At 69.8% G+C, this 54415-nt stretch carries 60 protein-coding genes, 2 tRNA genes and 1 other RNA gene (2 of these 63 only partly in view); 32 read left to right on the top strand and 31 right to left on the bottom strand.

The annotated features are described in order from the left end of the window. Positions 1-917, bottom strand: the 5' portion of a protein-coding gene (locus tag ACIBQ1_RS47555) for an MATE family efflux transporter (protein WP_397288067.1). 385 nt of this gene lie to the left of the window's left edge; only the first 917 of its 1302 coding nucleotides appear in the window; the start codon lies at positions 915-917; its stop codon lies off the left edge, out of view. Positions 918-1200: 283 nt separating this feature from the next. Here ACIBQ1_RS47555 and dnaB point away from each other — a divergent pair, with 283 nt between their 5' ends. Next, the gene (dnaB, locus tag ACIBQ1_RS47550; protein WP_397288065.1) at positions 1201-2556 is read left to right on the top strand and encodes a replicative DNA helicase; all 1356 of its coding nucleotides are present in this window, start codon (positions 1201-1203) and stop codon (positions 2554-2556) included. A 110-nt stretch (positions 2557-2666) separates the two neighbouring features. Here the strand turns inward: dnaB and ACIBQ1_RS47545 are convergent, their stop codons facing one another. After that, positions 2667-3179, bottom strand: coding sequence for a GtrA family protein (locus ACIBQ1_RS47545; protein WP_397288063.1), 513 nt, complete (start codon positions 3177-3179; stop codon positions 2667-2669). A 163-nt stretch (positions 3180-3342) separates the two neighbouring features. Further along, positions 3343-3708 (bottom strand): hypothetical protein, encoded by a 366-nt coding sequence (locus ACIBQ1_RS47540; protein ID WP_397288061.1) that lies wholly within the window; start codon positions 3706-3708, stop codon positions 3343-3345. A 45-nt stretch (positions 3709-3753) separates the two neighbouring features. On the opposite strand from ACIBQ1_RS47540, the gene ACIBQ1_RS47535 reads away from it, so the two are divergent. Continuing rightward, on the top strand, positions 3754-4218 hold the full coding sequence (locus ACIBQ1_RS47535) for a MarR family winged helix-turn-helix transcriptional regulator (protein ID WP_397288059.1): 465 nt from the start codon (positions 3754-3756) through the stop codon (positions 4216-4218). Here ACIBQ1_RS47535 and dnaN read toward each other — a convergent pair. From dnaN to ACIBQ1_RS47520, 3 genes are all read right to left on the bottom strand, one after another. Then, entirely contained in the window at positions 4201-5298 is a 1098-nt protein-coding gene (gene dnaN, locus ACIBQ1_RS47530) for a DNA polymerase III subunit beta (protein ID WP_397288057.1), read from the bottom strand. The genes ACIBQ1_RS47535 and dnaN overlap by 18 nt on opposite strands. A gap of 100 nt (positions 5299-5398) precedes the next feature. Continuing rightward, positions 5399-6052, bottom strand: coding sequence for a response regulator (locus ACIBQ1_RS47525; RefSeq protein ID WP_397288055.1), 654 nt, complete (start codon positions 6050-6052; stop codon positions 5399-5401). Then, a complete protein-coding gene (locus ACIBQ1_RS47520) occupies positions 6052-7482 on the bottom strand; it encodes a sensor histidine kinase (protein WP_397288053.1) in 1431 nt (476 codons plus the stop codon). The genes ACIBQ1_RS47525 and ACIBQ1_RS47520 overlap by 1 nt, the downstream gene beginning before the upstream one ends. A 109-nt stretch (positions 7483-7591) precedes the next feature. On the opposite strand from ACIBQ1_RS47520, the gene ACIBQ1_RS47515 reads away from it, so the two are divergent. Together ACIBQ1_RS47515 and ACIBQ1_RS47510 are read left to right on the top strand one after the other, a co-directional pair. Next, positions 7592-8497: an ABC transporter ATP-binding protein gene (locus tag ACIBQ1_RS47515; protein WP_397288051.1), complete on the top strand. Its 906-nt coding sequence runs from the start codon at positions 7592-7594 to the stop codon at positions 8495-8497. Continuing rightward, positions 8494-9222: an ABC transporter permease gene (locus tag ACIBQ1_RS47510; RefSeq protein WP_397288049.1), complete on the top strand. Its 729-nt coding sequence runs from the start codon at positions 8494-8496 to the stop codon at positions 9220-9222. Before ACIBQ1_RS47515 ends, ACIBQ1_RS47510 begins: the two co-directional genes overlap by 4 nt. A 2-nt stretch (positions 9223-9224) precedes the next feature. On the opposite strand, the gene ACIBQ1_RS47505 is transcribed toward ACIBQ1_RS47510, so the two are convergent. Then, positions 9225-10139 carry an SMP-30/gluconolactonase/LRE family protein gene (locus ACIBQ1_RS47505; protein WP_397288047.1) on the bottom strand — a complete coding sequence of 305 codons (915 nt, stop codon included), beginning with the start codon at positions 10137-10139 and terminating at the stop codon, positions 9225-9227. Positions 10140-10195: 56 nt separating this feature from the next. On the opposite strand from ACIBQ1_RS47505, the gene ACIBQ1_RS47500 reads away from it, so the two are divergent. Then, the gene (locus tag ACIBQ1_RS47500) at positions 10196-10627 is read left to right on the top strand and encodes an Lrp/AsnC family transcriptional regulator (protein ID WP_397288045.1); all 432 of its coding nucleotides are present in this window, start codon (positions 10196-10198) and stop codon (positions 10625-10627) included. A gap of 9 nt (positions 10628-10636) precedes the next feature. Beyond that, a complete protein-coding gene (gene soxR, locus ACIBQ1_RS47495) occupies positions 10637-11170 on the top strand; it encodes a redox-sensitive transcriptional activator SoxR (RefSeq protein ID WP_397288043.1) in 534 nt (177 codons plus the stop codon). A gap of 75 nt (positions 11171-11245) precedes the next feature. On the opposite strand, the gene ACIBQ1_RS47490 is transcribed toward soxR, so the two are convergent. From ACIBQ1_RS47490 to upp, 6 genes are all read right to left on the bottom strand, one after another. After that, positions 11246-11698, bottom strand: a complete 453-nt coding sequence (locus tag ACIBQ1_RS47490; RefSeq protein WP_397288041.1) for a universal stress protein — start codon at positions 11696-11698, stop codon at positions 11246-11248. A gap of 88 nt (positions 11699-11786) precedes the next feature. Beyond that, positions 11787-12461, bottom strand: a complete 675-nt coding sequence (locus ACIBQ1_RS47485) for a FadR/GntR family transcriptional regulator (RefSeq protein WP_397288039.1) — start codon at positions 12459-12461, stop codon at positions 11787-11789. Between the two features lie 100 nt (positions 12462-12561). Continuing rightward, entirely contained in the window at positions 12562-13905 is a 1344-nt protein-coding gene (locus ACIBQ1_RS47480) for a helix-turn-helix domain-containing protein (protein WP_397288037.1), read from the bottom strand. 96 nt (positions 13906-14001) lie between these two features. Beyond that, positions 14002-14535 carry a PH domain-containing protein gene (locus tag ACIBQ1_RS47475; RefSeq protein ID WP_397288035.1) on the bottom strand — a complete coding sequence of 178 codons (534 nt, stop codon included), beginning with the start codon at positions 14533-14535 and terminating at the stop codon, positions 14002-14004. A 249-nt stretch (positions 14536-14784) separates the two neighbouring features. Beyond that, positions 14785-15009 (bottom strand): hypothetical protein, encoded by a 225-nt coding sequence (locus ACIBQ1_RS47470; protein ID WP_355386998.1) that lies wholly within the window; start codon positions 15007-15009, stop codon positions 14785-14787. Between the two features lie 121 nt (positions 15010-15130). Continuing rightward, positions 15131-15769 carry a uracil phosphoribosyltransferase gene (gene upp / locus ACIBQ1_RS47465; protein WP_397288033.1) on the bottom strand — a complete coding sequence of 213 codons (639 nt, stop codon included), beginning with the start codon at positions 15767-15769 and terminating at the stop codon, positions 15131-15133. A gap of 201 nt (positions 15770-15970) precedes the next feature. Between upp and ACIBQ1_RS47460 the strand changes: the two genes are divergently transcribed. The 4 genes from ACIBQ1_RS47460 (at position 15971) to ACIBQ1_RS47445 (ending at position 17547) form a co-directional block, all read left to right on the top strand. Further along, the gene (locus tag ACIBQ1_RS47460; RefSeq protein WP_397288031.1) at positions 15971-16483 is read left to right on the top strand and encodes a tRNA adenosine deaminase-associated protein; all 513 of its coding nucleotides are present in this window, start codon (positions 15971-15973) and stop codon (positions 16481-16483) included. An 18-nt stretch (positions 16484-16501) separates the two neighbouring features. Continuing rightward, complete coding sequence (locus ACIBQ1_RS47455) at positions 16502-16978, top strand: tRNA adenosine deaminase-associated protein (RefSeq protein ID WP_397288029.1); 477 nt, start codon at positions 16502-16504, stop codon at positions 16976-16978. Positions 16979-17009: 31 nt separating this feature from the next. After that, positions 17010-17447, top strand: a complete 438-nt coding sequence (gene tadA / locus ACIBQ1_RS47450; RefSeq protein WP_397288127.1) for a tRNA adenosine(34) deaminase TadA — start codon at positions 17010-17012, stop codon at positions 17445-17447. A gap of 10 nt (positions 17448-17457) precedes the next feature. Next, a tRNA-Ser gene (locus ACIBQ1_RS47445) sits at positions 17458-17547 on the top strand. Positions 17548-17765: 218 nt separating this feature from the next. On the opposite strand, the gene ACIBQ1_RS47440 is transcribed toward ACIBQ1_RS47445, so the two are convergent. Then, the gene (locus ACIBQ1_RS47440; RefSeq protein ID WP_397288027.1) at positions 17766-17951 is read right to left on the bottom strand and encodes a hypothetical protein; all 186 of its coding nucleotides are present in this window, start codon (positions 17949-17951) and stop codon (positions 17766-17768) included. Between the two features lie 275 nt (positions 17952-18226). On the opposite strand from ACIBQ1_RS47440, the gene ACIBQ1_RS47435 reads away from it, so the two are divergent. After that, the gene (locus tag ACIBQ1_RS47435; RefSeq protein WP_397288025.1) at positions 18227-19144 is read left to right on the top strand and encodes an NADP-dependent oxidoreductase; all 918 of its coding nucleotides are present in this window, start codon (positions 18227-18229) and stop codon (positions 19142-19144) included. Positions 19145-19660: 516 nt separating this feature from the next. Further along, positions 19661-20143: a cupin domain-containing protein gene (locus ACIBQ1_RS47430; protein ID WP_397288023.1), complete on the top strand. Its 483-nt coding sequence runs from the start codon at positions 19661-19663 to the stop codon at positions 20141-20143. Between the two features lie 142 nt (positions 20144-20285). Here the strand turns inward: ACIBQ1_RS47430 and ACIBQ1_RS47425 are convergent, their stop codons facing one another. Continuing rightward, positions 20286-20864 carry a TetR/AcrR family transcriptional regulator gene (locus ACIBQ1_RS47425; RefSeq protein ID WP_397288021.1) on the bottom strand — a complete coding sequence of 193 codons (579 nt, stop codon included), beginning with the start codon at positions 20862-20864 and terminating at the stop codon, positions 20286-20288. A 177-nt stretch (positions 20865-21041) separates the two neighbouring features. On the opposite strand from ACIBQ1_RS47425, the gene ACIBQ1_RS47420 reads away from it, so the two are divergent. The 4 genes from ACIBQ1_RS47420 to ACIBQ1_RS47405 all read left to right on the top strand — a co-directional run bounded on the left by ACIBQ1_RS47420 (position 21042) and on the right by ACIBQ1_RS47405 (position 25131). Next, positions 21042-21953, top strand: a complete 912-nt coding sequence (locus tag ACIBQ1_RS47420; protein WP_397288019.1) for an alpha/beta hydrolase — start codon at positions 21042-21044, stop codon at positions 21951-21953. A gap of 12 nt (positions 21954-21965) precedes the next feature. Further along, complete coding sequence (locus tag ACIBQ1_RS47415; protein ID WP_397288017.1) at positions 21966-22202, top strand: alpha/beta fold hydrolase; 237 nt, start codon at positions 21966-21968, stop codon at positions 22200-22202. Positions 22203-22257: 55 nt separating this feature from the next. After that, positions 22258-23259, top strand: coding sequence for an NADP-dependent oxidoreductase (locus ACIBQ1_RS47410; protein ID WP_397288015.1), 1002 nt, complete (start codon positions 22258-22260; stop codon positions 23257-23259). A gap of 318 nt (positions 23260-23577) precedes the next feature. Further along, the gene (locus ACIBQ1_RS47405) at positions 23578-25131 is read left to right on the top strand and encodes a PucR family transcriptional regulator (RefSeq protein ID WP_397288013.1); all 1554 of its coding nucleotides are present in this window, start codon (positions 23578-23580) and stop codon (positions 25129-25131) included. Positions 25132-25145: 14 nt separating this feature from the next. Here the strand turns inward: ACIBQ1_RS47405 and ACIBQ1_RS47400 are convergent, their stop codons facing one another. The 6 genes from ACIBQ1_RS47400 to ACIBQ1_RS47375 form a co-directional block, all read right to left on the bottom strand. Then, on the bottom strand, positions 25146-26012 hold the full coding sequence (locus ACIBQ1_RS47400) for a polysaccharide deacetylase (protein WP_397288011.1): 867 nt from the start codon (positions 26010-26012) through the stop codon (positions 25146-25148). Between the two features lie 21 nt (positions 26013-26033). Further along, positions 26034-27167: a tRNA-dihydrouridine synthase gene (locus ACIBQ1_RS47395; RefSeq protein WP_397288009.1), complete on the bottom strand. Its 1134-nt coding sequence runs from the start codon at positions 27165-27167 to the stop codon at positions 26034-26036. A gap of 31 nt (positions 27168-27198) precedes the next feature. Continuing rightward, the gene (locus tag ACIBQ1_RS47390; protein ID WP_397288007.1) at positions 27199-27834 is read right to left on the bottom strand and encodes a DUF1989 domain-containing protein; all 636 of its coding nucleotides are present in this window, start codon (positions 27832-27834) and stop codon (positions 27199-27201) included. Positions 27835-28064: 230 nt separating this feature from the next. Continuing rightward, positions 28065-28361, bottom strand: a complete 297-nt coding sequence (locus ACIBQ1_RS47385) for a type II toxin-antitoxin system VapB family antitoxin (protein ID WP_185069514.1) — start codon at positions 28359-28361, stop codon at positions 28065-28067. A gap of 48 nt (positions 28362-28409) precedes the next feature. Continuing rightward, positions 28410-28556 carry a neutral zinc metallopeptidase gene (locus ACIBQ1_RS47380; protein ID WP_397288005.1) on the bottom strand — a complete coding sequence of 49 codons (147 nt, stop codon included), beginning with the start codon at positions 28554-28556 and terminating at the stop codon, positions 28410-28412. 42 nt (positions 28557-28598) lie between these two features. Continuing rightward, complete coding sequence (locus ACIBQ1_RS47375) at positions 28599-29555, bottom strand: neutral zinc metallopeptidase (protein ID WP_397288003.1); 957 nt, start codon at positions 29553-29555, stop codon at positions 28599-28601. A gap of 86 nt (positions 29556-29641) precedes the next feature. On the opposite strand from ACIBQ1_RS47375, the gene ACIBQ1_RS47370 reads away from it, so the two are divergent. Continuing rightward, a complete protein-coding gene (locus ACIBQ1_RS47370; RefSeq protein ID WP_397288001.1) occupies positions 29642-30283 on the top strand; it encodes a LysE family translocator in 642 nt (213 codons plus the stop codon). Positions 30284-30327: 44 nt separating this feature from the next. Here the strand turns inward: ACIBQ1_RS47370 and ACIBQ1_RS47365 are convergent, their stop codons facing one another. Together ACIBQ1_RS47365 and ACIBQ1_RS47360 are read right to left on the bottom strand one after the other, a co-directional pair. Then, positions 30328-31110 (bottom strand): class I SAM-dependent methyltransferase, encoded by a 783-nt coding sequence (locus ACIBQ1_RS47365; protein WP_397287999.1) that lies wholly within the window; start codon positions 31108-31110, stop codon positions 30328-30330. A 390-nt stretch (positions 31111-31500) separates the two neighbouring features. Next, positions 31501-31585 (bottom strand) — tRNA-Ser (locus ACIBQ1_RS47360). Positions 31586-31671: 86 nt separating this feature from the next. On the opposite strand from ACIBQ1_RS47360, the gene ffs reads away from it, so the two are divergent. Together ffs and ACIBQ1_RS47350 are read left to right on the top strand one after the other, a co-directional pair. Further along, an RNA gene (ffs, locus tag ACIBQ1_RS47355) (signal recognition particle sRNA small type) lies at positions 31672-31767 on the top strand. Between the two features lie 31 nt (positions 31768-31798). After that, positions 31799-34252 (top strand): DNA polymerase III subunit gamma and tau, encoded by a 2454-nt coding sequence (locus tag ACIBQ1_RS47350; RefSeq protein ID WP_397287997.1) that lies wholly within the window; start codon positions 31799-31801, stop codon positions 34250-34252. Positions 34253-34292: 40 nt separating this feature from the next. Here the strand turns inward: ACIBQ1_RS47350 and ACIBQ1_RS47345 are convergent, their stop codons facing one another. Further along, on the bottom strand, positions 34293-35702 hold the full coding sequence (locus ACIBQ1_RS47345; RefSeq protein WP_397287995.1) for a GAF domain-containing protein: 1410 nt from the start codon (positions 35700-35702) through the stop codon (positions 34293-34295). A gap of 309 nt (positions 35703-36011) precedes the next feature. Between ACIBQ1_RS47345 and ACIBQ1_RS47340 the strand changes: the two genes are divergently transcribed. The 5 genes from ACIBQ1_RS47340 (at position 36012) to ACIBQ1_RS47320 (ending at position 39898) form a co-directional block, all read left to right on the top strand. Further along, positions 36012-36362 (top strand): YbaB/EbfC family nucleoid-associated protein, encoded by a 351-nt coding sequence (locus ACIBQ1_RS47340; protein ID WP_185069492.1) that lies wholly within the window; start codon positions 36012-36014, stop codon positions 36360-36362. A 2-nt stretch (positions 36363-36364) separates the two neighbouring features. Further along, positions 36365-36964, top strand: coding sequence for a recombination mediator RecR (gene recR, locus ACIBQ1_RS47335; RefSeq protein ID WP_185069491.1), 600 nt, complete (start codon positions 36365-36367; stop codon positions 36962-36964). Beyond that, complete coding sequence (locus ACIBQ1_RS47330; RefSeq protein ID WP_355386941.1) at positions 36957-37484, top strand: DUF5063 domain-containing protein; 528 nt, start codon at positions 36957-36959, stop codon at positions 37482-37484. The genes recR and ACIBQ1_RS47330 overlap by 8 nt, the downstream gene beginning before the upstream one ends. Positions 37485-37568: 84 nt before the next feature. Beyond that, entirely contained in the window at positions 37569-38843 is a 1275-nt protein-coding gene (locus ACIBQ1_RS47325) for an aspartate kinase (protein WP_397287992.1), read from the top strand. Next, on the top strand, positions 38840-39898 hold the full coding sequence (locus tag ACIBQ1_RS47320) for an aspartate-semialdehyde dehydrogenase (protein WP_397287990.1): 1059 nt from the start codon (positions 38840-38842) through the stop codon (positions 39896-39898). The genes ACIBQ1_RS47325 and ACIBQ1_RS47320 overlap by 4 nt, the downstream gene beginning before the upstream one ends. Before the next feature lie 123 nt (positions 39899-40021). On the opposite strand, the gene ACIBQ1_RS47315 is transcribed toward ACIBQ1_RS47320, so the two are convergent. After that, complete coding sequence (locus ACIBQ1_RS47315) at positions 40022-40780, bottom strand: hypothetical protein (RefSeq protein ID WP_397287988.1); 759 nt, start codon at positions 40778-40780, stop codon at positions 40022-40024. Between the two features lie 379 nt (positions 40781-41159). On the opposite strand from ACIBQ1_RS47315, the gene ACIBQ1_RS47310 reads away from it, so the two are divergent. The 4 genes from ACIBQ1_RS47310 (at position 41160) to ACIBQ1_RS47295 (ending at position 44739) form a co-directional block, all read left to right on the top strand. Continuing rightward, the gene (locus ACIBQ1_RS47310) at positions 41160-41828 is read left to right on the top strand and encodes a TetR family transcriptional regulator (protein WP_397287986.1); all 669 of its coding nucleotides are present in this window, start codon (positions 41160-41162) and stop codon (positions 41826-41828) included. A 69-nt stretch (positions 41829-41897) separates the two neighbouring features. After that, positions 41898-42854: an LLM class F420-dependent oxidoreductase gene (locus ACIBQ1_RS47305; protein WP_397287984.1), complete on the top strand. Its 957-nt coding sequence runs from the start codon at positions 41898-41900 to the stop codon at positions 42852-42854. 37 nt (positions 42855-42891) lie between these two features. Then, positions 42892-44310 carry an amidase gene (locus ACIBQ1_RS47300; RefSeq protein ID WP_397287982.1) on the top strand — a complete coding sequence of 473 codons (1419 nt, stop codon included), beginning with the start codon at positions 42892-42894 and terminating at the stop codon, positions 44308-44310. A 75-nt stretch (positions 44311-44385) separates the two neighbouring features. Further along, a complete protein-coding gene (locus ACIBQ1_RS47295) occupies positions 44386-44739 on the top strand; it encodes a YkvA family protein (protein ID WP_397287980.1) in 354 nt (117 codons plus the stop codon). Between the two features lie 18 nt (positions 44740-44757). On the opposite strand, the gene ACIBQ1_RS47290 is transcribed toward ACIBQ1_RS47295, so the two are convergent. From ACIBQ1_RS47290 to ACIBQ1_RS47275, 4 genes are all read right to left on the bottom strand, one after another. Continuing rightward, positions 44758-45954 carry an amidohydrolase family protein gene (locus ACIBQ1_RS47290; RefSeq protein WP_397287978.1) on the bottom strand — a complete coding sequence of 399 codons (1197 nt, stop codon included), beginning with the start codon at positions 45952-45954 and terminating at the stop codon, positions 44758-44760. Between the two features lie 162 nt (positions 45955-46116). Beyond that, positions 46117-46860 (bottom strand): tyrosine-protein phosphatase, encoded by a 744-nt coding sequence (locus ACIBQ1_RS47285; RefSeq protein ID WP_397287976.1) that lies wholly within the window; start codon positions 46858-46860, stop codon positions 46117-46119. A 10-nt stretch (positions 46861-46870) separates the two neighbouring features. Then, positions 46871-47656 carry an SURF1 family protein gene (locus ACIBQ1_RS47280; RefSeq protein WP_397287974.1) on the bottom strand — a complete coding sequence of 262 codons (786 nt, stop codon included), beginning with the start codon at positions 47654-47656 and terminating at the stop codon, positions 46871-46873. A 41-nt stretch (positions 47657-47697) separates the two neighbouring features. Then, positions 47698-48165, bottom strand: a complete 468-nt coding sequence (locus tag ACIBQ1_RS47275) for a winged helix-turn-helix transcriptional regulator (protein WP_397287972.1) — start codon at positions 48163-48165, stop codon at positions 47698-47700. A 58-nt stretch (positions 48166-48223) separates the two neighbouring features. Here ACIBQ1_RS47275 and ACIBQ1_RS47270 point away from each other — a divergent pair, with 58 nt between their 5' ends. The 3 genes from ACIBQ1_RS47270 (at position 48224) to ACIBQ1_RS47260 (ending at position 50381) form a co-directional block, all read left to right on the top strand. Further along, positions 48224-48739 carry a GNAT family N-acetyltransferase gene (locus ACIBQ1_RS47270; protein ID WP_397287970.1) on the top strand — a complete coding sequence of 172 codons (516 nt, stop codon included), beginning with the start codon at positions 48224-48226 and terminating at the stop codon, positions 48737-48739. Beyond that, entirely contained in the window at positions 48736-49326 is a 591-nt protein-coding gene (locus ACIBQ1_RS47265; RefSeq protein WP_397287968.1) for a TetR/AcrR family transcriptional regulator, read from the top strand. Before ACIBQ1_RS47270 ends, ACIBQ1_RS47265 begins: the two co-directional genes overlap by 4 nt. A 95-nt stretch (positions 49327-49421) precedes the next feature. After that, on the top strand, positions 49422-50381 hold the full coding sequence (locus tag ACIBQ1_RS47260; RefSeq protein WP_397287965.1) for a 2-hydroxyacid dehydrogenase: 960 nt from the start codon (positions 49422-49424) through the stop codon (positions 50379-50381). 22 nt (positions 50382-50403) lie between these two features. Here the strand turns inward: ACIBQ1_RS47260 and ACIBQ1_RS47255 are convergent, their stop codons facing one another. Next, positions 50404-50706, bottom strand: coding sequence for a hypothetical protein (locus tag ACIBQ1_RS47255; RefSeq protein ID WP_397287963.1), 303 nt, complete (start codon positions 50704-50706; stop codon positions 50404-50406). 187 nt (positions 50707-50893) lie between these two features. Between ACIBQ1_RS47255 and ACIBQ1_RS47250 the strand changes: the two genes are divergently transcribed. Next, complete coding sequence (locus tag ACIBQ1_RS47250) at positions 50894-52285, top strand: methyltransferase (protein WP_397287962.1); 1392 nt, start codon at positions 50894-50896, stop codon at positions 52283-52285. A gap of 357 nt (positions 52286-52642) precedes the next feature. Here the strand turns inward: ACIBQ1_RS47250 and ACIBQ1_RS47245 are convergent, their stop codons facing one another. Further along, positions 52643-54415, bottom strand: the 3' portion of a protein-coding gene (locus ACIBQ1_RS47245; RefSeq protein ID WP_397287960.1) for a BTAD domain-containing putative transcriptional regulator. 1227 nt of this gene lie beyond the right edge of the window; 1773 of the gene's 3000 nt are visible here — the last part of the coding sequence; the start codon falls outside the window, past its right edge — the gene reads right to left on this strand; its stop codon occupies positions 52643-52645.

Here is a 54415-nt window from a genome sequence, read left to right as displayed (position 1 = left end):
GTCGCGGCCCTGGTGGACGCGACGTCCCCGGCGCCGAGCGAGCGTCCCGTGATGGCCTGCCCGGCGATGGCGATGGCGTCCAGCGCGAACGCGAGCAGCGTCCACACCTGGGTGGCGAGGGCGTACGCGGCCAGCTCGGCCTCGCCCATCCTGGTGGCGATCACGGTGGCCACGAGCAGTACCACCCGCAGGCAGAGGGTACGGACGACCAGCGCGAACCCTGCCGTGCCCGCCTCCTTGACCCCCGCCAGGCCGGGCGTGAGCGGCGTCCCCAGCCGCAGCGCGCCCCGCGCCACGACGGCGAGGTAGACGGCCGCGCCCAGTGTCTGGGCGATCACCGTGCCCCAGGCCGACCCGGCGATGCCCCAGCCCATCCCCAGCACGAACCAGGCGTTCAGGACCGCGTTCAGCACGAACGATCCGATGGCGACCGCCAGCGGTGTCACGGTGTCCTGCAGGCCGCGCAGCACTCCCGTCCCGGCCAGCACGACCAGCATGCCGGGCGCGCCGATCAGGCTGATCCGCAGGTACGTCACGGCCTGCGCGGCCTGCCCCTCGGCCGCCCCGAACAGCTCAACGATGGCGGGGGCCAGCGGCCAGCACACGACGATCAGGAGCGCGCCGATGGCCAGCGCCAGCCAGATCCCGTCCACACCGCTGCGCATGGCCCGAGCGTGGTTCCCGGCGCCCGTCTGCCGCGCCACGGAGGCCGTGGTGCCGTACGCGAGGAAGACGCACAGGTTCACCATGGTCGCCAGGACCGTGCCCGCCACGCCCAGCGCCCCCACCGCCGTGGTCCCCAGCCCGTGCCCCACGATGGCGTAGTCGGCGAGGAGGAAGAGCGGCTCGGCCACCAGCGCGCCGAACGCCGGAACGGCCAGCCGGAGTATCTCCCGATCCCTGGGGGTAATGAGCATTTGTCCATTATGGCCATTACGCGGCGTGTCGGCGAAACTTTCTTTTCTCCACAGCCAGTGGATACCGTTCGCCCAGTTCAGAGGCCCATCGGTGGATATCCACAAGAGTTATCCACAGCCACTGTCCACAGGCATTTCACACCCTGGGCACAGTAGTGCACAGCTTGGCCACAGGGTTGTCCACAGGCCGCGTTGCCGTTGGCCCGAGACTCCGAGAAACTGTCAGACCGGTCGGCTACAAGTGGGGGTGGTGCGACCGCCTGCAAGTGTTCGAGGGGGCGCGGTGAGCATTGACGAGGAAACGGGCGCCGGCCCTGGGTTCGAGCGCACCCCCCCGCACAACATCGAGGCGGAGCAGTCCGTGCTGGGCGGCATGCTGCTGTCCAAGGACGCTATCGCCGACGTCGTCGAGATCCTGCGCTCCGACGACTTCTACCGGCCCGCCCACCAGATGGTCTACGAGGTCATCACCGACCTCTACGGCAGGGGCGAGCCCGCCGACGCGGTCACCGTCTTCGACGAGCTGCAGAAGCGCGGCGAGATGGCCAGGGTGGGCGGGGCCGCCTACCTCCACACCCTCACGGCCGTCGTCCCCACCGCGGCCAACGCGGGCTACTACGCCAAGATCGTCAGGGAGCAGGCCATCCTCCGCCGCCTCATCGAGGCCGGCACCCGCATCGTCTCCTTCGGCTACGGCGGGCAGAACGAGGAGGTCGACGACCTCGTCGACCGCGCCCAGGCGGAGATCTACAAGGTCACCGAGCGCCGCACCTCGGAGGACTACGCGCCCCTGGCCGACATCATGCCCGGCGCCCTCGACGAGCTGGAGGCCATCGGCAGCCGCGGCGGCCAGATGGTGGGCGTGCCGACCGGCTTCCAGGACCTCGACCAGCTCACCAACGGCCTCCACCCGGGCCAGATGATCGTCGTGGCCGCCCGCCCGGCCATCGGCAAAAGCACACTAGGTCTGGATTTCGCCCGTTCTGCAGCAATCAAGCATGGGATGACCACGGTCATCTTCTCGCTGGAAATGTCGCGCAACGAGATCACCATGCGACTGCTGTCCGCCGAGGCCCGGGTCGCCCTCCACGCCATGCGCTCGGGCATGATGGGCGACGACGACTGGACGCGCCTGGCCCGGCGGATGAGCGAGGTGGCGGAGGCGCCGCTGTTCATCGACGACTCGCCCAACATGTCGATGATGGAGATCCGGGCCAAGTGCCGGCGGCTCAAGCAGCGTAACGACCTGAGGTTCGTGGTCATCGACTACCTCCAGCTGATGAGTTCGCCGAAGAAGACCGAGAGCCGGCAGAACGAGGTCTCGGAGATCTCCCGTGCGATCAAGCTGCTGGCCAAGGAGCTGGAGGTGCCGGTCATCGCGATCTCCCAGCTCAACCGTGGTCCGGAGCAGCGCACGGACAAGCGGCCCGCAGTCAGCGACCTGCGCGAATCCGGAAGTATTGAGCAAGATGCGGATATGGTCATTTTGCTCCATCGTGAGGATGCTTACGAGCGTGAGTCGCCCAGGGCGGGTGAGGCGGACCTTATAGTCGCCAAGCACCGTAACGGCCCCACGGCAACGGTCACGGTGGCGTTCCAGGGACACTACAGCCGCTTCGTGGACATGGCGCAGCACTGACCTCACCTGTTCGCTATCTATTCGGCGGTCATCCGCGGAGCCGGGCTCGTGGGGCGCAGCAGCGGCATGAAGCAGTCCAACCACCGAAACGGCTTCTGGATTCGCTGCTATCAAGCCGCCTCGTCCGTGGAGTCGGGAGCGGCAACCAGTCGCACGCTGCCGGGCTGGGCCTTCTCGTCGGGGAAGACCCATTTCCGGAGCGCCCAGAAGCGGAAGACCATGGCGATCAGCGTGCCGATGACCTGCGCGCTGATGAAGTCGGAGATCTCCTGGGTCACCAGGCTCACCTCCGGGGTCTCCAGACGAAATACGTACCGGGAGATCCACAGCGGCGCGGAGCTGAGCACCAGACCGACGCCACTGACCAGGAAGAACAGCGCCGCCTCGTGACGGCGCTCGCGGCCGCCCCTGGTCCGGAACGACCATTCGCGGTTCAACACGTAGGACACGATCGTCGCCACGAGCACCGCGATGACCTTCGCGGTCACCGGCTTCGGTTCCAAAATGGTCAGCTTCAGCCCATAGAACACAGTGTTGTCCACTAAGAACGCTGTCCCACCCACCACCGCGAACTTCAGCGGTTCACGGTGCTTCAGCGCGAGTGCGTGCAGCTGTCCGGGCAATCTTTCGAGTACTGCGTTCGCTATTCGGAGCACCCCCGATCTTCCCACCAGTCGGACACCCTGGTACCAGGATTTGCGGACCCGGCCTGTCTGGCTGGACTTTTGTGATCCGCTCCCCGTCCTTCCGAGGGTGGATCACGCGGCTGAGTCTGCTCGGGGCGGGTCACGGGCGGATCTGGGGAGCGTGGGCGCGGGCGAAGTCGGCGAACGATCGGGCCGGGCGGCCCATCACCTTCTCGAAGTCCGGGGTCGTGTAGTCACCCCACCCCTCCGAGTACGCCGTCAGGTACTCCTTGTTGACCGCCGCCATCCACGCGGACAGACCGGCGTCCACCATCGACCGTTGAGCGTCGTCCGGCGTCACCGGCTGGTAGGCGATCGGAGTGCCGTACACCTCGCCGAGTTCGGCGGCCGCGTCCCGCAGTGAGAGGCTGGCCGAGCCCGTGAGAGTGTAGGTGCAGCCCTTGTGCTGTGCCGGAGCGCGCAGGACCGTGGCGGCGAAGTCGCCGCTGTCGCGTACGTCGATCATGCCGAGCCGACAATCAAGATTGATTACTAAATGGAGGGTGTGACGGTGCGCAGGAGCCGGCGCAAGCAGGAGGAGCCCGATCTCGGCATCCTGTCCAGCAGGACCCTTTTCGGCCTGCAGAGGGAGCTGTTCGAGACGCTGGCCCGGCAGGGGCATCCCGCGCTCAGGCCACGGCACGGGGCGGTGCTGGCGTACCTGGACGAGGAGGGCAGCAGGGCCACGGACCTGGCCGCGCAGTCGGGCCAGCACAAGCAGGTGATCGGCACGCTGGTGGACGAGCTGGTGGAGCTGGGCTACGTGGAGCGGCAGCCGGACCCGGCCGACCGGCGGGCCAAGCTGATCGTGCCCACCGAGAAGGGGCGCGACCACATGGTCAAGTCGGACGCCATCCTCGCCGCCATGGAGGCGGAGCACGCGAAGGCCGTGGGCGAGGAGGCGTACGCGGAGTTCAAGAGGGTGTTCAAGCTGGTCGCCGAGCGGCAGACCGGCGGCTCAGCCCTGGCGGAGTGACATGACGAGATAGCGGAAGGCGGGCTCGGCGTCGCCGGGCACGTCCTGGATCAGGGCGGGCCTGGTGGGCGACTCCAGGTTGAGGCGGGCCAGCTCGCTCTCGATCCCGGTCAGGCCGTCGAGCAGGAACTGCGACTGGAAGGCGATCTGGATGTCGTCGCCGCGCAGCTCGCAGTCGACCACCTCGGCGCCGCGCCCGATGTCGCCGCCGCCCGCCTGGATGAGCACCTGGCCCTGGCTGAACGACAGCCGGATCGCGGTGTTGCGCTCGGCCACCAGGGCGACCCGCTTGATGGCGTTGACGAACGGTGCCACCGCCACGTCGGCCCTGATCGACCAGTCGGAGGTCAGCCGGGCGCGATAGTCGATGAACTGATCGTCGAGCAGCCGCACGGTCGTGCTGCGCCCGACGCTCTCGAACCCGGCCACCCCATCGCCCATCGCGATCGACACCTCGCCGCCGCGCAGCGACTTGGCCACCTCGACCAGCACCTTCGCCGGAACCATGGCGGAGACGGCGAGGCCGGGGCCGGCCGGGCGCCAGGTGAAGTCGCGGGCGGCGATGCGGTAGCGGTCGGTGGCCGCCATGGCCACGGACTCGCCCTCGATGTCGACCCTGATGCCGGTGAGCATGGGCAGCGTGTCGTCGCGGCTGGCGGCGGGCGCGACCTGGCCGACCGCCGAGGCGAACACGCCGCCGCCGACGGCGCCGATGCTCGGCGGCATCGTGGGCATGGTCGGGAAGTCTTCGACCGGCATCGTGATCAGCCCGAACTCCGCGCTCCCGCAGGTCAGCACCGCCTCGGCGCCCTCGGTGACGATCTCCACGTCGTCGGCGGGCAGGCTCCTGCTGATCTCGGCCAGCAGCCGCCCGGGGATCAGCACGCTGCCGGCCTCGGCCACGTCGGCGTCGACGGCGGCCCTGGCCGAGACGTCGTAGTCGAACGCGGACAGGGTCAGCTCGTCGCTCGCCTCCAGCAACAGCCCGGACAGGACGGGCATCACAGGCCGGGTGGGCAGGACTCGGGCGGCCCACGCCACCGCATCTGCCAGAACATCGCGGTTAACCCGGATTTTCACCTGTCACCACTCCTTCGTCGCGCCGTGCCTCTATGAAAATAGCCGGTGCGACCGACAAGTCCGGCAGTCTCGCGGATGACCAACCCCAGGTGGAGGGTTCCTAGCGGCTGTTGAGATAGGTGAGGACGGCGAGCACGCGGCGGTTGTCGTCGTCCGACGGCGCGAGCCCCAGCTTGGCGAAGATGGAGGCCGTGTGCTTGGCCACGGCGCTCTCGCTCAGGTAGAGCCGCTGGCAGATGGCCGTGTTGGAGCGCCCCTCCGCCATGGCCTCCAGCACCTCCCGCTCGCGCGGCGTGAGCGCGGCCAGCGGCTCGTTCCTGGCGTTGCTGGCCAGCAGCTTGGCGATCACCTCGGGGTCCATGGCCGTGCCGCCCTCGGCGACCCGGCGTACGGCGTCGATGAACTGCTCGGCGTTGAAGACCCGGTCCTTGAGCAGGTAGCCGATCGCGCCCGAGCCGTCGGCCAGCAGTTCGCGCGCGTAGAGTTGCTCGACGTGCTGCGACAGCACCAGGATCGGCAGCCCGGGCGCCTGCTTCCTGGCCGCGAGCGCCGCCTGCAGCCCCTCGTCCGTGAACGTGGGCGGCAGCCGTACGTCCACGATCGAGACGTCGGGCCGCAGCTCCAGCAGGCCCCGCAGCAGCTCGGGCCCGCTCTCCACGGCAGCCACGACCGAGAAGCCGTGCGCCTGGAGCAGGTGGACCAGCCCGTCTCTGAGCAGGTAGAGGTCCTCGGCGATGAGTACGCGGTTCTTCATCAGCACCAGGGTTTGGTCGGCGTGGCACGTGCGAACCACAGGTCGCGGTTGTGAGTGGAGGGTATCCAGATGGCCAGGATGTGCATGCACAGGCCCAGACTGATCATGCCGAGGATGACCGGCCACTGCCAGGGATCGGGCAGGTACAGGGCGAGGAACCAGGTCTTCTCCTCGATGCCGAACAGCTTGAAGATGCCGGCCACGATTCCCTGGGGGAACGTCGGGCACCAGGCCGTGGCCCAGAGGAGGACGACGATGGCCGCCTTCCAGCGCGGCAGCCTTGGCAGGCTGCCCGCCCAGTGGTCGGGCAGCACCCGGGGCAGCTCCATCGTCACGGTGGTGGGGCCGCCCGGCGGGCTGTTCAGGGCGAGCACCCCGTCGAAGGCGGCCAGCCGCCGCTCGATCCCCGACAGGCCGCTGCCCTTGGCCGGGTCGGCGCCGCCCATGCCGTCGTCGGTGACGGTGACGCGCAGGTGCGGGCCGTTGGTGCTGAGGTCCACCGTCGCCGCGTGCGCGTCGCCGTGGCGGGCGGCGTTGGAGAGCAGCTCGCTGACCGCGAAGTACACCGCCGCCTCCACCGGGGCCTCCGGCCGGTGCGGCAGATCGACGTCCACCGTGACCTGCAACGGGCTGTCCATGGCCAGCGCGCGTACGGCGTCGGCCAGCCCGCGCTCGGCCAGCACCGGCGGGTGGATGCCGCGGATGACCCTGCGCAGCTCGGTCAGCGTCTCGGAGGAGGCGTCCCTGGCCTTGGACAGCAGCGCCTTGGCCGCCGCGGGGTCGTCGTCGACCAGCTGCTCGACCGCGCCCAGCGTCATGCCGATCGCCACCAGCCTGGCCTGCGTGCCGTCGTGCAGGTCCCGCTCGATCCTGCGCATCTCGGCCGCCTGCGAGTCGGCGGCCAGGTTACGCGTCCGCTTGAGGTGGCTCACCTGGCTGGCCAGGCGGCTGGCGGCGGTCGGGCTGAGCAGCAGATCGCTCCAGAGGGCGTAGACCCGCAGGCCGCGCCCGGGGAGCACGACGAACACCGGCAGCAGCGCCAGCTTCGCCAGCGGCTCGAGCACCAGCCAGATCATGTCGCGCCAGGTCGCCGGGTCGGAGACCAGCCACTTCCACCGGTTGTTCCACGCGGGGATCCGCGGCGTCTTGTAGAGGGTCCGGTCGGAGCGGTACATGCCGTCCGCCTGCGGCACCGGAGGCGGGGGCTTGGGCAGGTACGGAGACTCGATGTGGACGCCGGTCCACCGCCCCACGAGCCGCCGGTTGAGCTCGGCCACCCTCCTGACCAGCTGGACCTGCGGCGAGTACAGGAACACCATGCCCAGCCCGAACGACAGCAGCAGCATGATGAGGCCGAGCGCGATCACCTGCACCTCGACGAGGAGGAGCGCGAGCAGCGCCGCGACCTGACCGAACCTTCGGAGCAGCATGCTCCCAGTCTGAGCCAACGGCCCCGGCCGGACCATTGCACCTAGATACACCCTTGCCCGACATCCAGCCGGATTCCCCGGCGAACGCCGTGTTCTTAGCGTCGTCGGCATGAAAGTCATCGAAGTCAGGAACCTGCGCAAGCAGTACCCGAACCACCTGGCGGTCGACGACGTGTCGTTCGAGGTCGCGGAGGGTGAGATCTTCGGCATCCTCGGCCCGAACGGCGCGGGCAAGACCACCACGGTGGAGTGCGTGGCCGGCCTGCGCGTGCCCGACGGCGGCACCGTACGGGTGACCGGGCTGGACCCGCAGCTCAACAGGGGCGAGTTGCGGCACGTGCTGGGGATGCAGCTCCAGAGCGCCGCGCTGCCAGAGAAGATCAAGGTGTGGGAGGCCATGGACCTCTACGCCTCCTTCTACCTCGACCCCGCCGACTGGTCCGAGCTGCTCGAACGCGTCGGCCTCGGCGCGAAGCGCGACACGACGTTCAAGAAGCTCTCCGGCGGGCAGCGCCAGCGGCTCTCCGTCGCGCTGGCCCTGGTCGGCAGGCCGCAGGTGGCGGTGCTGGACGAGCTGACCACCGGGCTCGACCCGCAGGCCCGCAGGGACACCTGGGAGCTGGTCGAGCAGGTACGCGACTCGGGCGTGACGATCGTCCTGGTCACCCACTTCATGGAGGAGGCCGAGCGGCTCTGCGACCGGCTCGCCCTCATCGACGCGGGCAAGGTGGTCGCCATGGACACGCCCGCCGGGCTCATCGCGCAGGTGGGCGGGGAGCAGCGGCTGAGGTTCCGGCCGTCGGGGCCCGTCGACGAGGCCGTGCTGCGGGCTCTGCCGGAGGTCCGGGAGGTCACGAGGAGCGGCGACCAGCTCGTGGTGAGCGGCACGGGCAACCTCGCGCCGGCCGTCACGCTCGCCCTGGCCCAGCACCAGATCGTTCCAGGGGACCTGCGGATCGAGCAGGCCACGCTCGACGACGCGTTCCTCGCGCTCACCGGAAGGAAGCTGTCATGAAGCTGCTCCTCGTGGAGACCAAGCTGCACCTGCGCGAATGGCCGTTCCTGGTCTTCACGGTCGGGCTGCCGGTCGCGCTCCTGCTCGTGCTGGGCCTCAGCATCCCGGACATGACCCGGCCCGCGGCGTCGGGGGAGAGGGCCGTGGACACGCAGATGCCGAGCCTGATGACGCTGCTCGCGCTGCTGGTCCTGGCCTGCAACGTGGTGCCCGCGGTGATGACCGCGTACCGCGAGCAAGGGGTGCTCAGGCGGATGTCCACCACGCCAGTGCACCCGGCACGGCTGCTGGGGGTGCAGCTCCTGATCAACCTGATGGTCGGAGCGGTCACCACGGCCCTGCTGATCGCGACGGGCTCGCTGGTGTTCGGGTCGGCGGCGCCGCGGCAGTGGGTGGGATTCGTCCTGGTCTTCCTGCTCGGCAGCGCCTCGCTGCAGGCCATCGGGCTGGTGATCGCCGCGCTGGCGCCCAACGCGAAGGTCGCGCCTGGGATCGGGTCCGCGGTGATGTTCCCGCTGATGTTCCTGGGGGGAATGTGGGTGCCGCGCGACATCATGCCGGACGCGCTGCGGGTGGTCAGCGACTATTCCGTCGCGGGGCCGTTCGCCCAGGCGCTCAGGGACACCTGGGCGGGCCACGCGCCGCAGCTCGCGCACCTGGCGGTGGTGGCCGCCGGGCTGGTGATCTTCGGTGGGCTGGCCGTGCGGCTGTTCAGGTGGGAGTGAGGCTAGCGCCCGGCCCAGACCGGGCGCGCGCCGGTGACGTTGGTCATCAGGGAGTAGAGCGAGGACGAGGCCGCGATGAACAGCCGGTTGCGCTTGAGCCCGCCGAACACCAGGTTGGCCGTGGGCTCCGGCATGTTCAGCCGGCCGATCAGCGTCCCGTCCGGGTCGTAGCAGAGCACCGCCCTGCCGGCCGCGGCCCAGACGCGGCCCGTGTCGTCGAGTCGCAGGCCGTCGAAGCTGTCCTGCTCCGTCCCCTCGGCGAAGACCTTGCCGCCCGCGAGCGTGCCGTCCTCGCGCACGTCGAACACGCGCAGGTGCCTCATGCGGGTGTCGGCGACGTAGAGCCGGCTCTCGTCGAGCGAGAACGCCAGGCCGTTGGGGCGGACGAAGTCGTCGGCCACGACGCGGACCTCGCCCGTCACCGGGTCGGCGCGGTAGACGTGGCAGCCGTCGATCTCCTGCTCGGCGGCGTAGCCCTCGTAGTTGCTGAGGATCCCGTACGGCGGGTCCGTGAACCAGACGGACCCGTCGGAGCGGACCACGACGTCGTTGGGACTGTTGAGGCGCTTGCCCTCCCAGCGGTCGGCGATGACCGTGATCGAGCCGTCGTGCTCGGTGCGGGTGACGCGGCGGTTGCCGTGTTCGCAGGAGATCAGGCGGCCCTCGCGGTCGAGGGTGTTGCCGTTGGTGTAACCGGACGGCTGGCGGAACAGCCCGACCGCGCCCGTCATCTCGTCCCAGCGCAGCATCCGCTCGTTGGGGATGTCGCTCCAGACCAGGAACCGGCCGGCCGGGAAGTAAACAGGGCCCTCCGCCCAGCGGGTGCCGGTGTGCAGGCGTTCGACGTAGTCGTCTCCGCCCACCCCGGCGAACCGCTCGTCGAGCACCTCGAACTCAGTGGGGATCGTGTCCGTCATGCCGTCCACAATATCCTGTTCGACATCTCCGGTATATGACTGGATATCATTCGGCTGTGGATGATATCGACAGAATGTTGATCGACCTGCTGCAGGAGGACGCCACGCGGTCGTACGCGGTGCTGGGCAAGGCGGTGGGGCTGTCCAGCGGGGCCGCGCACGAGCGGGTACGCAAGCTGCGCGAGCGCGGGGTCATCAGGCGCACGACGATCGAGGTGGACCAGGAGGCGCTCGGGCGCACGGTGACGGCGTACGTGCTCGTGGACGGGAGCACCTGGATGGGCGACAGCGCCGACCGGCTGGCGGGGATCTCGGAGATCGAGGAGGCGCACGTCATCGCGGGTCCCGCGTCGGTGCTGCTCAAGGTCCGTACGGCAGGGACGGCGGAGCTGCAGGACGTGCTGCGCCGGGTGTTCGGGGTGGACGGCGTCACGGGCACGCAGACGATCGTGGTCCTGGAGACGCTCTTCGAACGAACCCTCAAGTAATCTCCAGGTATGACGAAGGTCGCCTGGAACACCAAGGAGCTCACCGTCGGCCAGCTCGCCGAGCGCAGCGGGGTCGCCGTGTCCGCCCTGCACTTCTACGAGAGCAAGGGCCTGATCAAGAGTCGTCGTACAGCGGGAAACCAGCGCCGCTACACCCGTGACAGCCTGCGCAGGGTCGCGTTCATCAGGCTGGCCCAGCGCATCGGCATCCCCCTGAAGACCATCAAGGACGCCCTGGCCGAGCTGCCGGACGAGCGTACGCCCAACCGTGACGACTGGGCTCGGCTGTCGGCGGCCTGGCGCGGCGAGCTGGACGACCGGATCGAGCAGCTCCAGCGGCTGCGCGACGACCTCACCGACTGCATCGGGTGCGGCTGCCTGTCCCTCGACCGGTGCCCGGTGGCGAACCCGCACGACCGGCTCGGAGACGAGGGACCGGGCGCGCGCCGCATTGACACCCGGCTCTGCTCGCCACAGGAGTTCTGCGCCACTTCGACGGGCTGCGCCTCCGGGACGGACCCGTCCCTGCCCGCGGCGTCCTGACGGCCGACGTCGCCCGTCACCCCCGAAAAGGCCCCAGCCGAAGTGCGGCGGCGCACTTCGGCCGGGAGCGGCGATTCAGCGGGTGGGCTTGGCCGGCGGGACGATGAGCGTCGGCCGGTGCGCGTGATGCAGCACGTGGTTGGACACGCTGCCGAGCAGCACCGACCGCACCCCGGCCAGCCCACGCGACCCCGTGACGATCAACGAGGCGTCCAGCTCGTCCGCCACGTCCACGATCTTCTTCCAGATCGACTCGTTGTCGGCCACCGCCCGATAGGTGACGTCCGAGAGCCCGGCGGCGATGGCCAGCTCCGCCCCCTCCCGGGCATGCTGCTCGGCCTGGGCGTGCGCCTCGTCCTCGGTGTCCTGGTCGATGGCGCCCGCGGCCAGCGGATACTTCTTGAGCTGGACGAGCAGCGGCTCCCACACCGTGATGACGACAGTGGGCTCGGCGGCGAGGTGCTTGGCCGCGAACTCGATCGCGGCGCGCGAGTCGGCGGAGCCGTCGTAGGCGACAAGGATGGTCATGGCATTCTTCCCTTCGCTTCACTCTTTCGCTGAAGCACTGAAGCGATCAGGTGCCATTCCGGGGCCCGCTGTCTCCTTTGTCACACCCTCAGGACTCGGTGAGGGCGATGAGGATGTGCTCCATGCAGGCGTGGCCCGCCCGCTCGGCCGCCGTCGCGTCCCCCGCCGCGATGGCGCGGGCGATGGCGTCGTGCGGGATGTAGCTCTTGTCGAGCGAGGTCCCCGCGGCCGTGATGCTGGCGCGCAGGGCCGCCGAGAAGTCCTCGTAGAGGTCGATCAGCACCAGGTTGTGCGTCGCGTGCGCCACGGCCATGTGGAAGGCCAGGTCGGCCTCGACGAAGTAGTCGGGGTCGTCCAGCTCCCAGGCCCGGTCCCGCTCGGCCAGGGCCGCCTCGATGCGCTTGATGTCGTCGTCCGTACGCCGGGTGGCGGCCAGGCGAGCGGACTCGACCTCGAGCGCGCGGCGTACCTCGAGGATCTCGAGCTGTTCGGCCTGCTTGAGCCGGCGCAACATCGCGCCGGACAGCTCGCTGGTCGCGCGGACGTAAGTGCCGTCCCCCTGACGGCACTCGAGCAGCCCGGCGTGCGTGAGCGCGCGTACGGCCTCCCGAACGGTGTTGCGGCCCACCCCGAGTTGCTCGGCGAGCACCGTCTCGGTCGGGATCTTGCCGTTCATTGGCCACGACCCTGAGGTGATCTGCTCCTTGAGCTGATCGATCACCTGGTCGACGAGCGAGGCCCGCTGCGCCGTACGCAGACTCACAGTCCGCCTCCTCCGGGGAAACCAATCATCCTATGAGTCAATGACTGGTCGACCCTAATTATTCCAGACTCAAAACGCCAAATCTGGAGCTCCTGGAGGGTCAGCGCGAAACTGTGGCGTCGACGGTCACCCCCGCCATGACGGAACGGACTCCGGCGGCTTCGAGGGCTTTACGATATGCGGCGGTCTGCTGTGTCCTGGCGCCGGCCCTGCCGTAGAGGTCGCCCAGCTCGCGCCAGCAACGGGCGGCCTGCCGGTCGGATCCGAACACCGGCCGGTCGAGCGTGTCGAGCGCCCGGTGGGCGTCGCTCAGGTGCGCGGCGGCGTCGCTCCCCTCCTCGAACGCGACGGTGGCCAGCACGAGGTGGGCCTCGGCCGGCGTGGTGCCGGCGTGGTCGTGCGACAGGCCCAGCGCCGTGTTCGCCAGCTCGCTCGCCCGCGCCGAGGCGCCGGTCCGCAGCGCGACCCGCGCGTGCACGATGAGGCTCTCGCCGTGCTCGCGCGCCGTGCCGGGGAAGGTGGCGAACGCCCTGGCGGCGGCCGAGATGAGCTGCTCGGCCTCGTCGGCCGGAACGGTGGTCAGCCTGGACCAGTGCATGGCGGTCCTGGCCAGTTGCAGCGACAGCCGGGTCTGGCGACCGGCCATGATCGCGTCGTCGGCGAGGCGCACGGCCAGGGCCGAGTCCTCGCCGGCAGCGGCGGCGGCGCTCGCGTGCCACAGCGACTGAATCTCTCCGGAACGGTCCACAACTTCAGGAACGCCGGTCAGATCCAGCACCCGCTTGACGTATCCCAGCTCGCGGGACTCGCTCTCGCGCTCGCTGCGTGCCTCGACCAGAGCGGCTGCCAGGTCGACGGCGATCTCGCCCTGCGTGATGGACAGCCGCTCGGCCTGCTCAAGGGCGGCGGTGGCCAGGTCGCGGGCCCGCAGGCGGTCGCCCGCCCGCTGGTAGCAGCGGCTCAGTGCGATCGTGAGCGGGAGGTCGGCCAGCCGCTCGGGGTGAGCCGCGGCCTCCCTGCGCAGACGCTCGAACGCCTCCACCGCCTGACCGAGGCGACCCTGGGCCTCGAGCGCACGCGCCCTGCCGAACCGGGCGTGCGCGGTCAGCATGGCGTTTTCCTCGTCGGCCGCCTTCACGATCTCCGTGAAGCGGTCGGCGGCGACGGACGGATCGCCGTGTTGCAGCTCGAGCTCGGCGTGGCGCAGGCCGAGCTCGGTGTCGATGCGCTGCCGAGGCTCGATCCCGTGAAGGAGGAACTCGGTCGTGCACCCCAGCCGCTCGGCCAGCAGCCGGGCCACGACAGGAGTCGGCGTGCGCTTGCCCGACTCAATGAGCGAGACATAACTGTCAGACAGGTCGGGTCCGGCCAGTTGGGCCTGGGACATCCGCCTGTTCAGCCGCAGTCCTCGGACGCGGTCACCGATGGTTCCCTGACTCGGCATCTCATCTCTCAAGGCGGGGAAGGGTCAACAACACGCAATGATTGCATGAAGTAGCCGAATCGGGTATCCCCGAGTGAAGAATTCCCCGCGAGGAGATTAATCGTCGCTCTCGTCCTTGCTGGGAAAAAGCATCCCGCAGACCTCGAGGTACAGCGTCTCGGGGTACGGAATGTACTCGACCGTCGAGAGTGCCTGGTCCTGACCTGCTGACTCGAGGATGAACTCACCGTAACCGAGCATGCGCCCAAGCAGACTTCTTTGGAAGCTCATGTCGGTGACCTTGCCCAAAGGCATCATCGCGACCTTACGGGTGATCAAGCCCGTTGTCAGCAGCATCCGCTTGGAAGTCACCACAAAGTAATCGACCGACCACTCCGCGACTTTCCACACGAATCTCACCAGTAGCAGCAGCCACAACCACCACACCACGACGAGCGCCGTGCCGCCTTGATCGCTGCCGCCGAAGAACTTGCTGAGCAAGGCCGCGGCGATCAAACCGGCGAGCACCTCAGCGACCGGGCGCAGCAAGATCGCAGGGTGCCGCCGCACCATGATGAACTGTTGTTCTTGGGGGAGGAGGTAACGGTTGACCGACGACGGCGCGGAGTCCCCGTGGGTCACAAGTCTCATGAGAGGCTGTTCACAAATTGAGCCAGCGAGTCGGCTGCGTTGAACACCGTGTCGAACGCTCCTCTCACCGCGTCCGCGGCGTCAGATGGTCGTGCGAACAGGTAGTACGCCACAAATGCGATACCACCGTATGTGAGGACTTTTTTGACCTGCACCGTCGCCTCCGTGCCCTTACACTCCACCCGCCCTATACATTACCCACCCCGATGCCGGGGTAAAGATGCCTTGGCGGGATAGTTTTGATCTTGTTCAGCCCCGTTCGCTGGCCACCAGAGCCAGGACGTGAAGGTGCTTGCGCGCGATGCGCTCCACAAGGCTTGGGTGGGCGTAGCCGGTGACCTCCAGCGCGCCGTAGTGCGCTGCTTCAACGCAGCGCGTTACGGTGGTCGCGGAGTGGATGCCGGCGAACTCGTCGCACAGCACTGTTTCCACCTCCGCGTACGGAGCCGGGTCCGCCTCGGTGTGATCGCTCATTGTGCTCCCCCACGCGCATGCGGAAGTTGCCTTCCTGCCTCTTCGTACCCACGAAACAACAGTATGTAACGAAGCGATGACTGCGTGTGATGAGAAAGGTGCTTTTCGGGACGTCGTGGCGTCAGACCACGCCGTAGAGGCGGTCGCCCGCGTCGCCGAGGCCGGGCACGATGTAGCCGTTCTCGTTGAGCCGCTCGTCGAGCGCGGCGGTCACCACGCGGATGGGCTTGCCCGAGTTCGCGAACACCTTGTCCATGTGCGCCAGGCCCTCGGGGGCGGCCAGCAGGCAGATGGCCGTGACGTCGACCGCGCCCCTGTCGAACAGGAACTGCACGGCCGCCGCCAGCGTGCCGCCGGTGGCCAGCATCGGGTCGACGACGTAGCACTGGCGCCCGGACAGGTCGTCGGGCAGCCGCGTGGCGTACGTCTCGGCCTGGAGCGTGGACTCGTTCCTGATCATGCCGAGGAACCCGACCTCGGCCGTGGGCAGCAGCCTGGTCATGCCGTCGAGCATGCCGAGCCCGGCGCGCAGGATGGGCACCACCAGCGGGTACGGCTTGGCCAGCCGCACGCCGTGGGCGGGGGACACGGGCGTCTCGACCGTGACGTCGGTGATCCGCACGTCGCGGGTGGCCTCGTACGCGAGCAGCGTCACCAGCTCATCCGCGAGCCTGCGGAAGGTCGGCGAGTCCGTGCGGACATCGCGCAGAGTGGTCAGCTTGTGGGCCACGAGCGGATGGTCGACGACCAGGGTTTCCATAGACGGCAAGGCTATCCGCTGGGGAACGTGCTGGGGACCCCGCCACCTGCGGCGGTTCCCGGGGCGCGGTACGCTGCCCCGGCGCTTCAGGTCATTGGTTTTGATCACAATTTGGTCCGAGAGGCACACGCCTCGTGCGCGGGTCTGGAACGATTGGGTGCTGGTGATATCTGTCGTGTCAGAGGTCGGGTGGGGATGGCGATGACAGACGAAGACGACGCTCTCGACTTCGCCATCGTGGTCTATCGCGAGGACGAGTGCTGGGACGCCGAGCTGCTTCCGGTCGTGCTCACGTCGGACCTGAAGGGGCTGATCCACGCCCTGCGTCAGCAGCCCAGCGAGAGCGGGACGATCGGCCTGGTCGCCGTGGGCGACGAGTTCTTCGTGGCGCTGCGGGTCCTGGGCGAGCGGGTCGACGTGTTCCTGTCCGACATCGCCGCCTCCTGGGACTTCCCGCTGGCCCGTCAGGTTCTCGACTACCTCGACGTGCCGGTGCCGGACGAGGAGGAGCTCGACGAGATCCTCCAGGACGAGGAGACCGTGCTGCCCGCCGGAGATCTGTCGATCTTCGCTGATCTCGGGTTGGACGAGATGGAGCTGGGCATCCTCTCCGGCGACATAGATCTGCTGCCCGAAGATGTGCTGTCCAGCATCGCCGCGCGGCTCGGCTTCTCCGAGCCGTTCGAGCGTGCCATCGAATCGGTCTTCGGCTGACCCCCCTGGAGCTCGGACATGGCGTCCAACACCTTCTCTGCGGCTTTCGTCAGGACTTCGGGCGGCTGGAGCGGCGCCGAGGTCGATCTGAGCAGCGCCGAGATCGTCGACGACCTCGGTGACGCGGTCACGGAGGCACTGGGCCTCTCCGGCGACGAGCTGGCCCTGCTCTGTGTCGAGGTCGAGGACGAGTGGTTCGCCATCGCCCGCTACCGGGGCGAGGAGGAGCCGCGCGTGTTCCTGTCGGACGCGCACGCGATCCTGTCCGACAGCCTGGGCGAGCTGTTCGCCGAGTTCGCCGGCGTGGCGCCCGACAAGGAGGGCAACGGCATGGGCGTGCGCCCGGCCGGCGACTTCGAGCTGCTCGCCGACCTCGGGGTCAGCTCCGAGGAGCTGCTGGAGCTGAGCATGGAGGAGGGCATGCTGCCGGCCGACATCCTGTCGGTGATCGCCGAGCGGCTCTCCTTCGCCGACGAGCTCGACCGGCTGCGGTGACCCGGCTCCTGGCGTGACGTACGAGGAGGCCATGCGCCTGGCGCTGGCGCAGGCGGTCACGGCGGAGGCCAGGGGAGAGATCCCGGTGGGCGCGGTGGTCCTCGACCCGCTCGGCGAGGTCCTGTCCGCGGCGGGCAACGACCGCGAGTCCTCCGCCGACCCGACGGCCCACGCCGAGGTGCTCGCGCTCCGGCAGGCGGCCATGCGGCGCGGGCAGTGGCGGCTGAACGGCTGCACGCTCGTGGTGACCCTGGAGCCCTGCACGATGTGCGCGGGCGCCGCCGTGCTGGCCAGGGTCGACCGGATCGTCTACGGCGCGGTGGACGAGAAGGGCGGGGCCGTGGGCTCGCTCTGGGACGTCGTACGCGACCGCCGGCTCAACCATCGGCCCGAGGTCGTCATGGGAGTCCTGGCTGACGAGTGCTCGTCGGCGCTAAAGCGGTTCTTCGCCACTCGCCGGATCCGGTAAGCTCATGCGCGGTGGTGTCGCCTAGTGGCCGAGGGCGCACGCCTCGAAAGCGTGTGATGGGGCAACTCATCCGTGGGTTCAAATCCCACCACCACCGCCACGAAAGGGCCCCCGACCTGCACCAACAGGTCGGGGGCCCTTCGCATGACAAAATCATGGGGCACGGGTCTCCAGGCGATCTTGAAATGCGGCTCCCGGTGGTGGCGGTCGCCTACCTTCCGAGATGGAAGGACGTCAGATCATGGCATGGATCGAAACGCGCAAGGGTTTCAAGGCTGCCGCCAGAGCGCCCTGTGGGCGCCCTGACCTGTGGGTCGCTCAGCGGCGGTAGCTGTTCCGCCGGGAGCGGCGGCGTGATGATTGACGGGCCTTTCTGAGGGTGTCTCCCGGCTCGGGCTGCATCAAGTGGATAGACGCGCCGGCGAGATATTTGCGGATATCCATAGTGATCCCCCAACGATTGACGGCAGGGGAGAGCGCCGGATGCTGGATGGGTACCTGCATGGGCACCCTCCTCTGTATGCGTAAACCTCCTGAATCCTCGATACCTTCCCCGGATTTCCCCCTCGAAGGGTTCGCGGCTGAACCTTTACGGTTTGGGGGCGCGAGCGATACCGGGCAGTGGGAAGCGGGTCCGGGGGCAGGGGCGGCCGGTCGGCGCCGAGCGCGTGGTCGGCGGCGGTGGGCGAATCGCCACAGCGAGTCCGAACGGATCAGATCCCTGCTCAGACGGGTACGTTCGTCCTGCTCGACATCTCCACCACTGGCGAGGACCTGCCATGCAAGCCATCACCGTCCGAGACCGCGCCGCCGGTGTGTCCGGGCTTTCCCTGACGGAAGAGCCGTATCCCCATGCCGCCGAGAACGACGTCATCGTGCGGGTGCATGCTGCGGGGTTCACCCGGGGAGAGCTCGACTGGCCGGGAACGTGGTCCGATCGCGCGGGCCGTGACAGGACGCCGAGTGTGCCCGGGCACGAGGTGTCCGGGGTCGTGGTGGAGCTGGGGTACGGAACCACCCGTCTGACCGTCGGCCAGCGGGTGTTCGGGTATACCGACCCGACGCGCAACGGCACGCTGGCCGAGTACGTGGCGGTGGAGGCCCGCGACCTCGCGCCGCTGCCGGCCGGCGTCGACCACACCGTGGCGGCCGCGCTGCCGATCTCAGGGTTGACCGCATGGGAGGGCCTGTTCGACCACGGCCGCCTCGCCGCCGGCCAGACCGTCCTGGTCCACGGCGCTGCGGGCGGTGTCGGCTCCATCGCGGTGCAGCTCGCGCGCGAGGCGGGAGCCCGGGTGATCGGCACCGGCCGGGCCGCGGCCAGGGACACGGCGCTCGGGCTCGGCGTGGACGCCTTCCTGGACCTGCAGGCCGATTCCCTGGACGATGCCGGTCAGGTCGACGTGGTGCTCGACGTGATCGGCGGCGACATCCTCGACCGCTCGGCCGCGCTGGTACGCCCCGGCGGCACGCTCGTCACCATCGTCTCACCGCCCACGGTCCGGCCCCGGGACGGGCGTGCGATCTTCTTCGTCGTCGAACACAATCGCGACCGGCTCGCGGACCTGGCCCAGCGGCTTCGGGACGGACGGCTCCGCCCGATCGTCGGCGCGGTGCGGACACTCGCCGAGGCGCCCGCCGCCCTCGCCCACCCCGCCCCCGGCAAGACGATCATCCGGGTCGTCGACGACGCGTAGCCGGTTACGCGCGGCGGACGGCGTGGCCAAGGCCCGGCGGTGCTGCCCGCGTGGGCGGGCAGCACCGCGACGCGGTCCGTGCCCTCACCCTTCTTGAGCGCCGTCGTCGACAACGCGATGAGGAGCCTTGCAGCTGGTCGAGTGCCGCTTGCCAAGGTTGACGCGTTGCTGCTCAGTCACGGCAGAGCATTCAGCCCGCGTACGTGAACGGCCGCCCCTGCCGCCCGGCAGCCGGTCGCGCGGTTCGTCGTGGTGCGGCCCTCGGGCGGCTCGACCCGCGTCTGAACAGACCATCACCAAGGCTTGAATTCGCCCTCGGTAGGCGTCGAGTTGTCCGGGCAGCGTACCCAGGCAACTCCACTCCGCCTGACCAGGACCCCACGCCGATGGCGAGCGCTTCGGCGGTGTCCGGTGGTACGACGGACACCGTCGCAGCGAGCCCTTCGGGCCGGAAGCCGGGAGGCCACGTGATCGTCCCATCCGCCTCAAAGATCCGTGCAGTCTAGGAGAGTCGTCATGATCCGAGGAGGGTTTGCCGGTGGCTTCCTGGCTGCCGGCATGGTTGCTCTGGCCGCCGCGTGCGCTCCCACGACGGAGCGTGAGACCGGCACGGTCCGGGTCGCTGCCAAGGTGCCGGTTGCCGCCACGGTGACGCAGCCACCGAACGAGACGCTGACGCCTCTGGTGGAACAGGCGCTTCCCAATGTCAAGGGCAAGACATTCACCTCGGCGATCGCAAGCTTCCCACCCGGCGCACGAGCCGTGCCGCATCGGCACGGCCAGGCTTTCGTGTACGCGTACGTGCTCGAAGGCACCATGCGCAGCCAGATCAGCGGCGAGCCGGCGCGCACTTACCGCCAAGGAGAGGGCTGGGTCGAGCCGCCGGGCGCCCACCACGTGCTCTCGGAGAACACCAGCCAGACAGAACCGGCCAAACTGCTGGTCATCTTCATCTCCGACACAGGAGACAAGATCAAGGTCGATGATCCGCCAAGCTAGGGCATCGGATGCGCACGGGGTGGCAGGCAGCGAGGTTGCTCGGCCGGATCGGATGGAGGCCCCAGGATCGCCGCAAGGTCACTTCAAAAAAGTGGTTGCCGCCCTCCGGTGATGCGGCCTGGCGATGCGGGCGCCAGGTCTGCTAGATGGCGTCCAGCAGCGCGAGGGCATTCTGGATGCCCTGCTCGAGGACGGCGTCGGCGAGCTGCCGGTCGGCCAGTGCGCGGGAGAGCTGCATTGCCCCGATCATTCCGGCGTAGACGCTGAGCGTCTTGACGCGTGCCGATTGCGGATCGTGCGGCGCCAGGCGGGCGGTCAGGTCGTCGATGATGGCCAGCACGCCTTCGGTGTAGGCCTGCCTGGTTGTGTCCGGGCAGCGGCCGATCTCATCGAGCAGGGCGGCCGACGGACAGCCTTCGCCGGGGTTGTCGCGGTGCTCGGCCGAAAGATACTGACGCACGATCTGTTCGACTCCGGCGCGGCCGGGCGCCACCCCGCCGAGGTTTTCGCGCTGTTCGCGGAGTTGGTCGGCGACGGTGGTGGCGACCAGGTCGTCCTTGGAGGCGAAGTGGGCGTAGAAGGCGCCGTTGGTCAGTCCCGCGTCTGCCATGAGCGTGGCGACCCCGGAGCCGTCGATGCCGTCCTTCTTGAGCCGGCGGCCGGCCGTCTCGATGATCCGCTGCCTCGTCGCCTGCTTGTGCTCCTTGCCATACCGCACCATGCGAACCTCCTCCTGGGGTCGGGCTCACATGCCCTCGCCGCATCTCATCTTCGTACGATCATAATCTAAACGCGGCAGAACCCTTGCATCTGGATGACGTCTCATCCTATGGTCGTATGGTCGTAATTCAAAGATGGTGCACGAGCCGCGTGCGCCGCATTGAGCAGGAGCGTCACCATGGGAGCAAGTCCTCAGGCACAGCAGTTCGCGCGGTTCCTTGAGAGCGTGAGCGCGAAGTCCTCGACGCCGGGCCTCGACCTGGCCATCGTCCGCGACATCGTCGAGACGAACCATCGGGCGTCGACCGAGCCGGAAGGCGTCACCTACGCCGAAGTGGACGCGAACGGCGTCCCCGCCCTCTGGTGCATCCCCGAGGGCGCCGACCCCGACCGAGCGCTGCTCCACTTCCACTTCGGCGGGTCGGTCACCGCCTCGATGCACTCCGATCGCAAGGCCGCCGGCCACATCGCCAAGGCGGCAGGCGTCCGTTCCCTCGTCGTGGACTTCCGTCTGGCGCCTGAACACCCCTACCCGGCGCAGCTCGACGACGCTGAAACGGCCTACCGGTGGCTGCTCTCACAAGGCTACGAGCCACGAAACATCGGCAGCACGGGCCACTCGATCGGCGGCACCCTCGCCGTCATGCTGCCACTCCGTCTCATCGCCAACGGCGAACAGACCCCCGGAGCGATCGTCAGCATCTCACCGTGGACCGACCTCACCCTCCACAACGCGGCGGTGGACGAAAACGAGCAAACAGACAAGATGCTCAGCAGGGGCACACTCGAGCTCTTCCGCGGAGCATGGCTGCAGGACCCCGCCCTGGACTTCACCGACCCTCGGATCAGCCTCGTCAATGCCGATCTGACCGGCCTGCCGCCCACGAGCGTCCACTACGGCGAGCACGAACTCCTCGCTGACGACGGTGCCCAGTTCGGCCGTCGGCTTGCGGAGTTCAAGATCACCTCCGAGGTCCACCCGATGTCTGAAGGACAGCACTCATTCATCCTGGGCGCGGGGCGCGTGCCCGAGGTGGACCAGGCGATCCAGCAGGTGGGCCAGTGGCTCCGCCACCATCTCGGCGCCTGAACAGAAGAAACCGTGAATACCACATACAAGGACGCGCCCACCGAGACGGTCGATGTCGGCGGAACGAGTTTCGCGTACCGGCGACTCGGAACGCAGACCGGCGCGCCAGTGATATTCCTCAACCACTTGACCGGGGTTCTGGACGACTGGGATGCCCGGATCGTCGACGGCGTCGCCGCCCGGCATCGAGCGGTCACCTTGACTTCCTCGCACGATAATCCTGGCGGATCGGATCGGCCGAACAGGTGAGTCCGCCGCGCGCCTGTCATTCTCATTCGGCAATAAATTACAGAGAGGGAATATCGTGAAAGCATTCGTTCTCGACGGTTACGGAAACAGCGACAAGGTGCGGGCGGGCGTGATGCCGGACCCGGAGGCGCGGGAGGACGACGTCCTGGTCCAGGTCCACGCCGCGGGCGTGAACCTTCTTGATGCCAAAATCAGGGACGGAGAGTTCAAACTCATTCTGCCCTATCGGCTGCCGGTCATTCTGGGCAATGATGTGGCCGGTGTCGTGGTCCGGGTCGGGTCCCAGGTGCGGCGATTCAAGCCTGGCGACGAGGTCTACGCACGCCCAGGTAAAGATCGAATCGGCGCTTTCGCGGAATTCATCTCGATGAAAGAAGACGACCTGGCACTCAAGCCGGCACGACTCACCATGGAAGAAGCGGCTTCCATCCCGCTGGTCGGCTTGACCGCTTGGCAGGCGTTGATCGAGACGGCGAAGCTGAAGGAGGGGCAGAAGGTCTTCATCCAAGCAGGTTCCGGCGGTGTCGGAACCTTTGCCGTCCAACTGGCCAAGCATGTCGGCGCGACCGTGGCCACAACGACCAGCACGGCGAACATCGATCTGGTGAAGAGCCTCGGCGCTGATGTCGTGATCGACTACAGGAAAGACGACTTCGAAAAAATCCTGCATGACTACGATGTGGTTCTGCACAGCCTGGACGACGAGACGCTCAAAAAGTCTCTACGAGTACTGAAGCCCGGCGGGAAGCTCATCTCGATCTCCGGCCCGCCTGATCCCGATTTCGCGAAAGAGGTCGGCTCGCCGTGGATCCTGGGGCCGGTGATGCGCGTTCTGAGCTATCGAACCAGGAGAGCGGCACGACGTCGTCACGTCAGCTATTCGTTTCTTTTCATGCGAGCAAGCGGAGACCAGCTGCGCGAGATCACTTCTCTCATCGACTCGGGAATCATACGCCCCGTCGTGGATCGGGTCTTTCCGTTCGAATCCACCAAAGAGGCCATGGCTTACCTCGAAACGGGACGCGCAAAAGGCAAGGTTGTCGTCAGGGTGAGGTGACACGTCGGCGAGACCGCCAACCACGCCAACAAAAGGATAAAAACGTCATGAGCGCATATCTGGCAGAGCAGCCGAGAACCTTACCGTAGAAGGTCCCTCCGCCCGGTTCACCTACCGGAGGATGGGGCCGCGGCGCGGTGTCCCTCTGGTCCTGCTGAACCGCTTCCGCGGCACCATCGACTGGTGGGACCCGGTCGTGGCTGGGTGACATGGATGCCTCCTCGTCGTGTGACAGGCACCACATGAACACCGGAGCGGACCCCATGGAGAGTGGAGAAACCTCTAGCGATCCCGCCGGAGGGTGTCTAGATTCACATCATGTTCACGCTCAATGCCCTGGTGGGCGACGCGACGCTCGAACTCCGCGTGCTCATCCCCGGGCCGGCGGGCGCGCTGGACGAGCCGGTGGCATGGGTCCACAACACCGAGCTGCCCGACCCCTCGGCGTACGTCCAGGAGAGCGAGCTGGTCCTGACCAACGGCCTGTGGACGGGCCAGGTGACGGCGGCCGAGTTCGTGGCGAACGTGAAACGCGCCAGGGCCGCGGGAATCGTGTTCGGCCTGCGGGCCGAGACACCGCGCACGCCGAAGGAGCTCGTCCGGGCGTGCGGGGAGGCGGAGCTGCCCCTGCTGGAGATCTCCCAGGCGGTGCCGTTCACCGCGATCTCCCACGCGGTCACCGCGCTCTACACCGACCAGCGTCAGCGGGCCCTCATCGGCATGGTGCGCCGTGGCGACGCGCTGGCCACGGCGATCTCACGCGGAGCCGGCGCCTCCGGCGTGCTCCGCGTGCTGACGAAGGACCACGACCTGCCTCTGGCGGTGGTCGACCGGATGGCCCGGCTGCTCGCGACGACCGGCGCACAGCTCGACGAGGAACAACTGCGCATCGTGGCCGCGGGACTGTCCCGGCACCCGCCGGCCCTGGAACTCGACCTGGGCGACGGCCCGGCGGCCCTGTACCCCGTGGGCGCGGTGGGCGACATCGACGCGGCGCTCGTCTGCCTGCGCCCGCTGTCCGGCCTCGCCCCCGCCGAGCGCGAGGCGCTGGAGCAGGCCGCCAGGTTCCTCAGCCTGGAGGTGGCCAAGCAGCAGGCCGTCCAGGCCATCGAGATGCGGTTCGCCGGCGAGCTGCTGGAGATGGTGCTGTCCGGCGGGCGCGCGACGGAGGTGGCCGGGCGGCTACGGGCGTTCGGCGTGGACCCGGCGGGGCCGCTGACGGTCTGCGCGGTCGCCTTCGCCGAGGAGGAGGCGGCCACGCCGCACGGGCTCGCGCAGGTGATCGGCGACTTCCTCGCCGCCGAGGGGGTGCCGGCCGTCGTGGCGGGCGGCACCCAGGACGTCGTCACGGTGCTCGCCTGGCGCCGGCCGGAGCGGGAGCTGTCCCTGCTGGCGGAGCGGCTGGTCAGGGCCGTGGACAAGCGGTTTCCCGGACGGCGTCCCGTCGCCGGGCTCGGCGGCCTGGCGCCGCACTCGGCGGAGCTGCGCCGGCCGCTCATGCGGTCCCGGGAGGCGTGCCGGGTGCTGCGGCGCAACCGCAACGGGCCGGCCGTGCGCAGCTTCGCCGAGCTGGGCACGCACCGGCTCCTGCTCGGGCTGGTCGACCCGGGCACGCTGCGCGCGTTCTCCCATGACCTGCTGGCGTCCCTGCGCGAGCACGACGCCCGGCGCGGCAGCGACCTCGAACTGACGGTGCGCGCCTTCCTCGACCACGACGGGCAGTGGGCGACGACGGCCGCCGCCCTGCACATCCACGTCAACACTCTGCGCAACCGGCTCGCCAAGGCGGCCGAGCTGACCGGCAGGGACATCAGCCGCACCGAAGACCGGGTGGACCTGTTTCTCGCGCTCGCCATCGACGCCATGGCGTGACCGGTCGCCGGTGGTCAGCCGGGATAGATCTCCGGGTCGGCGGCGGGCGGACGTGGCCGGCGGGTGGGCAGGTCCGGATCCCCCGCCGCCGCCTCGGCCACGTCCCGGCACCGGGCGAACCGTACGTCCCCGCATTCGAGCGCGTACTCGATGAACCGGCGCAGCGCCTCGGCCCGGCCGGGGCGGCCCGACAGGAACGGATGCACGCACAGGTTGAACAGGCACCTGTAGCGGCGCATCCCGTCCAGCTCGGCCCGCCACAGCTCCAACACCTTCGCGGGCGACTCGATGACCGAGCCGACGTGCGGCGCCGGCAGGAAGGCGTACTGCTCCCAGTCGTCGAGCGACCAGTGGACGGGCAGCTCGATGATGTCCGCCGTTCGCGTCGCGACCCGGTAGGGACGGTCGTCGCCCATCAACGAGGAGTCGTAGCGCAGGCCGTGCTCGGCGACCAGATCGGCCGTCTGCCACGACGCCTCCCACAACGCCGCCCGGTGCCCGGCGATCTCGATGCCCTGACCGGCGAACACCGCCAGCGCGCGCTCGAAGTCCGCGCGTTCCTCCTCCGGAGTCATCGACGTGGGCGCCCGGTGGCTGTAGGAGTGGTGCGCCACCTCGTGCCCGCGCTCGACGATCGACCCGGCCAGGCCGGGCCGCTGCTCGGCCACCCACCCGGGCACGAAGAACGTGGCGGGGACGCGGAGGTCGTCCAGGATCCCCAGGATGCGGGGCAAACCCACGTCGGGCCCGTACGCCTGGTGCGACATCGTGCTCGCGTGCTGGGCGTAGCGGCGCCCCTGGGCGAGGATCGGCGTCTCGGCGTCCACGTCGAACGTCAGCGTCACGACGGCCGCGGCACCCTGGTGCCAGCTGTCGGTCACGCCGACCACCTGCCTTCCCGCTCAGATCCGCGCCGCTTGCCGCCACTGACGGGCGTTGCCCAACGTGGCCATGGGCTGCAGCATCATATGGTCGAACCCCGCCGGGGGCAGTCCCTGGCCCAGGCGTCGCGGCAGGTCGGGGTTGGCCAGCGCGCCCCGGCCCACGGACACCAGGTCGGCATGGCCGTCCGACAGCACTTGAGCCGCCTGGGCGAGGTCGTGCATGCCGCCGTTCGCGATGACGGGCAGGCCGGTCACCTGACGGGCCAGGCCGGTGATCGTGACGCCGCCGTCCAGACGAGCGGTCTCGATCCAGTCCCGTCCCTCGCTGGCGATGTGCAGGTAGCTCGCACCCGCCTCGGCCAGCGCCGCGAAGACGACCTTCGCGTCGTGGGCGCCACCCGGCCACCGGTGGACGAAGTCGTTCACCTTGGTCTGCGAGAGCCGTATGCCGACGCAGAACTCCGCGCCCAGCTCGGCACGGATCGCGGCCACCACTTCGGCGGCCAGGCGTACCCGGCCGGCCACCGGGCCTCCGTAGGAGTCGTCACGCAGGTTGGTGTAGTCGGTGAGGAACTGGTCCACCAGGTAGCCGTTGGCGCCGTGCACCTCGACTCCGTCGAAGCCCGCCTCCTCGGCGCGCGCCGCCGACCGCACGAAGCCGTCCACCGCCGTCTCGATGTCGGCCAGGCTCATCGCCCTGGGCGTCGGCCACCTTCCGCTGCCGCCGTACTCGGGCATCTTCTCCCCGCGCGGAGGCACGGCCGACGGGCCCGCGGTGTCGTCGCGGTGGCGGTTGCCCTGGGACAGCGCGCCGGCGTGCATCAGCTGCATGACGATCCGCGACCCGGCGGCGTGCACCCGCTCGGTGATCTCCCGCCAGGCCGCCACGTGCTCGCCGGACACGATGCCCGGCTGGTTGAGGTAGCCCTGGCTGTAGACGGTGTCGGTGTACGTGCCCTCGGTGATCAGCAGGCCGAAGCCGCCCTGGGCGTACGCGGTGTAGTAGTCGGTCATCTCGGGGGTCGGCGTGCCGTCCGGAGCCGCCGAGACCCGGGTCATGGGGGCCACCGCCAGGCGGTTGGCCAGGGTGAGCCGCCCGATCCGTTCGGGCCGCAACGCCGGATGGCCGGAGCCGATGAGGGTGTCGGTCATGGGAGCTCGCTCCTTGAAAGGGTGTCGCGGGTCAGGGCAGGACGTCGATCGCCAGCGGCGTCGGCTCGCCGCCGTTGATGTCCACGAGGTCCTGCGGGCAGGCGGACACCACGACCACGCAGTCCGTGTCCGCCCGGAAGGTGATCGCGTCTCCCGGACGACTGGCCGCCGGCAGCCAGCGGAGCCGCCCGTCGTCCTCCACGGGGATGCGCATGAACACGTTGACCGGCTGCGGGGTGAACGGGACGGACAGCCCCATTCCGGCCAGAGCCCGGTTCAGGTTGTCCGCGCAGGAGGCGTGGCCGCCCTCCACGCCCAGCGCGGCGTAGCGGGCCGGGTCGCAGGCCGGGATCAGCATGTCGTGCCAGCCCGGGGACGTGTCGGAGACCAGGGTGAGGACGGGGCGGCGGCGGTCGGTGACGAACTGCTGCCCCACCGCGGGAAAGAGCCGGTTCGTGGAGCCGCGGGTGTGGGCGGCGCTCAGATGCTCGGTCAGGGTTTCGGCGAAACCGCCGGCCCCGGCGGATGCGGGGATGAAGGCGAAGACATCACCGACCTGGCCGCCCTCCAGATCGACGACGCTCACGCGCCGGCCCGCGGCCACCCGCACGGCACGGCCTTCGCGGGCGGGTACGACCGTGCGCCTTTCGGCGGTCATGGATCTCATGGCGCCAGAAAACCATCGCGGGCTCCACCCGGCCTATGGATGATCGCCCAGCGAACAGCGAACTTACTGGAACTATCTCCAGTTTCTCGATGCCACGGCCCTCGTTTGAGAGACGCGGGCCCAAGCAGGGCTGCGGTTTTTTCGATGAATGATGTTGGAAACCCGGGCCGCCGGACGTGCGCGCATACGAAAAGGGAGCCGCGGGATTCGCGGCTCCCTTTTCGTTTCTCTCAGTTGGGCAGCTCAAGGACCCTGGCGTGCAGGATCGATCTTTGGTGCAGCGCCGCGCGCAACGCGCGGTGCAGGCCGTCCTCCAGATAGAGCTCGCCCTGCCACTGCACCACGTGCGGGAAAAGGTCTCCGTAGAAGGTGGAGTCGGCGGCGAGCAACGAGTGCAGGTCCAGTACGGCCTTCGTGGTGATCAACGAGTCGAGCCGGACCTGCCGTGGCGGAATCTGCGCCCACTCCCGGTTGGAGAGGCCGTGGTCGGGATAAGGGCGTCCGTCGCCGACAAGCTTGAAGATCACCCCACCGATTTTAGGAGAGAATCCGATTCCTTGCGTTGTCCGGGAGCGTCAACGCAGGTCTGCCGGTTCGCAGGCGGTGGCTCCGCCGTTTTTGCAGCCGCGCTGGAAGGCGTTGACGCGTTGCTCGAAGCTGCCGTGCGTGAACGATTCAGGATCGATTTTGCCGGTGGTGCGTCGCTGGATTCTGTGGATCACGCCACCGGGGAAGCCTGCGGGCGGCTTCCCCACAGGGCCGCGTCAAATGCCTCCGGAGAACGTGTCGCACCGCTTGGGGTCCCCGCTGTCGTACCCGACGGTGAACCACTTCTCCCGCTGCTGCGACGTGCCGTGGGTGAAGGCGTCCGGGGTCACGCGGCCCTGCGTGCGCCGCTGGATGCTGTCGTCTCCGACCGCCGAGGCCGCGCTGAGCGCCTGGTCGATGTCCGCCTGGGAGAACGGCTCCCGGTAGAAGCCGGTCTTGACCGCGTTGTGCGCCCAGACGCCCGCGTAGCAGTCGGCCTGCAGCTCCAGCCGTACCGATGGGCTCTCGGCGCCCGGCCTGCTGTTGGGGCCGACCCTGTTCATGGTGCCGAGCAGGTTCTGGACGTGGTGGCCGTACTCGTGGGCGACCACGTACGCCTGCGCGAACGGACCGCCCTCGGCGCCGAAGTTCCGCTGGAGCGTGTTGAAGAACGACAGGTCGAGGTAGACCTTGCGATCGGCGGGGCAGTAGAAGGGGCCCACGGCGGCGTCGGCGGTGCCGCAGCCGGTGTTGACCGCGTTGGAGAAGAGCACGGTCTTGGCGGGCGTGTACGTCTTGCCGCGCTCCTGGAACGCCTGCCGCCAGTATGTCTGGATGCTGTTGACCGTGCCGACGATCCGGCAGTCCTCGGACTGCTCGGCATCGGCGCCGGTGCGGCACCGCGCCGCCAGGTTGCCGGTCGGGGCGGCCGTGGTCGGGGCGGGCGGCTGCTGCCCGCCTTCCTGCGGGCCACGTTCCTGCGGGCCCTGGCCGCTGAACGGCGAGGGGACGATCCCGAACAGGAACAGCGCGGCCACCGCCAGAATGAGCAGCAGACAGCCGCCACAGCCGCCCCGGCCGCCGATGGGCAGGGAGCACCCGCCCGGCATCCCGCCCCTGCCCGGCTGCGGACCCGAGGCCCGAACGTCCTCGACCTGTGACGGGTCGAGTTGCGCGTCGTCGTCGAACTGCATGTCTCCCTACTCCCCAGCGACGGGGCGAATACGCAGCGCGACAAATCAAGATGCAAAAAACCGGATATTTCGGCTAATCTGCCGACATGACGGGTGGCTTGATCGGGATCGCACTGGTGTCGCTGGGTATGGTTCTCACCCCCGGGCCGAACATGGTCTATCTGATCTCGCGATCGATCGCCCAGGGCCGCCGGGCCGGCCTGATCTCCCTCACCGGCGTCTTCCTCGGCTTCACCCTCTACCTGACCGCGACGTGCCTGGGGCTGACGGCCGTCTTCGCGTACGTACCGGCCGCGTACACGGCACTCAAGCTCGCCGGCGCCGCGTACCTGCTCTGGCTGGCCTGGAACGCCCTCAAGCCGGGCGGCACCTCGGCCTTCCAGCCGCGCCAACTGGAGCCGGAGCCTCCGCGCAAGCTGTTCGGCATGGGGCTGCTGACCTGCCTGCTCAACCCCAAGATCGCCATCCTGTACCTGTCGCTGCTCCCGCAGTTCATCGACCCGTCGATGGGTCACGTGCTGTTGCAGAGCCTGGCGCTCGGCTCCGTCCAGATCGTCGTCGCCACCACGGTCAACGGCCTGATCGCCATCTCGGCCGGCGCCCTGGCCGCCTTCCTGGGCAGCCGCCCCCTCTGGCTCCGCGTCCAGCGCTACGTCACGGGCACGGTCCTCGGCGTCTTCGCCATCCACATGGCCACCGACCGCTCAAAGGCCATGGTGGCCACCTGACCGGCCTGATCTGATCGTCCGGACAACGATTGCCGGCGAAACCGTCAGCGCCCGGGCCGCCGGGCGATCAGCACCTCGGTCACCAGTTCCTGCTCCCACCGGCCGACCGGATTGTCGGCGAGCAGCGCTCGCCGCAGCGCCCCGACGAAGGCGGGCAGATGGTCGCCGAGCCGGGCGGGCGAGCTGTAGGAGTAGGAGAGCTGGAGCCCGATCAGCCCATCCACGTCCCAGGTCAGCCGTCGGCCGAACACCCGGGACTCCACGCCGCTGAACGGCGAGGCGGCCAGCAGGTCGTGATGATGCTCGCCGGTGGCGTGGAAGGAATCGGCCGCCGTGCGGATGTCGAGGCCGAACTCCTCGCACACCCGCCTCTCGACCGGCTGCCACGGTTGCGAGTCCGGCTGCCACGGCTCTCCCCGCTGCCTCGCCGGGCCGACAAGGGCCACCGCGCCGCCGGGTGGGAGCAGTCCGTCCAGCTCCGCCAGCACGGACCCGCGGTCCATCCAGTGAAACGACCGGCCCATCACCACATGCTCGAACGGCGGCAACGCCCACAGAACGGTCGAGTCGCCGCGCAACCAGGCGATGTTGGCGAGGCCCCCGGCCAGGCGCCTCCCCTCGGCGAGCATTTCCCGCGCGGGGTCCACCGCGAGCACCGCCGTCACCCGCCGCGCCAGCGGGATCGCGATCGTCCCGGGGCCACATCCGAGATCCAGCACCCGGCTGTCCGCGCCGAACGCTTCCGCCAGGTGCCCGATCGCCGCCTGGCCGTATCCCGGGCGGTACCTGGCGTAGTACGGCGCGGCCCCGCCGAACAGGTCCTCCACGGACGGGACCATAGACGAGCCCCGGCAAACCCCGCACGCCAGACGACCCGACCTCACACGGTGATCACGTCACCGCCGCCACGGGCCTGCCCAAACCGGGGGACGGCGGCCCGGTCACGGCGACCGGCTGGGTCGAGCGCCGCTCGATCACGTAGGTCCGTTGGCGAGGTTCTGCAGGGCGGCTTTGTCGGGTTTGCCGCCGGGGGTGCGGGGGATTTCGTTGACGAGCCAGAGGTGGCGGGGCTCGTGGCGCGCGCCGAGTGATTCGCGGATCAGGGCTCGCAGGGCTTGCTCTGGGAGGGAGGTGAGCCCTCCGAAGAAGACTGGAATAGCAAAAGGGGCCGACTTGGATGGGGTCGGCCCCTTCGCGTTTACTGCCTCAACCAGGCGCGGAGGATAGGGGATTTGAACCCCTGATAGGTTGCCCTATACACGCTTTCCAAGCGTGCGCCCTCGGCCACTAGGCGAATCCTCCGTCGACGAGCTTACCGGACTTCTGGGTGTGCGCAGACCACCTTTTCCGGGGTGGAGCAAGCACTGCGGCATCCGGCTAGACTGTGCAGGGACCCCTCGCGCGGCGTCATCCTGTGAACCTCCCCAGGGCCGGAAGGCAGCAAGGATAAGCGGGCTCTGGCGGGTGTGCGAGGGGTCTCTTCGTTGAGAGCCCCCTCGCAGGCGGGATGGTCGCATGAGCCTTGCGCTTTACCGCAAGTACCGGCCCGGGACGTTCGCCGAGGTCAAGGGTCAGGAGCACGTCACAGACCCGCTGCGGCAGGCGCTGCGTACGAGGCGGATCAACCATGCCTACCTGTTCAGCGGTCCTCGCGGGTGTGGCAAGACCTCCAGCGCCCGCATCCTGGCGCGTTCCCTCAACTGCGAGCAGGGTCCTACGCCCGACCCGTGCGGTGTCTGCGAGTCGTGTGTCGCGCTCGCCCCGACCGGTCCCGGCCACCTGGACGTCATCGAGATCGACGCCGCCTCGCACGGTGGCGTGGACGACGCGCGTGACCTGAGGGAACGGGCGTTCTTCGCCCCCGTCTCCGCGCGATACAAGATCTACATCATCGACGAGGCGCACATGGTGACCCGCGAGGGTTTCAACGCGCTGCTCAAGCTCGTCGAGGAGCCCCCGCCGCATCTGAAGTTCATCTTCGCGACGACCGAGCCGGAAAAGGTCATCGGCACGATCAAGTCGCGTACGCACCACTACCCGTTCAGGCTGATGCCGCCCGCGACGCTCCGGGCGCTGCTGGAGGAGATCCTCACCTCCGAGAGCGTGCCCTTCGAGCCCAACGCGCTGCCCCTCGTGGTGCGGGCGGGCGCGGGCTCGGCGCGTGACTCGCTGTCCATCCTCGACCAGCTCCTCGCCGGGGCCGAGGAGGACGGCATCACGTACGCCAAGGCCGTCTCCCTGCTCGGCTACACCGACGGCGACCTGCTCGACGAGGTGGTCAACGCGTTCGCGGCGCGTGCCGGCGGGCAGGTGTTCCACGCGGTCAACCGGGTGATCGAGGGCGGCCACGACCCCCGCCGCTTCGCCTCCGACCTGCTCGAACGCTTCCGCGACCTGGTCATCCTGGCGAACGTCCCCGAGGCGGCGTCGAGCGGCCTGCTCGACCGGCCCGCCGACGAGCTGGAGCGCCTGGTGCAGCAGGCCGCCTCGATGGGCCCGGCGGAGCTCACCCGGGCGGCCGAGGTCTTCAACGCCGGTCTCACCGAGATGCGCGGCGCCACCTCGCCTCGGCTGCTGCTTGAGCTGATGTGCGCCCGCGTCCTGCTCCCGGGCGCCGCGCAGGGTGAGGAGGCGCTGCTCGCCCGCCTCGAACGCCTTGAGCGCGGTGGTGCCGTCGCGCAGATGGCCGCGAGAGCGTCCGCCCCGGTCGCGTCCGTTTCCGCCCCGCCTGTTTCTGGCCCGCCCGTTTCCGGTTCAGCCGGTACGGCCTCCGTACCCGGTTCCGGTGCGGTGCCTGTTCCTCGGCCGGGTGCTTCGGCCGGCCAGGGCGGCGTCCCGGCTCCGGCCGGCGCCGGGAGCGCGGGTGAAGTGGCGGCCCAGGCCACCGCTGCCGGTTCCGGTGCCGCGGGGGCTGACGACTGGCCCGAGACCGCTCGTCCGGGCTCGCCTCCCGTGACGCAGGCAGCCCCGGCCGTGAGCGCGCCCCAGGCGGCAAGCGGCGGACAGCCCGGCGGCGGCGCTCCCGTCGGAGGCGGCGCGCCCACCGGCGGTGGCGCGGGTGCCATACAGGCGCAGTGGGCCGCCGTGCTGGCCGCGCTCAAGCAGCGCAGCATCGTCGTCTGGGCGAACGTGAGCACCAACGCCCAGGTCGTGGGCGTGGAAGGCAACGTCGTCACCCTGGGCTTCACCCAGGTCGGCGCGATGAAGAACTTCACGGGCGGCGGCAAGGACGCCGTCGTGGCCGGCGCGCTCGTCGACGTGCTCGGCGGTACGTGGCGCGTCGAGGCGGTCGTCGGCGGCTCCCCGGCCCCGTCCCGGAGCGCTCCCCGCCCGCCGTCGCACGGCGGCCCGGCAGGAGGCCACAGCGCGGCGCCGGGTTCCACCGGCCCGCAGGCCGCCCCCTCAGGTCCGCCCGGACCTGCCGGCGTTCCCGGCGCCCAGGTCGGGCCGGGTGCCCAGGGTGCTCAAGGCGGGCCGGGCGCTCAGGGTGGGCAGGGTGCTCACGGTCCCCAAGGGCGTACGGCCTCCCACGGCGGGTCCCAGGACGACGGGGACGCCCAGGAGCCCGGCCCAGGCCACCCCCCGGCCGCGACCAACGGACATCAGACCACGGACGAGTCCTGGCCCGAGGCCCCCGATGACCTCAGCCCCGGCTCCCCGCCGGCCCCCGACCCCACGAACACCGTCTCCGTCGCCGCCCACCAGCCCTCCGGCGCGACGGTCGGGAGCGGACTGGCCGCCGCGAGGTCGGCGGCGCGGGCCGCGGCCCAGGCGGGTCCCCGCGTCCCGGCCGCCCGTGGCGGTGCCGCGGCCTGGCCGGAGACCGTCCCAGCCCGTAACAAGGGCCCGGAGTCGGACGACGTCGACCCCCTGAACGACGCCGACGCCGACGTGGACGCGGTGTCAGGCATGGCCCTGCTGGAACGCGAGCTCGGCGCACAGGTGATCGGCGAGATCGACCACACCTGAGGGCACGCGTCAGGCCACGCCCGAGGACGCGCCTGAGCGTTCAGGGGCAGAGGCGGGAGCGGGCGGCCGCGGAGCGGGGGTCGGTCGAGGGAAGGGCGGCCAGGCGCTCCAGGACCTCGTAGTCGTCGCGGCCGTTGCAGGTCTGCGCGTACGCCCACAGCTCCTCCGGCGACCCGTGCCGCAGCAGGCACGCGCGTACCTGCGCCTCCAGTTCGTCCCGTTCGCGGCGAATCTCCGGAGACTCCGAGCGGAGCAGCAGCGGGCCCCGGTAGGCGCGGGCCAGCGCGCGCGTGTCGTTCGCCGACAGGTGGCGGCGGACCTCCAGGAAGTCGGCCTCCACCGGGCAGGTCAGCCGGTACGGCTTGGCCGCGATGGCCTCCCCGAGCTGGGCCCGCAGCCGGTGGATCTCCGCCCTGATGGTCACGGGGTTGCCGTCGTCGCCGTAGAGGTGGAACGAGAGCTGCTCGGCCGTCAGGCCGTGCGGATGCAGCGCGAGCAGCGCCAGGATCTCGGCGTGCCGGAGCGAGAGCGGCCGGTCGAGCTCGCCGAACGTGGCCACGGGCTGCCCCTCGCCCAGGAAGGCCAGGGCGAGCGTGGGAGGCGCCGCGGACGGCGTGAGACGCAGCAGGAAGCCGTCGGAGAACGGTTCGAGCACGGCGGCGGACCCGTCCTGGAGTATCACCCGTTGGCCGGACAGGAGGATGCGTTCGCCCAGGGTGCCGGCCGGGTCGCCGGAGAGCACGCGGCCGGTGGACGACAGCAGGACCCCGGGCCGCCCGCGCAGGGACTCGAAGCGGCGGCGCAGGCGCTCGTCGCGTTCGTGCATGCGCAGCGCGAGCTGGGTCTCGGTGAGCTTGGCCGTGGCGGCGACCAGCGCGACGGTGGCGGGGTGGAGGCTGCGCGAGGTGCCGCTGACGTCGACGCAGCCGACGATCAGGCCAGAGTCCGGGTCGGTGATCGGGGCGGCGCTGCACGACCAGATGTGCAGCACCCGCATGAGGTGCTCTTCCGAGTACACGTGCACGGGCTGGCCCGCTTCGAGCGCGGTGCCGATGCCGTTGGTGCCGACCGTGCCCTCGGCCCATTGGTGCCCGTCGGCCAGACCGATCCGGTCTGCCTGGCGCATGATCGCGTGGTTGCCCTCACGCCACAGCACCCGTCCGTCTCCGTCGGTGACGATCAGGACCTCGTCGGCCAGGCTGGAGAGCGTCTGGGCGATGAGGGGCAGCAGCGGCTGCAGGAGATGCGCCTGGCGGATGTCCTTGATGCGGGAGAGGTCGACGACCAGGGGCGCGCTCTTGCCCTCCGGATCGATCCCGGCCTCCAGCGACCGTTGCCAGGAGGCCGTGATCAGGCGGCGGGGCAGCTCCGGCCGCGGGCCGCCGGCCGCCGCCGCTTCGTGCGCTCCGCGTAGCAGGCGCGAGTACGCATCAAGGTGGGCGTAACTCATTGGTCACTCCAAGTAGTCAACAAAGAGCATCCGTCTTATGAGTGGTCCGCGCAAGTCGTTCGGGGGGATTGCAGAGGGTGATTGAATGAACGCAACGTGTGTGCAACGTTCGAGTCGTTAACTTCCTGTACCAACGCGTCGGCGTGGTGCGGCCGCTCCGCCGACGTGCTGGCCGGGTCTCGGACGCTGGAGGGGGGCCGAGATCCGGCCAAAAAACATCCCAGGTAGGGCGGCACCAGTACAGGACGACGCCCAAACCCCGTAGGCTCGTGGCAGTCAAGAACGCGGAGCCACGAGGAGCGCACGACGGTGAACCCAGGGGATGTCAACCTGCAGCAGCTGCTGGAGCAGGCCCAGCTCATGCAGCAGCAGCTTGTGAGCGCCCAGCAGGAGCTCAACGACGCGCAGATCGAGGGCTCGGCGGGCGGCGGCCTGGTCACGGCCGTGGTCAACGGCTCGGGCGAGCTGCTGGAGCTCAAGATCGACCCGAGCGTGATCGACGCCGGGGACGCGCAGGACACCGCGGACACGATCGCCGACCTGGTGATCGCGGCCGTCCGCGACGCCGTCCGCGCGGCCGCCGACCTGCAGCAGGAGAAGCTCGGCCCGCTGGCCCAGGGGCTGGGTGGCGGCGGTCTCGGACAGTTGCCAGGGTTCTAGGCATGTACGAGGGTGTCGTCCAGAATCTGATCGACGAGCTGGGCCTGCTGCCCGGCGTCGGTCCCAAGAGCGCGCAGCGGATCGCGTTCCACCTGCTGGCGGCCGATCCAGCCGACGTCAAGCGGCTGGCGCACGCTCTGCTGGAGGTCAAGGAGAAGGTCCGCTTCTGCCGGGTCTGCGGAAACGTGGCCTCGGAGGAGGAGTGTCGGATCTGTCGTGACCCGCGCCGCGACACCCACGTGATATGTGTGGTGGAGGAGTCGAAGGACGTCGTGGCGATCGAGAAGACGCGCGAGTTCCGCGGCACGTACCACGTGCTCGGCGGCGCGATCAGCCCGATCGACGGCATCGGCCCCGACGACCTGCGCATCCGCGAGCTCATGACACGTCTGGCGGATGGCCGGGTCACCGAGCTCATCCTCGCCACCGATCCCAATCTCGAGGGCGAGGCGACGGCTACCTACCTCGCCCGTCTGGTCAAGCCGATGGGCATCAAAGTGACACGACTGGCCAGCGGTCTGCCTGTTGGCGGTGACCTCGAGTACGCCGACGAGGTGACCTTGGGCCGCGCGTTCGAAGGACGGAGGCTGCTGGATGTCTGACCAGTGGAGTGCGCTGGCGGAAGAGATCTCCGGGCATGCGCAGGACTACGTTGACGGCCTGACCAGGGTCGCGGGCGGCGAGGGCGGCGACGCCATCTGGTCGCTGCTGCTGGTGGAGGTCGCGCAGGTCAGCCTGGCCGGCGCCAAACTCGGGGCCAACCGTGACGTGATCCTCGCGGGCAACTACGAGCCGGCCATGAGCGAGGATCCCGACATCGACGGCGTGCGCACCGCGCTGGCCGAGCGGCTGGGGCCGGTCGACGACTACGCCGAGGTGTTCGACCCGTACAAGGACACCGGCGTCACGCCCTACCGGCTCTCCGACGACCTGACCGCGGTCGCGGCCGACCTCATCCACGGCCTGCGCCACTACCACGCGGGGCGGCCCCACGAGGCGCTCTGGTGGTGGCAGTACTCCTACTTCAACACCTGGGGCAACCACGCGGGCGCCGCGATGCGCGCACTCCAGGCCCTGGCCGCGCACTCGCGCCTGGACGTCGCCGAGGAGACCACCGTCTGATCGTCCAGATAGTGGTACGGCCCATCGGGTTCATGAGAAGCCCCCAGTAGACTGGCACCTCACAGTCCAAACCGGGAGACTCTCGTGGCGCTCGTTGTGCAAAAGTACGGTGGTTCGTCCGTCGCCGACGCGTCCTGCATCAAGCGGGTCGCGCAGCGGATCGTCGCGACGAAAAAAGCCGGCAACGACGTGGTCGTGATCGTCTCCGCGATGGGCGACACGACGGACGAGCTGCTCGACCTGGCCGAGCAGGTGTCGCCGCTGCCTCCGGGCCGCGAGCTCGACATGCTGCTGACCTCGGGCGAGCGCATCTCCATGGCCCTGCTGGCGATGGCGATCGCCAACCTGGGCCACGAGGCCCGTTCGTTCACCGGCTCGCAGGCAGGCGTGATCACCGACTCCACCCACGGCAAGGCGCGCATCATCGACGTGACGCCCAGCCGCATCCGTGAGGCGATCGACCAGGGCAACATCGCGATCGTGGCCGGGTTCCAGGGCGTGTCGCAGGACACCAAGGACATCACCACCCTGGGCCGCGGCGGGTCCGACACCACGGCGGTGGCGCTGGCGGCGGCCCTGCAGGCCGACGTCTGCGAGATCTACACCGACGTCGACGGCGTGTTCACCGCCGACCCCCGCATCGTGCCGGCGGCGCAGCAGATCCCCAGGATCTCGTACGACGAGATGATGGAGATGGCCGCCTGCGGTGCGAAGATCCTGCATCTGCGTTGCGTCGAATACGCCCGGCGGTTCGACCTGCCGATTCACGTGCGCAGCTCGTTCAGCACCAAGGAAGGCACCTGGGTCGTCTCCGACCCTTACACCGAAGGAACCGAGATGGAGCAGCCGATCATCTCCGGCGTCGCGCACGACCGGAGCGAGGCCAAGATCACTGTTGTCGGGGTCCCCGACAAGGTCGGAGAGGCTGCCTCGATCTTCAAAACGCTGGCAAACGCCGAGATCAACATCGACATGATCGTGCAGAACGTCTCGGCCGCGGCCACGGGCCGCACGGACATCTCCTTCACGCTGCCGACGGCCGACGCACAGACGGCGCTGTCGTCGCTGAAGAAGATCCAGGGCCAGATCGGTTACGAGTCGCTGCTCTTCGACGACCAGATCGGGAAGGTGTCGCTGATCGGCGCGGGCATGCGCTCGCACCCCGGCGTCACGGCGACGTTCTTCGCGGCCCTCGCCGACGCGGGGGTCAACATCGAGATGATCTCCACCTCGGAGATCCGCATCTCAGTGGTCGTCGAGCAGGACGGGGTCGACGCGGCCGTGCAGGCCGCCCACCGCGCGTTCAAGCTCGACGCCGACCAGGTCGAAGCCGTGGTGTACGGAGGTAGTGGACGATGAGCAGGCCGACTCTTGCCCTGATCGGCGCCACCGGCGCCGTGGGGACCGTCATGCGCGACATCGTGTCGTCGCGTGAGGACATCTGGGGCGAGATCCGTCTCGTCGCCTCGCCGCGTTCGGCGGGCAAGGTGCTCCAGGTGCGCGGCGAGGACGTCGTCGTGCAGGCCCTCGCGCCCGAGGTGTTCGACGGCATCGACATCGCGATCTTCGACGTGCCCGACGAGGTGTCGGCGGTGTGGGTGCCGATCGCGGCCGAGCGCGGCGCGATCGCGATCGACAAGTCGGGGACGTTCCGGATGGAGCCGGACGTGCCGCTGGTCGTGCCCGAGGTCAACCCGCTCGACGCCCGCAGCCGGCCGCGCAACATCATCTCGACCCCCAACTGCACGACGCTGTCGATGATGGCGGCGATGGGGGCGCTGCACGCCGAGTTCACGCTGACGGAGCTGGTCGTCGCCTCCTACCAGGCGGTGTCGGGTGCCGGCGTGGCGGGTTCCGCGCGGCTCTACGACGAGATCGAGGCGCTGGCGGGCGACCGTACGATCGGCCAGGCGGCCGGCGACGTACGCAAGGTGCTGGCCAACAAGCTGTCCGACGACTCGCCGTTCCCCGCGCCCATCGCGTTCAACGTGGTGCCGTGGGCCGGCTCCTACAAGGACGGCGGCTGGGCCTCCGAGGAGCTCAAGCTCCGCAACGAGTCCCGCAAGATCCTCGGCATCCCCGACCTCAAGGTCTCCGCGACCTGCGTGCGCGTGCCGGTGATCACGACCCACTCACTGGCCGTGCACGCGCGGTTCGAGCGCGAGATCACGGTCGCCGACGCGCACCGCGTCCTTGAGGCGGCGCCGACGGTGGTCCTCATGGACGACCCGGCCAACGGGGTCTTCCCGACGCCCCTCGAGGTGGTGGGCAACGACCCGACCTACGTGGGCCGCATCCGTCAGGCGGTCGACTTCCCCAACACGCTCGACCTGTTCGTGTGCGGTGACAACCTGCGCAAGGGCGCGGCGCTCAACGCGGCGGAGATCGCCGAGCTGGTCGCGGGCGAGCTGTAGTCCCGTCCGGATGGTGTGACGCCGTGCGTTCCGCACGGCGTCCGCCGTCCGGGCTGTCCGGGTGGTGTGACGCCGTGCGCTCCCCGCGCGGCGTCCCGTCACCGGTTCTGTCACAGGGCCCTGTCACCGGAAAAGGATGTCCCAGTGGTCGCTCTCGTCGGCGAAGATCGTGCCTGAGCCGGAGCGGTAGAGCCGGGAGCCGTCGCTGCGCACGCCGGCCTTCGCGTGGTTGCGCGTGATGTGCCGGTCGATGCAGCCGTTGTGGGAAATGTCGAGCTTGTAGCCGTTGCCGTGGCTGTACTGGCCGGACGCGTGGCCCGCCTCCGTGCCGCCGGTCACCATGATCGGGCAGCCGCTCTCGCGCTTCAGCTCGATCATCCGGGCGATCGTGCCGGTCCGCACCGAGTCGAGCGACGTGCAGTGGTGCACGTGCTTGCTGGAGCAGTTGCCGGTCGACTTCGTCCGCACGCCCCCGCTCCTCAGCCAGTCGGTGGCCAGGGCGTGGGACATGTGCATGGCCCCGAAGCGCGGCAGGACACGCGTCAGATCGACTTCAGCGCGCCTGTGCGCCGCGCGCGGCCGGATCCGGGCGATCCTTGCCACCCCGGCACGTACGCGGCTCTTCGCGGCTCTGGCGGCCGTAGATCGCACTGCCATCGACGGCGGGTCGATGACCGCGAGCTGTGCGGGCCGTCGCAGGCGGGCCGTCGTCCAGTCCTCGGCCGGCTCCTCCGCCGACCGGTCCTGGGTGGCGGCCGATCCGCCAAAGGGCCAGTCCGGCGTGGCGGCGACCGTGTCACCGGCCGCCATGAGCCGTTCGAACCCCCAGGGCCCGTCCGGGCGCGGCCCGGCCTCGTACTCCGAGTCGTCGGGTCCGGCCATGTTCTGGCTGTCCGGCCCAGACGTCCCATCGGGGTGGGTGGCGGCTGAAGCGGCCGAGGCCAGCGCGATTATGGTTATCTCAATGCCGAGCAGTGCGACTACAGCGAGGCGCACTGTTCCACGTATCCACATGTCGATGCCTTTTCGCGGAAATAGCCCTTCCGCCTGAAACGACAATCCCACCTTTCACAGGAGATAACTCATGCCGCAGGTGCAACTTTGCCTTGTGGCGGTGATCACCGTGCGGCTACATGACCTTGGACTGGAAAACCTGCTAACTTGGACTGCTGCTATGGGCCTGACTCAACACAACAGACGGACAGCAGCCTGATGAGCGGGTTTTCTGCTCGACGCCCCTTCACGACGTAAAGTGACGAACGTGTCCGAAGCCCGAAACCGAGGATCGGAGAGCACCCGAGACGTCATCGTCGAGACGGCATTGCGGTTGTTCAGGGAGCGCGGTTTCGACGCGACCACGATGCGTGCCATCGCCGCCGAGGCCGGGGTGTCCGTGGGCAACGCCTACTACTACTTCGAGAGCAAGGAGGCGTTGATCCAGGCGTACTACGACCGCGCCCAGGCCGAGCACGAGGAGGCCTGCAGGGAGTTCCTGGCCACCGAGACGTCGTTCGCGGCCAGGCTGAGCGGCGTGCTACGCGAGTGGGTACGCGTTTCCGAGCCCTACCACGAGTTCGCCGTGAAGTTCTACAAGCACGCGGCCGAGCCGACCAACCCGCTGAGCCCGTTCAGCAAGCAGTCCTCCCCGGCCCGTGAGGCCTCCATCGGGATCTACCGGCAGGTCGTCGAGGGATCGCGCGACCGCATGAACGCCGAGCTGCGCGAGGAGCTGCCCGAGCTGCTCTGGCTGCTGTCCATGGGCATGGTGCTGTTCTGGGTGCACGACACCTCGCCGGGCTGCGCGCGTACGTACCGGCTGATCGAGGTGACGGTGCCGCTGGTGGACCGGCTGGTCGGGCTGTCGCACCTGCCGGGGCTGCGGGGGATCACGAAGGACTTCATCGCGGCGGTCCACGAGTTGCGAGCCTAGGACGCCATACCGGTCGGTTGGTAAGGTGAGCGTGGCCGAGGCTGGCTCGGAGGCGCTTGGAGGCCGCGCATGAGCAACTGGGGCATGACCATCCCCTTCTACGACCGCCCGCTGTCGAAGTCGCGGGAGCTGATCGCGGAGCTGCCCGGGCTGGGCTACACCGACGCGTGGTCCGCCGAGGTCAACGGGGCCGACGGGTTCGTGCCGCTGGCGATGGCCGCGCAGTGGGCGCCGGGGATCAGGCTGGGCAGCGCCATCGTGCCCGTCTCGACGCGCGGCCCGGGGCTCCTGGCCATGTCGGCGGCCACGCTGGCCGACCTGGCGCCCGAGCGGTTCGTGCTGGGCATCGGCGCCTCGTCGCCGGCGATCGTCGAGCGGTGGAACGCGGGGCGCTTCGACAAGCCCTTCGCGCGCACGCGCGACACGCTGCGCTTCCTGAAGAAGGCGCTGGCCGGGGAGAAGGTCTCGGAGACGTACGAGACGTTCGCGGTCAAGGGGTTCAAGCTGGAGCGGGCCCCCGAGCTCCCGCCGAAGATCGTGCTGGCCGCGCTGCGGCCCAGGATGCTCCGCCTGGCCGCGGAGGAGGCCGACGGCGCGATCACGAACTGGCTCTCGCCCGACGACGTGCGCAAGGTGCGCGCCGAGATCGGGGAGGGCACCGAGCTGATCGCCCGCCTGTTCGTCTGCGTCAGCGAGGACACCGACCGCGTGCGCGAGATGGCCAGGTGGATGCTGGCCACCTACCTGACCGTCCCGGTGTACGCCGCCTTCCACGACTGGCTGGGCCGGGGCGAGGCGCTGCGGCCCATGCACGAGGCCTGGCAGGCCGGCGACCGGCAGGCGGCGCTCAAGGCGATCCCCGACGAGGTGGTCGACGCCCTGATCGTGCACGGTGACGCGGCCACCTGCCGGGCCAGGATCCAGGAATACGTGGACAACGGGCTGGACACCCCCGTTCTCGCGCCCATCCCGGGCGGTGAGATCTCCATAGAGCAGGCCGTACGCGAGCTGGCCCCCAAGGCGTAGCTCCCCAAGGCGTGGCTCCCCGAGCGTAGGAGGGTGCATGGACGACGTGCTCAGGCTGGACGCGGTCGGCCAGGCGCAGGCGGTCAGGGACGGGCAGTTGACGGCCAGGGAGCTGGCCGAGGCCGCCATCGCCCGCATCGAGGCCCGCGACGGCGAGCTGAACGCGGTCATCCACCGACGTTTCGAGCGGGCGCTGGCGGAGATCGACTCCATTCCCAAGGAGGCGCCCTTCCGCGGCGTGCCCATCCTGCTGAAGGACCTCGGGTGGCGCGAGTCGGGCGAGCCCTACAGCGCGGGCTCGAACGTGCGCGACGGCGTCGAGCCCGGCGTGGACGGCTACGGCGTCGTGAGCCTGCGCGAGGCCGGTTTCGTGCTGCTTGGGCGGACGAACACCCCGGAGTTCGGCAGCACGATCACCACGGAGCCGGTGGCGTTCGGGCCGACCCGCAACCCGTACGACCCGGCATACTCGGCGGGCGGCTCAAGCGGGGGCTCGGCGGCGGCGGTGGCGGCCGGGATGGTCGCGGTGGCCACCGCCAGCGACGGCGGCGGCTCGATCCGCATCCCCGCGTCCCTGTGCGGCCTGGTGGGGCTCAAACCGACGCGTGGGCGCGTGAGCCTGGGCCCGGTCATGGGGGAGGGGTGGAGCGGGTTCTCGTGCCCGGGATTCGTCACCAGGACCGTGCGCGACACGGCGGCGGCGCTCGACGTCGTGTCCGGGCTGCGGCCCGGCGACCCGTACGACGCCCCCGCGCTGCCCGGTCCGCTGGCCGGCGAGGTGGGCAGGGAGCCGGGGCGGCTGCGGGTCGGGTTCGTCACGAGGCATCCCAACGGGGCCGTGCCCGAGGTGCCCGCGCTGACCGAGGCGGTGACCAGGGCCGCCGCGCTGCTGGAGTCGCTCGGTCACGACGTCGTGCCCGGCGGCCCCAGGGCGCTGGCCGAGCCCGAGTTCGCCCAGCGCTTCGGCGCCATCGTGGCCGACAACCTCGCCGCGCACGTGGACAGCCTGGGCGAGCTGCGCGGCGAGCCCGTCCGGCCCGAGGAGCTGGAGCCGCGAAACGTCGCCATGCTCGGCGCCGCCCGCACGCGCAGCGCGGCCGACCACATCCTGGCCACCCAGTGGGTGGACGGCTACCGCCGCCGCATGGCCGCGTGGTGGAGCGCGGGCCACGACCTGCTGCTGATGCCCTCGCTGGGCGTCGAGCCGTTCCCGCTGGGCTGGATCCCGCCGGAGGACCTCAGCGTCGCGTTCGGGCGGACGGCGCACGCCGTGGCCTTCACCTCGCCGATCAACGCGACCGGGCAGCCGGCCATCTCGCTGCCCCTGCACACCACCGAGGCCGGCCTGCCGGTGGGCGTGCAGCTCGTGGCGGCGGCCGGGAGGGAGGACCTGCTCGTCCGGGTGGCCGCGCAGATCGAGCAGGCCAGGCCGTTCGAGCACGCGGCGCTGCGCTGATCCTCCTGGGCGGTCAGGAACTCGTGGCGGTCCCGACGCGTTATGTCGTGAGAAGCCGGGGGTAGGGGGTTCCTCATGATGGCGAAGGCAGCACGGACGGCGGCGGCCTGGCGGACTTACCGCGAGGTGACCAAGCCGGGGTCGCCCGGTCTGATGACCAGGGTCCGGGCGATCCCGCGGATGGTCGGCGCGGTCATGCGCGGACAGTACGCGGGCATGGGCAAGAGCAGGCTCGCCCTGCTCGGAGTCGGCGTGGTCTACATCCTGTCACCCGTCGACGTGGTGCCCGACTTCCTGATGATGATCGGCGTGGTCGACGACTTCGGCGTGTTCCTGTGGCTCGTCGCCACGCTGCTCGGCGAGAGCGGGCGCTTCGTCGAGCACGAGCGGAACGTCATCCAGGCCAGGCCGGTCGAGGAAGAGGGCTAGATCCGGGCTGGATCCGGGCTAGATCTCCTCCATCCGCAGCCAGGCGCGTGAGGGCAGCGGGTGGCCGAAGAGGCGGGCCGCGTTGCCGTAGGCGACCCTGGCGATGTCGGCGGGCGGGAGCGTTCCGAGATTGCGGGCCACGGACTTCTGCGTGTCGGGCCAGGTCGAGTCGGAGTGCGGGTAACCGCTCGCCTGCAGCACGTGGTCGAGCCCGACCGCGAGCCGCACGCCCGACAGCGCGTGGTCGTCGAGCGTGCCGAAGAAGAAGTTGCGGCGCAGCACCTCGCTGGGCTTGAGCCCGCCCTCCCACGACGCCTCGCCCGCGACCGGGTGGTCGAGGGCGTAGTCGGCGCGCTCGGCCAGCATGGGCAGCCAGCCCACGCCGCCCTCGACGATGAGGATGCGCAGCGAGGGGTAGCGCAGTGGCACGCCCGACCAGAGCCAGTCGGCGCAGGCGAACATCGCGCTGGTCGGCATCAGCGTGGTGATGGCCTCGATGGGCGTGTCGGGCGAGGGCACGGGGGACCACGACGAGTCGCCCGCGTGCAGGGCGATCACCGTGCCGGTCTCCTCGCAGGCGGCGAAGAACGGGTCCCAGTGGCCGGAGTGGATCGACGGCAGCCGCAGCCGGGTCGGGAACTCGGGGAAGACGACGGCCTTGAAGCCGCGGGCGGCGTTTTCGCGGATCTCCTTGGCGGCCACGTCGGGATCGGGCAGCCACGGGAGTTGCAGGCCGATGATCCGCTCGGGGTAGGTGCCGGCCCAGACGTCGATGTGCCAGTCGTTCCACGCCTTGACCAGGGCCAGGCCGAGCTCCTGGTCGCGGGTCCTGGCGAACGGCATGCCGGACTGCCCGGCCAGCATGCCGGGGAAGCAGAGCGCGGCCCAGATGCCCGCCACGTCCATGTCCTGGACGCGGGCCTCGATGTCGTGGCAGCCGGGGCGCATGTTCTCGAACCTGATGGGGTCGAGCGTGCGCTGCTCGCGGGGCAGCCCGGCGCCCACGTCGATGCCGGCGCACGGGTATGTGGCCCCGCCGTAGCGCCAGACCTGGTGACCCGCCTCCGTCTCCACGACCTTGGGCGCGACATCCGCATATTTCTCCGGCAACCGGCCTTCGAACAGGTCGGGAGGCTCGATCAGGTGATCGTCGGCGGAGATGATCACGTAGTCGCGCCGCCTCGGGTCAGGGTCGGGGAGCAGCGGCGTAGTCACGCAGGTAACCGTACGACGGCTGGATAACGTCGAACAAGCTGCGACGTATCCGTTGGGTATCCGAGATCTTTGACCCGGGACCGCCAGGAGGGGGGCGGCGGGCGGTCCCAGGCCAGGGATGGGCCGCTCACCTGGACGCAGCAGGTGGGACCCGGCCTGCCACTACCCAGCAGAACCAGGTTCAGTCAGCAGATGGCCGCGTAAATCGGAGATGGTGGCGAGGGAAACGTTCAGGACCTGTGTGACATACGTCTCGATCGAGCCGTGCCGCGCCTTGAGGTCGTCGATGAACAGGCGCATGGCCTCCGCGGGCGCCAGGCCGAACCCCGCCCACATGGGCGCGTCGGGGTGCCTGGCGCGCCAACTGCTGATGAACTGCTCGGTGGCCAGCCCGGTGAGCGCGTAGTCCGCCACGATGTCGTCCTCGCCCACGCCCACCAGCGACAGGACGAGCGCGGCGAGCACCCCGGTGCGGTCCTTGCCGGCCGCGCAGTGGATCACCACGGGGGCGTTGTCGGCCCGCGCGATCGTCTCCAGGGCGGTCCTGAGGTTGTCGACGCCGTCCTCGGTCACCTCCAGGTAGCGGTCGGCGAAGAATCTCGCGACCCCGCTCTCCTCCTTGTAGGTCGTGATGTCCCAGCGGCGGCCCTCGATGGGCAGGTTGTGATAGCTCTGCCCCTCGGCGTCCGGGACGCGGCCCCCCTTCTCGATCTCGGACGCGTGTCGCAGGTCGATGACCGTGCGTATGCGCAGCTCACGGAAGGTCTTGAGATCGTCCCCAGCCAGCCAGCCGAGCGCGTCGGCCCGGTAGAGCCGTTGCCATTGGACCGCGCGCCCGTCATGGGCGGCATATCCACCTACGTCGCGGAAGTTGAAGATGTTGGCGAACTCAATGTGGCGGATCACCCTCCACACCTTAATCGGCGGGGGTGACAGACTCCTTGGACCGCTCCGCGGCCTTCCGCTCGGCCACCTCGCGGCGGATGAGCAGGACCCACCCGGCCAGCGCGATGCCGATGAACAGCCACCACTGGACCCCGTACGCGAGGTTGAGGCCGCCTCCCGCCCCCACGTCGGGCGCGGGCACCGGGGCCGGCGCCGCGGCGGGCGCGGGCGCCTGCTCGGTCAGCTCGACGTACCCGCCCACCAGCCGGTACGGCAGCCCCTTCCCGATCTTGTCGGCGTTGATCAGCAGCACCTGCCCGGCCGGCAGCCCGGAGCGCTCCCGGATGCCGCTGGATTCCTCGGTCTCGCTGAGTCGTAGCCGCCCGGTGACATTTACCTGTCCAGTGGGTGGAGCGGGCACCTCGGGCGTGGCGTCGGCGGTGGCGGCTGCCTTGACCCAGCCCCTGTTCACGATCAGCGCCGTGCCGTTGCCGGTGACGAGGGGCGTCAGGACGTAGAACCCGGTCTGCCCCTCCTGGGGGCGCCTGCGTACGAGGAGGGCGTGGGCCGGGTCGTACGTGCCCGAGACCGTGATCTTCCTGAACCGGTCGACCTCGCGGACCTGCTGCCCAGGGACCGCCAGCCGGTCCAGCGGCACCGGCGCGGCCTCGATGTTGGCCGTGACCCGCTCGCTGTTGGCCGACCGCTCCTCGAAGCGTCCGAACTGCCACCGCCCGAGGAACACGAAGGCGGGGATGACCAGCAGCACCACCACGTGGAGCGCGAGCCATCGGGGCGTCAGCAGGAACCGGTACACGCATCAAGACTAGGCACCGGAGGGGGTGCCCCTTCACGCGCCTATGCGCTTCTGAGCTGGGCCCCCGACCCGGGCGTCCGGGTCACCTCGCGCGGCCCGCCCACCTCGTGGCCGTCCGCGCACCGGAAATGCTGCTCGATGGGGGCCCCGCAGTCGCGGTGGGTCAGCAGCACCGCCGGCCCCTCCTCGTCCGCCATGTACTTGTCGCCCCAGTGCATGAGCGCGACCAGGAGGGGATAGAGGTCGCGGCCCTTGTCCGTGAGCCGGTATTCGTCGCGCTGCCGCTGGCCCGGCTCGCGGTAGGGCTCCTTGCGCAGCAGGCCCTCGTCGACCAGCCGGGCGAGCCGGGCGCTGAGCACCTGGCGGGGGGCGCCGGTGATCGCCTGCATGTCGGCGAACCTCCGCACGCCGCTGAACGCCTCGCGCAGCACCAGGAAGGTCCACTTCTCCCCGACGATGTCCAGGGTGCGCTCGATCGAGCAGTTGTTCACCCGGAAGGGAACGTTCATTGCTGCATTATATCTGAGTTCATTTGACAGACCCAGCACTCGCGGGCAGGCTGAGTCTATGCAGGGAACCCAGATCCGCCCCGCGCGCCCGGACGACGAGGAACGGATCAGACGTTTCCTGACGGGGCTGTCGCTGCACACGCAGACGCTCCGCTTCTTCACCGGCATCAGCGTTCCCGCCCCCGGGCTGGTGCGCACGCTGCTCGCGCTCGACGAGCGCCGCGACGCGCTCGTCGCGACCGTCGAGGGAGGCGAGATCGTCGGCCACGCCATGAGCTTCCGGGGCGGCTGCGCCGACGTGGAGGTCGCCGTGGTCGTGTCCGACCCGTGGCAGGGCCGGGGGATCGGGCCGGAGCTGATCGGCAAGCTGCTGCTCAGGGCCTCCGTGCGGGGTGCGCGGACCGTGGGCATGGACGTGCTGGGGGAGAACCGGCGCGTGCTGAGGCTCGTCCGCCGCCTCTGGCCGGACGCCGAGATGAAGGTGACTTCCGGATCGGTGGAGGTGACCGCTATGATCGATCCGCTCGGCCTATTTGCGGAACAAGGTTCTGTTGGCACACCATTGACAGCGTGAAGAGTGCCAAGAACGGACGCGACGGCCGGACCCGCATCATCGAGGGTGCCCTCCGCCGCTTCAGTCAGGACGGGGTCTCGGCCACCACGCTGGCCAGCCTCCGCGAGGAGAGCGGCGTCAGCGTCGGCAGCTTCTACCACCACTTCGCCAGCAAAGAGCACGTCTTCGGCGTGCTGTACGCGGAGATCCTGACGGCCTACCAGGCCGCGTTCCTCGCCGAGCTGGTCAGCCACGAGGAGGCCCGCGACGGCATCGAGGCCGTCGTGGCCTTCCACATGCGATGGGCCGGCGAATATCCGGAGCGGGCCAGGCTGCTGGTCAGCGAGCGGCCGCCGCGCAAGCACGAGCCGGGCGGCGCGGAGGTGGCCGAGGCCCGGCGCGCCTTCTTCCGCCAGGTGTCCGACTGGTGGCGGCCGCACATGAAGAACGGCCTGCTCCAGCCCGTCCACCCGACCATGTGCTACGTGCTGTGGCTGGGGCCGGCGCAGGAGATGTGCCGCCTGTGGTTCGCGGGCGCCCACACGCCCACGGAAGAGGAGATCCAGGGTTTGGGCGCCGCCGCCTGGCAGAGCCTCCGCCAGCAATGACGGTCCCCTGAAAGGGGCCTGCCGCCGCAGGACGGGGCCTGTACCAGCGCGGGGAGCGATGATCCGGGTACGGTCTGTGGTGTTATTGTCCACTTGTGACTCGACCTCGGGCGCTGGCACTACCCGCTTTGCCGGAGAGCGCGCTCGCCCGCTTGGGCGAGGTGGCCGACCTGGCCGAGGTTCCCGCGCGTCCCAGCCTCGGCTTCACCGACGAGCAGCTCGCCGACCTGGTCATCGAGACCGGCGCGACCGTGCTCATCACCGACGGCGACCAGGTTCGCACGTCGGTGCTCGCCCTGCCCCTCGACGTGGTGGCCGTCATGGGCCCGACCACCAGCGTGGACCTGGCGCTGGCCGCCGAGCTCGGCGTGACCGTCCTGCACGCCGCCGACCGTGACCCCGAGTCGGTCGCGGAGCTCACGCTCGCGCTGATGTTCGCCGTCAGCCGCAACATCGTGGCCGCCGACCGGGAGATACGCCAGGGGCGCGTCGGCAAGGTGCCGCCCGCCCAGCGCCACCGCGGCCGGCGGCTGACCGGCCGGACGTTCGGCATCGTGGGCCTGGGCGGCGTCGGCAGGGCCACGCGCTGGCGGTGCGAGGGCCTGGGCATGCGGGTGATCGCCTGCGACCCGTTCGTGCCCGAGGCCACCCACACCCTGCCCGCCCTGCTGGCGGAGTCCGACGTGGTGTCGCTGCACGTGCCGCTGACCGCGGAGACGCGGGGCTTCTTCGGCTACCCGGAGTTCGGCGCGATGCGGCCGGGCTCGATCTACCTCAACACCTCGCGCGGCGCGCTGCACGACCTGACGGCGCTGGTTGACGCGCTGCGCCAGGGACGGGTGGGCGGTGCGGGGCTCGACCACTTCGAGGGTGAGTGGCTCGATCCGGCCCACCCCCTGACGGGGCTCCCCAACGTGGTGCTGACGCCCCGGCTGGGAGAGGCCACGGGGGAGAGCCGGGAGGAGCTGGCCGGGACGCTGGTGGACGACATCGCCCGGCTGCTGCGCGGCGAGCGGCCCGCCCACGCCTGCGCGCCCGCGCTCCCCTTCGTCTGACCCGCCGGACCGCGTGGGGTCGTCACGCGGGCTGGCGGAGGCGGGCGTGGACGCGCCAGCTCGCCCGGTCGAGTGAGATGTCCAGTCGCAGGTCGCCGCGGTGCCTGCGCAGACCGGGCACGCGGACCCGGTCGTGCACGTCGAACCTGCCTCGACACGGATAGCCGAACCCCAGCTCACCCGGGAGCACGCGCAGGTCGTCACGGTTGCCGCAGTGCGGGCACGTCCAGGACACCAGGTCCATGCCGCGGTTGTAGTCGGAGCAGGCACGGAAGTATTCGTCGGGGCCGAACCGGGACTCGCAGGCCAAGCAGGGGATCAGCATGGGTCCGCTCCTCGGGGCGACGTGGTGACTTCCCTAGAGATACCGCTCATCACTTGTCCGCCGCTTGCAGAACGCTTGGGCGCCTAAGTAACAGTATGAGCACACAAAGCGACGAGCTGAAGGCGGGGGACGGTAGCTCGCGTGACCGGCGGAGCCTCGTGAGGGTCTGTGGTGAAAGGATGGACTTGTGGAACGACTGCGCCATCACCTCCTGGAGACCGACTACACGATCGACGGCGTCCGCGAGCGGCTGGGCAGCATGGCCGCCTCGGCCCTGGCCAGGGAGGAGCTGGTGCCGGCCCTGCGCGCCACCGCCGACCTCGATCCGCTGGCGGCGTTGATCAGGCTGTGGTGGCTGGGCGTTCCCGTCCCCCTCGCGTCCGTCCCCGCGGAGGTCCTCGACTCGGGGCTGGTCAGGGTCGACGGCGACCAGGTGAGCGCGACCGCGCACCTGCAGCCCTGGGAGACCGGCGGCTACCTCGTCTCCGACCGCAAGGTGCGCCCCGGCGACCCGGCGCTGCGCCCCGATCACGTGGTCGGGGCCGGCGGCGCCTCGGCCAACCTGGCCCAGCTGGTCACCCGCCGCCCGGTGGGGCGCGCTCTCGACCTCGGCACCGGCTGCGGCGTGCAGGTGCTGCACCTGGCCGGGCGGGCCGAGCACATCGTGGCCACCGACGTCAATCCGCGGGCCGTCGAGCTGGCCAGGCTGAGCTGGGAGCTGTCCGGCGTCTCTGGCGTGGAGGCGCGTACGGGGTCGATGTTCGAGCCGGTCGAGGACGAGCTGTTCGACCTGATCGTGAGCAACCCCCCGTTCGTCATCGGCCCGGGGGGCGGCCTGACCTACCGCGAGGCCGGCGGTGACGGCTTCTGCCGCGATCTCGTACGCCGCACGCCCGCCCACCTCAACCCCGGCGGCCAGGCCCACTTCCTGGCCAACTGGCTGCACGTCGAGGGCGAGGACTGGCACGACCGCGTGGGCGGCTGGCTACGCGAGACCGGCTGCGACTCCTGGGTGGTCCAGCGCGACGTGCAGGACCCGGCCGAATACGTCGAGCTCTGGCTCAGGGACGCCGCCGAGCAGGGCACGAAGGCGTACGCCGAGCACTACGACCGCTGGCTGGCCTGGTTCGACGAGCGGAAGGTGGAGGGCATCGGGTTCGGCTGGATCACCATGCGCAACTCCGGCACGCTCGACCCGGTCGTCCGCGTCGAGCACCTCGACCACCCGGTCTCGCTCCCTGTCGGCGACTACGTCGACTCCGTGCTCGACGCCGTCGCCACCGCCCACCGCGCCAAAGAGCTCGACTCGGCGCTCCTGCGGACCGCCGACGGCCTGCTCGACGAGCGCATCGGCCTGCCGGGCGCGGAGGACCCCATCCGCATCGTGCTGCGTCAGACGCAGGGCCTGCGCCGCAGCAGGGAGGTCGGCACGGTGGAGGCCGCGCTGGCCGGTGTCTGCGACGGCGAGTTGGCGCTCGGCCCTTTGCTCAACGTGATCGCCGAGCTGGTCGGCGACGGCGAGATCCTCGACTCCCACGCGGTCAGGCCGCTGATCGCGGAGGGCTATTTCCTGCTTTAATCGGCCGTCAATTGGACGTTGACAGCTGGGGTGGAGGCTCATGGCCAGGACACGGACCCCGGGGGGTTCGAGGGCCGTGTCAGGTCCGGCCGGTCGTCTAGGTGAGGCGGCTAGCCGTTACGCGGAGCATCCGGATAACCGGGCCCCCTAGCGACGCGTGGCGGCGACAGATGACCGGCCGGGCTGCATCACCGACACATTCGTGACGGCCTGATCGACAAGAAACCTGCTCATCAGACTGCCGCCCTACGGTCGTGGCTGGTCGATCGTAGCGGCAGTCCATATAGCAGGTTTCTCATCGAAAGGACAGCCTTGATCAACCATGTGTGGATGACACGTCTGGACGACGAGCTGTACTCAGGACTCGACGACGGCCCCTTTGACGGTCTCGGTGGCGAGGACGGTGTCGATCAGGGCCTTGAGATCTCCGGCCTCGGGAGCGCCGAGCCGGGAGAAGATCTCGAACGCCTGCCGTAGGCACTCCAGGCTCCTGGTCGCGCTGCCCAGACCGCGCAGCGCCCTGCCGAGCACCGTGAGCGACAGCGCCTCGCCGTACGGGTGGCCGATCTCGCGGGAGACCACCAGCGCCTGCTCCGCGTGGCGCACGGCCTCGGGATAGCGCTCGGCGGCGATGAACGTCTCGGCCAGCCTGGAGCAGACCCGCTGCTCCCAGACGCGCTGCTTGCTGGCCCGGAAGAAGGCCAGGCACTCGGCGTGGTGGTGGACGGCCTCGGTGAGCCGGCCGACCCGGGACAGCACGATGCCGAGGTGGTAGCGGGCGCGGGCGGTGCCGGCGCCGCTGCCGATCTCGGTGAACAGGGCCAGCCCCTTCTCCGCCGCCGCGATCGCGTCCGCGGGGCGGCCGAGCCCCAGGTGGTCGCGGGCCGAGTAGCTGAGCACCAGCGCCTCGCCGGCCGGCACGTCGTTCGCGCGGTAGAACCGCATCGCCGCGTCGAACAGCTCCAGCGCCTCGATGTGGCGGCGCTGCCTGCCGACGACGACGGCCAGGGCGTTGAGCACCTCGCCGGTGACGATCTTTTCGCCGTGGGCCGTGGACAGCTCGTGGACGACCCTGAAGTGCTCCTCCGCCGCCTTCAGCTGGTTGTCGGCGAACAGCACGCGGCCGAGCACGTACCGGCTGCGCAGCTCGGTCGCCTGGTCGCCGAGCCGCTGCGCGGAGTTCAGCACGGCACGCGTGCCATGGGCGAACTCGCGCGTGTGCGTGCCCGCCTCCAGCAGCGGCTCCATCGCCACCAGCAGGTCGCCGGCGGGCAGCAGCTGCTCGCCGGCGACGGCCGACGCGGCGACCTGGTTGATGGCCGCGAACAGCGAGTCGCCCTCGGCGATCAGCCAGGCCACGGCCTCGTCCACGCCGGTGAACGAGAGCCCCTCGCTGATCGTCACGATGTTGGCCGGGATCATGCTGCCCTCGTAGGCCAGGCTGTGCGCCGACTGGGCCGAGGCCAGGTAGAAGCCGAGCAGCCGGTGCAGCGCCAGCGCCCTGGCCTCGGGCTGCTCGGACTTGTCCAGCTCGCGCCTGGCGAACAGCTTGAGCAGGTCGTGGAAGCGGTAGCGGCCGGGCGCGGGCGCCTCCAGCAGGCTCGCGTCCACGAGGGACTCAAGCACGGACTCCGCCTCGAACCGGCTCACCGCCAGCACGGCCGCCGCCGCCCCCGTGGAGATGTCGGGCCCCTTGGGCAGCGACAGCAGGCGGAACGCCCGCGCCTGGGCCGGCGCCAGCTGGCCGTACCCGAGCGCGAACGTGGCCTCGACGGCGAGGTTGCCCACGCGCAGCTCGTCGAGGCGGCGCTGCTCGTCGGCCAGCCTGGGCACGAGCGAGGCGACCGTCCAGGAGGGCCGCGCGGCCAGCCGGGCCGCCACGATGCGCACCGCCAGCGGCAGGAACCCGCAAGCGGCCACCACGTCCATGGCCGCGCCGTGCTCGGCGGACACGCGCTCGGCGCCGGCCACCGACGCGAACAGCGACAGCGCCTCGCCCGGCTCCATCACGTCGAGGTCGATGAGCCGCGCGGAGGGCAGGTCGGCCAGCTTGCCGCGGCTCGTCACGATGGCCGCGCACCCGGGCGAGCCCGGCAGCAGCTGGAGGACCTGCTCGGCGTCGCGGGCGTT

It is taken from the genome of Nonomuraea sp. NPDC050153 (genome assembly GCF_044460125.1).
Lineage (GTDB): Bacteria > Actinomycetota > Actinomycetes > Streptosporangiales > Streptosporangiaceae > Nonomuraea.
The sequence above is the reverse complement of the archived record's forward strand: the minus strand, read 5'-3'. Positions and strand labels throughout refer to the sequence as shown.

What these genes read in the sequence shown, in the direction of transcription:
- ACIBQ1_RS47540 (WP_397288061.1), bottom strand. Translation starts at nt 3,708, where the DNA reads ATGATCGACGTACGCGACAGCGGCGACTTCGCCGCCACGGTCCTGCGC.
- ACIBQ1_RS47525 (WP_397288055.1), bottom strand. Translation starts at nt 6,052, where the DNA reads ATGAAGAACCGCGTACTCATCGCCGAGGACCTCTACCTGCTCAGAGAC.
- ACIBQ1_RS47520 (WP_397288053.1), bottom strand. Translation starts at nt 7,482, where the DNA reads ATGCTGCTCCGAAGGTTCGGTCAGGTCGCGGCGCTGCTCGCGCTCCTC.
- ACIBQ1_RS47515 (WP_397288051.1), top strand. Translation starts at nt 7,592, where the DNA reads ATGAAAGTCATCGAAGTCAGGAACCTGCGCAAGCAGTACCCGAACCAC.
- ACIBQ1_RS47510 (WP_397288049.1), top strand. Translation starts at nt 8,494, where the DNA reads ATGAAGCTGCTCCTCGTGGAGACCAAGCTGCACCTGCGCGAATGGCCG.
- ACIBQ1_RS47505 (WP_397288047.1), bottom strand. Translation starts at nt 10,139, where the DNA reads ATGACGGACACGATCCCCACTGAGTTCGAGGTGCTCGACGAGCGGTTC.
- soxR (WP_397288043.1), top strand. Translation starts at nt 10,637, where the DNA reads ATGACGAAGGTCGCCTGGAACACCAAGGAGCTCACCGTCGGCCAGCTC.
- ACIBQ1_RS47490 (WP_397288041.1), bottom strand. Translation starts at nt 11,698, where the DNA reads ATGACCATCCTTGTCGCCTACGACGGCTCCGCCGACTCGCGCGCCGCG.
- ACIBQ1_RS47480 (WP_397288037.1), bottom strand. Translation starts at nt 13,905, where the DNA reads ATGCCGAGTCAGGGAACCATCGGTGACCGCGTCCGAGGACTGCGGCTG.
- ACIBQ1_RS47475 (WP_397288035.1), bottom strand. Translation starts at nt 14,535, where the DNA reads ATGAGACTTGTGACCCACGGGGACTCCGCGCCGTCGTCGGTCAACCGT.
- ACIBQ1_RS47470 (WP_355386998.1), bottom strand. Translation starts at nt 15,009, where the DNA reads ATGAGCGATCACACCGAGGCGGACCCGGCTCCGTACGCGGAGGTGGAA.
- upp (WP_397288033.1), bottom strand. Translation starts at nt 15,769, where the DNA reads ATGGAAACCCTGGTCGTCGACCATCCGCTCGTGGCCCACAAGCTGACC.
- ACIBQ1_RS47460 (WP_397288031.1), top strand. Translation starts at nt 15,971, where the DNA reads ATGACAGACGAAGACGACGCTCTCGACTTCGCCATCGTGGTCTATCGC.
- ACIBQ1_RS47455 (WP_397288029.1), top strand. Translation starts at nt 16,502, where the DNA reads ATGGCGTCCAACACCTTCTCTGCGGCTTTCGTCAGGACTTCGGGCGGC.
- tadA (WP_397288127.1), top strand. Translation starts at nt 17,010, where the DNA reads ATGCGCCTGGCGCTGGCGCAGGCGGTCACGGCGGAGGCCAGGGGAGAG.
- ACIBQ1_RS47440 (WP_397288027.1), bottom strand. Translation starts at nt 17,951, where the DNA reads ATGCAGGTACCCATCCAGCATCCGGCGCTCTCCCCTGCCGTCAATCGT.
- ACIBQ1_RS47435 (WP_397288025.1), top strand. Translation starts at nt 18,227, where the DNA reads ATGCAAGCCATCACCGTCCGAGACCGCGCCGCCGGTGTGTCCGGGCTT.
- ACIBQ1_RS47430 (WP_397288023.1), top strand. Translation starts at nt 19,661, where the DNA reads ATGATCCGAGGAGGGTTTGCCGGTGGCTTCCTGGCTGCCGGCATGGTT.
- ACIBQ1_RS47425 (WP_397288021.1), bottom strand. Translation starts at nt 20,864, where the DNA reads ATGGTGCGGTATGGCAAGGAGCACAAGCAGGCGACGAGGCAGCGGATC.
- ACIBQ1_RS47420 (WP_397288019.1), top strand. Translation starts at nt 21,042, where the DNA reads ATGGGAGCAAGTCCTCAGGCACAGCAGTTCGCGCGGTTCCTTGAGAGC.
- ACIBQ1_RS47405 (WP_397288013.1), top strand. Translation starts at nt 23,578, where the DNA reads ATGTTCACGCTCAATGCCCTGGTGGGCGACGCGACGCTCGAACTCCGC.
- ACIBQ1_RS47395 (WP_397288009.1), bottom strand. Translation starts at nt 27,167, where the DNA reads ATGACCGACACCCTCATCGGCTCCGGCCATCCGGCGTTGCGGCCCGAA.
- ACIBQ1_RS47390 (WP_397288007.1), bottom strand. Translation starts at nt 27,834, where the DNA reads ATGAGATCCATGACCGCCGAAAGGCGCACGGTCGTACCCGCCCGCGAA.
- ACIBQ1_RS47375 (WP_397288003.1), bottom strand. Translation starts at nt 29,555, where the DNA reads ATGCAGTTCGACGACGACGCGCAACTCGACCCGTCACAGGTCGAGGAC.
- ACIBQ1_RS47370 (WP_397288001.1), top strand. Translation starts at nt 29,642, where the DNA reads ATGACGGGTGGCTTGATCGGGATCGCACTGGTGTCGCTGGGTATGGTT.
- ACIBQ1_RS47350 (WP_397287997.1), top strand. Translation starts at nt 31,799, where the DNA reads ATGAGCCTTGCGCTTTACCGCAAGTACCGGCCCGGGACGTTCGCCGAG.
- ACIBQ1_RS47345 (WP_397287995.1), bottom strand. Translation starts at nt 35,702, where the DNA reads ATGAGTTACGCCCACCTTGATGCGTACTCGCGCCTGCTACGCGGAGCG.
- recR (WP_185069491.1), top strand. Translation starts at nt 36,365, where the DNA reads ATGTACGAGGGTGTCGTCCAGAATCTGATCGACGAGCTGGGCCTGCTG.
- ACIBQ1_RS47330 (WP_355386941.1), top strand. Translation starts at nt 36,957, where the DNA reads ATGTCTGACCAGTGGAGTGCGCTGGCGGAAGAGATCTCCGGGCATGCG.
- ACIBQ1_RS47320 (WP_397287990.1), top strand. Translation starts at nt 38,840, where the DNA reads ATGAGCAGGCCGACTCTTGCCCTGATCGGCGCCACCGGCGCCGTGGGG.
- ACIBQ1_RS47315 (WP_397287988.1), bottom strand. Translation starts at nt 40,780, where the DNA reads ATGGCCGGACCCGACGACTCGGAGTACGAGGCCGGGCCGCGCCCGGAC.
- ACIBQ1_RS47305 (WP_397287984.1), top strand. Translation starts at nt 41,898, where the DNA reads ATGAGCAACTGGGGCATGACCATCCCCTTCTACGACCGCCCGCTGTCG.
- ACIBQ1_RS47300 (WP_397287982.1), top strand. Translation starts at nt 42,892, where the DNA reads ATGGACGACGTGCTCAGGCTGGACGCGGTCGGCCAGGCGCAGGCGGTC.
- ACIBQ1_RS47295 (WP_397287980.1), top strand. Translation starts at nt 44,386, where the DNA reads ATGATGGCGAAGGCAGCACGGACGGCGGCGGCCTGGCGGACTTACCGC.
- ACIBQ1_RS47275 (WP_397287972.1), bottom strand. Translation starts at nt 48,165, where the DNA reads ATGAACGTTCCCTTCCGGGTGAACAACTGCTCGATCGAGCGCACCCTG.
- ACIBQ1_RS47270 (WP_397287970.1), top strand. Translation starts at nt 48,224, where the DNA reads ATGCAGGGAACCCAGATCCGCCCCGCGCGCCCGGACGACGAGGAACGG.
- ACIBQ1_RS47255 (WP_397287963.1), bottom strand. Translation starts at nt 50,706, where the DNA reads ATGCTGATCCCCTGCTTGGCCTGCGAGTCCCGGTTCGGCCCCGACGAA.